The sequence below is a fragment of the Mycobacterium aquaticum genome (assembly GCF_002086485.1).
In the GTDB taxonomy this organism is placed as follows: domain Bacteria; phylum Actinomycetota; class Actinomycetes; order Mycobacteriales; family Mycobacteriaceae; genus Mycobacterium; species Mycobacterium aquaticum.
Map to the genome: position 1 here is coordinate 1 of NZ_MVHF01000014.1, position 56,505 is coordinate 56,505.

The following is a 56,505-nucleotide window of genomic DNA, read 5'->3' on the forward strand; positions in this document are numbered from 1 at the left end:
AACCGGCCGACCACCTCGATCCTGGCCACCAAACTCACCCCCTCGGTCATCGGCCAACTCATCGCCCTCTACGAACACCAAGTCTTCACCGAAGGCGCCATCTGGGGCATCGACTCCTTCGACCAATGGGGCGTCGAACTCGGCAAAACCCAGGCCAAGGCGCTGCTGCCGGTGATCACCTCCGACGAGTCGCCGGCCAAGCAGTCCGACTCGTCAACCGATGCGCTGGTGCGCCGTTACCGCGTCGAGCGGGGCCGCGCCGAGTAGACCTGGCCCCGGCTACGCGAAACGCTTGGTGTACTTGGGCGGTAACAGCCGCAGCAGCTGAGTCAACGGCGCCCACGGCCACCGCGGCACCACGGCGCGGCCCTTCTCTTTCTCGATGGCCTCGACCATCGCCCGCACCCCGGTCTCGTTGTCGACCATGAGCATGGTCGAGTTCGCCTGGGCCGTCATCTCCGACTCGATGTAGCCCGGCTCGATGACCGTCACGCGGATCGGGCCCTTGTCGTACTCGGCACGCAGCGACTCCCCGAGCGAGGACATGCCGGCCTTGCTGGCGCAGTAGGCGGCCTTGCCGCCCGGCACGCCGCTGTTGCCCAGCACCGACGAGATCAGCACGAGGTGCCCAGAGCCGGATTTCTTGAACATCTCCAACGCGGACTCGATCTGCACCAGTCCGGCAACGAGATTTGTTTCCAGCGTGGCCTTGTTGGCCCAGGGCTTGCCCTCGCCAAGCGGCCAGCCCTTTCCGATCCCGGCGTTGACGATCACGCGGTCGATCCCGCCGAGTTCCTCGGACAGCTCGCAGAACACCCGGGGCACCGCCTCGTGGTCGTTGACGTCGAGCGCCGCGACCGCCACCTTGATGTAGGGGTGGCGATCTGCCAGTTCGGCTTTGAGTTCGTCGAGCCGGTCGGTGCGGCGCGCGCACAACGCCAGGTCGCGGCCCTTGGCGGCGAACTGCCGGGCCATGCCGGCGCCCAGGCCCGAGCTGGCACCGGTGATGAGGATCTTCTGGCGGGTCATGGCAGCAGGATAACCGAGTTAGACAGCTGTCAAGAAATGCTTCCGGTGCGGGTGCCGTTCGGGCGTGGTCGCACCAGCACGAGCACGACGACGATCGCCACCAGCGGCACAGCGGTCAGTATCCAGCCCAGCGTGTGGATCGCCTCGACCATGCTCGCCTGGGCTCCCGCCACCACCTCTCGCGCCTGCTGCGGATCCAACACGTTGGCACCGCCGACCGCGCCGGGGGCACCGTGCGCCGCCCTGAGCGCCTCGCGCGCCTGATCGTCGGTGATCCCGGCCCCGGCAAGCTTGTCCCGGCCGGAGTGCAGGAACACCGTCGTGCCGATCAGCGCGAACACCGCAGGTCCGAGGGAGTAGGCAGCCTGGCCCACACCACTTTTAACCGCCGAGACGGCGCCGCTCAGCTCCACGGGCGCGGTTTCGAGCATGATGGTCGCTTCGATTGTCTCCGCGACGGCGGCTCCGACAGCGTTGAACGCGACGGCCGCGAACAGGACCCACAGCGGGCTGTGTTCCCCGAGCCGCGTCAGGACCAGCACCCCGGCCAGCAGCAGGAGCAATCCGACGACGAGCACTGCTCGCCCGCCCACTCGTGCGGCTGCCCGGCCCGCCGCTGCCGCGCCAAGTGCGGACAGCAGCGCCGCCGGTGCCATGAGAAGGCCGAGCAGCGTTGAGGATTCGTCCCGGACGGAGACGAGGTAGAAGGCGAGCAGGATGGTCATGCCGCCGCCCAGAAAATTGAAACTGGCACCGGCGAAGACCGCGGCGTCGAACGCCCCGGACCGGAAGATGCGCATGTCGAGAGCCGGGCTGGGCGTGCGCAGTTCGTAGGCGACGAATCCGGCGCCGGCGGCCAGACCGAGCGCTATGCAGACGATGGCCATGGTGTTCAGCCCGCCCTGCAGATGTGCCAGACCGTAGACCGTGGCCAGCAATGCCACCGCCACCAGCAGGAGGCCGGCCACGTCGAGTCGACGGGTACCGCGCGGTGTTTCGGGTACGTAGCGCAGGAGCAGGACCACGGCGATGAGCGCCACCACGGGTGCGACGAGAAAGCCGGTGCGCCAACCGATGTGCGCAACCAGCAGGCTGCCGACGGCCGGCATCGGAACCGCAACGGCGAAACTCGCGCCCAGGTGCAGCGAGATCGCGATCGCCCGGCGTGGTGGCGGGAAGACGACGTTGATGATGGCCAGCGACAGGCCCAGCTGCAGCGCGAACGCCACACCGATTGCGGCGCGGACGAATATCAGCATGGCGGCGTTGGGGGCCGCGGCGGCGAGGACACCGAACACCACGGTGCCCAGCAGACCGAGGGTGTACATCCGCTTCATGCCGTACTTGTCGCCGAGCGCTCCGGCTCCCAGGACGGTCGCGGCCAACGTGAGAGTGGCGACGCTCGCGACGAAGCTGGCGGTCCCGGCGGACAGCTGCAGGCCGGCCCGCACGGAGGAGATGTTGGCCGAGAGGATCACCGGATCGGCCGCGGTGATGCTGGAACCCAGCCCGGTCGCGAGGATGGTCATGGTCGCGGCGGCGCCCGACACCCAGGTGGGCTGGTCTGCGGTGACTGTCAATGCCCCTACTTCAGCAGCCGCGACATCCGACGGTCGGCGAGCACCTTGCCGCCCGTCTGACACGTCGGGCAGTACTGAAAAGACTTGTCCGCGAACGCCACTTCCCGCACGGTGTCCCCGCACACAGGGCAGGGCAGGCCGGTGCGGGCATGCACGCGTAGCCCGGATCGCTTCTCGCCCTTCAGCGTCGCCGCCTGCTGCCCGACCGAGCGGGTCACCGCATCGGTGAGCACCGAGATCATCGCATCGTGCAGATCGGCCAGCTGGGCCTCGGTGAGCTTGCCCGCGGTCGCGAAGGGCGACAGCTTGGCCACGTGCAGGATCTCGTCGCTGTAGGCGTTGCCGATCCCGGCGATCACCTTCTGGTCGGTGATCACGTTCTTGATGCGGCCGCTCTCGCCCGCCAGCGCGGCGGCCAGCGCGGTCTGATCCAGTGACAGCGCGTCAGGCCCGAGCGCCGCGATCTGGGGCACGTCGGCCGGGTCGCGTACCACCCACACCGCCAGCCGCTTCTGCGTGCCTGCCTCGGTGAGGTCGAAGCCCTCACCTTCGAGGTGCACGCGCAGCGCGATGGGCCCCTTGCCCGACGGTTTGAGCGGGGTCGGCGCGAGCTTGTCCGACCAGCGCAGCCAGCCGGCGCGGGACAGGTGGGTGATCAGGTAGAGGTCACCGGCCTGCAGCCCCAGGTACTTGCCCCACCGGTCCGCCCCGGTGACGGTCTGCCCGTGCAGCGCCGACACCGGCGGGTCGAAGGTCTTGAGCACTGACAACGCGGCCACGTCGACGCGCGTCACCGTCCGTCCGGTGGCATGTCGACGCAGGTGGTCGGCGAGGGCCTCTACCTCAGGCAACTCGGGCACGCCTACCAGTGTGTCAGGCCGGCACCGAGCATGCTGGTATCCATGCCAGACCGGCCCGCGCCAAAACCGGCGTCCCACCCGCTGCGCAACGTCTTCGTGCTCAATCCGGGGCCGCAACGTCTGCTGTTCGCGCTGCGTGCCGGGCTGTGCATGGCGGTCCCGGTGTTGGTCGGCTGGGCGGTAGGACACACCGCTGCCGGGTTGATCGCCACCATCGGCGGGTTCACGTCGGTGTACGGCAGCGGCAGGCCCTATCTCAACCGGGGCATGTATCTGGGCGCGGTGGTGCTGAGCTTTGCGGCCGCGGTGGCACTCGGGGATTGGGCAGCCGCGACGCCGTGGCTTGCGGTCGGAACGGTGACGGTGATCGCGATGGTCGCAGCACTGGTGTGCAATGCGCTGGCCATCGGACCGCCCGGCGCCTACCTCTTCGTGCTGGCGTGCGCCGCGGGCACCGGCGTGGCCACCACGCACCTGTCGCCGCTGCACCTGGCGGCGCTGGTGCTCGCCGGCGGTGCCTTCGCGTGGGTGGTTCACATGGCGGGAGCGCTCGTACGTCCGCGCGGCCCGGAGCGCGCCGCGGTAGCGGCCGCCGCGAATGCGATCGCCGGGTACATCGACACGATTGGTGACCCGGCCGCCGAGGCATCTGCGCGGCACCGGGCTGCCACGCTCCTGCACACCGCATGGATCACGCTCGTCACCTACCAGCCCGTGCAGCCCAAACCTGACGACACGCTCTACCGCCTGCGGGTGATCAACCGTCGTCTGCACGCGTTGTTCGCGGAGGCCATGCGGTGCGCCGACACCGGCCGGCCGTTGCCGTTCGACGGGGCCGAGCTGGCCAGGCATCTGGCCACCGTGCCGGCCGACGCCTTCGTCGACGACCATGGCGCCGAAGGGGTTCCGCTCGGCAGGCCGAGCGCGGCGACACTGTTGCGTCGTGCGGTGACCCCTGGTTCGAACTCGCTGCGGCTGACCGCGCGCGTCGGAATCGCGGTAGTGATCGCCGGCGCCGTCGCCGGTGCTCTGGGTATCAGCCACGCGTATTGGGCGATGGCGACCGCGGTGCTGATGCTGCATCAGGGATTTGACTGGCTGCGCACCGTACAGCGCGGCATCGAACGCACGCTGGGCACCTGGGTCGGGCTCGGCGTTGCCGGGGCGATCCTGGCCCTGCACCCGCACGGAGCGTGGTTGGCCTTGGTGCTGGGCGCGTTGCAGTTCGCCATCGAGATGTTCGTGGTGCGCAACTACACGCTTGCCGTCATCTTCATCACGCCCGCAGCGCTGACCATCGCGTCGGGCGGTGCCGCGGTCGCCGACGTCGGGGACCTGCTGCTGGCCCGCGGCGGTGACACGCTGATCGGTTGTGCGGTAGCCCTTTTGGTGTATTGGGTGACCGAACGCGGCCGTCCGCCGGCCGGGCTCAGCGCTGCCATCTCGGCCACCCTGGCCGCGGTCGAGACGGCAATCGCGCACCTTGCGGCCGGTGACGTCACCTCACCGGCGGCCCGCACCGATCGTCGGGATCTGCAGCTGCAGGCAATGGCGATGCTGCCCGCGTACGACATCGGCGTCGGCGGATCGGCTGCGCAACGCGCTGCCGCGGAACGCATGTGGCCCACGGTGGTGGTCGCCGAGCAGCTCGCCTACCGCACGCTGGCGGCGTGCTGGGCGCTGGAACACGATGGGAACGCCGAGGCGGCCGCCGATACCGCGGCCGATCTGGCCGAGCAGCTCTCAGCGCTCGGGCTGCCAGACCAGTGAGAGCAGCCAGCTGACGATCGACAGTACGATCGCCGCCCAGATCGCGGTCCACCAGAACTCGTTGATCTGCAGGCCCCAGTGGGTGGTGCTCTCGGTGATCCGCGACGTGATCCAGAGCATGAGGGCGTTGATCACGATGTGGATGAGCCCGAGGGTCAGGATGTAGAGCGGTATCGACAGGATCTGCACGATCGGTTTGATGATGGCGTTGACGACGCCGAAGATGACTGCGACGACGAAGATGATGCCGACGCGCTGCAGCGTGGTGTCGCCGCCGACGAAACTCATTCCCGGCACGATCAGCGTCACGATCCACAGTGCGAGCCCGGTCAGCCCGGCGCGCAACAGAAATGAGGTCATGGGTGTCAGTCTGCCGATCGCAGTAGGTAGGTGTCCATGATCCAGCCGTGGCGTTCGCGCGCCTCGGCCCGCGCCGCGACGATCTGCTCGCCCACTTCCCCGACGCGGCCGGCGAACAGGATCTCGTCGGGTGTGCCGAGGTAGGCGCCCCACCAGATGTGGGTCTGCTGCGGGCAATCCTGGAACGAGCATTCGGCGTCGAGCATCACCACCGCGGTGCCCGAGATGCCCTCGTCGCGCAACCGGCGGCCCGTGGTGATCAGCACCGGCTCGCCGATGTCGTTGAGCGGTATGCGATGCCGCGCGGTCAGTGCCTGGACGGCGGTGATGCCCGGAATGACGTCGTAGTCGAATTCCACGTGCTCGGCGACCCGGTCGAGGATGCGCAGCGTGCTGTCGTACAGCGACGGGTCCCCCCACGCCAGGAACGCACCGACACCGTCCGGGCCGAGTTCGGTCTCGATGGCCTGCGCCCAGATCCTGGCCCGCTCGGCGTGCCAGTCGGCGACAGCGCTGGTGTAGTCGCCGGTCGTCGCGCGCGGCGGGTCGACCAGTTCGACGAACCGGTAGCCGGGCTCCTCGATGAACCGTTCGCAGATGGCTCGTCGCAGCCCCACCAGCTCGTCGGTAGCGGTGCCGCGGCGCGCGGCCTTGTCCATCGCGAAGAACACCTGGGTGGCGTTGAGCGCGGAAACCGCTTGTGCCGTGACGTAGTCAGGGTCGCCCGCGCCGATACCGATGACATGGATGTGGCGCACACCCGAAGGGTAACGATCCGGCCGCCCGCCAAAGTATGCGGTACCGTAGGTATTGACTAAATGTTGCGGAGGGCCCTAATTTCGATGAGCAGCTTCGCTCCGGTCAGTCGAAGGGACGTCAACGGTGACATCTTCGGTCAGGGCGGCCAACGCCGCCACACGTGACGAGTTCTCCGAGCGCCTGCTCAAGGGTTCGGTGCGCAAATCCTATGCGCCGGTCGTGGACATCGACTGGGACGCACCGCTGGACCCCGACAAGTTCTATCTGCCGCCGAAGACGGTGTCGCTGTATGGAACGCCATTGTGGGACAGCATGACCCGCGTCCAGCAGATCGAGCTGTCGCGCCAGGAGCTGGTCAACACCCTCTCGGCCGGCATCTGGTTCGAGAACATCCTCAACCAGGCGCTGCTGCGCAAGATGATGCATCAGGATCCCACCGCCCGCGCCACCCACTACGAGCTCACCGAACTCGGCGACGAAACCCGGCACATGGTGATGTTCGGCAGAGCGATCGAGAAGGTCGACGCCAAACCGGTGCGCCCGCGGCTCTACCAGCGCATCATCATCAACGCCCTGCCGTTCGCATTCCGCGGCTCGTTGCTGTGGGTGGCGGCCCTGATCGGCGAGGAGATCTTCGACTCGCTGCAGCGGCAGATGATGGATGATCCGGAACTGCAGCCAATGATCCAGCGCCTCATGCGGATTCATGTCACCGAGGAGGCCAGGCACATCCAGTTCGCCCGCGACGGGCTGCGCAAGCGCACGCCGACGATGCCGTGGATCACCCGCGCCTGGGTCGGCAATCTCAACGGGGTCGGCGGTCTGTTCTTCCGCTTCTTGTTCACCAACAAGGTGCAGTACCACCGCGTCGGTCTCGACGCCCGCGCCGCCCGCACGATGGCCCGCGCCAGCACCCACCGGCACGAGACCCAGATCGCCGGATTCGCCCCACTGGGTGCGTTCCTGGAAGAGGTCGGGCTGATGGGCCCCATCGCGCGTCGGTTGTGGCGCCGCACCGGGTTCCTGCCCGCCGACGCACCACGTGGCGGCGCGGTGCCGACGAGCGCCGGCGCGGAGGCCGACGACGACGTGTACGACGGCGCTGCGACACTGCAGATCGCCGACCAGGAACACCCCGTGCGGGTGCGCCTGACCGGACACGTGGATCCCATCGATGGCCGATACCACTGGCGCGGAACGATTCTCGACGCACCGGACTCCGTCAGCGTCGGCCCGGTGCGGCTTACCATCGAATCCCGTTGCGTGGACGCGCGAATCACCGAACGCACCGCACAGGGCAGCTATTCGATCGCCGGCATCGGCGCGCCGCCGTTCGCCCTGCCGAACGTCGAGGTCACCGTCGTCGAGTGACGGCGCTGGTGGCGAGCAGGGCCACCGCGAACACACCACCGGCGATACCTGACACCAGTAGCGGCAGCTGCCCGGCCTGCCCCGGGATGCCGTTCCACAGCAGCCCGGCCCACAGTCCGGCGCCGAGCACAGCAAAACCGCTGAGGCCCTGGAAAACACCCTGGGCACTGCCCTGCAGATCCGCGCCGACCAACGACGACACCCAGGCCTTGCCGACCCCGTCGGTGCACCCGGTGAACAGGCCGTACGCGCCGATCAGCAGCCAGGCCACCACGGGATCGGTGGTCAGCCCGAGCCCGGCGTAGCCGACCGCGAAGAACACCAACCCGACGCCGAACACCGGTAACCGCCCGATCCGGTCGGCCAGCAGTCCCACCGGATAACTGGAGATCGCGTATACCACGTTGTAGGTCACGTAGGCCAGGATCACCTCGACGACGGAGAAGCCGATCTCGTTGAGCCGCAACAACAGTAGGGCGTCGGGAAAGTTCACCAGCCCGAACAGCACCAGCACGGCCGTCACCCGCCAGTAGCGGCCGGGCAGATCGCGCACCCGCGCGAACGTCGGCGTGCGCGGCTTTCCCGGCGACCGTCCTTTCTCGGTGACCAGGAACACGAGCGCCACACTGAGCACAGCGGGTATCACCGCGATCCACAGCAGCGGCGGGATCTGGTGGTCGAGCAGTTCATAACCCGCGAGGCCGAGCAACGGCCCGACCACTGCGCCCAAAGTGTCCATGGCCCGGTGGAATCCGAATACCCGACCGCGGAAGGACTCGTCGACGCCGGCCACCAGCAGGGCATCCCGCGGGGCGCCCCGCACACCTTTGCCGAGACGGTCCACGACACGCCCCGCGAGCACGCCAGGCCAGGCTCCGGCGGCCGCGACAATCACCTTGCCCAGTGCGGCCATGCCGTAACCGGTGGCGATCAACGGACGCTTTGCGAACCGGTCCCCGAGCGGACCCGCCGCCAGCTTGGTCATCGCTGCGGCACCTTCCGCCACGCCCTCGACCGCGCCCACCACCGCAGGTGGAGCACCTAGGACGGCGGTCAAGTAGATGGGCAGCAGTGGATAGAGAAGTTCGCTCGCGGCGTCCTGCAGAAACGACACCGCGGAGAGCACCCGGACATTGCGGGTAAGCCAGGGCCGCACATGGAAATCATGCCGTGTCGCGATGCATTGCCGAGGCGTAGGTTGGGTAACCAGGCCACATAAAGGTGCGCGATGACAGAGTTTGACGGGGCAACAGGTGTGGTCGCGGTCGGCGCTTCCGCCGGTGGCGTGGAGGCGTTGACCCGTTTGGCGGCTGGGCTGCCACCGGATCTGCCCTATGCGGTACTTGTGGTGCTGCACATGCCTGCCGACGCACCATCAAGCCGACGCTTCGGAGATGGGCGGTCTCATCGAACAGCTCAGCGGGCGGGTGATCGAGGAGCGTGACATGGAACCCGACGACTCGATGGAGCTCGAGAGCAGAATTGCGATGACAGAACCATTTTCGACCGATTCCGACAGCGAGGCGCTTGGTCCCCCGTCGGGCTATGTCTGCCCGGACTGTAGTGATTCGCTCGCAGAGATATTCGTGGGGAGTTATCGCTGGCTGCTGCGGCGCGGTCAGGAAATGGAGAGCGCGCTGTGGTTCGCGGTGCGCAGCCTCCAAGAAAAAGCCAAGCTGTCGCGGTACCTCGCAAAACAGACCGGCCCCGGACTGATCGCCGACCGCTACTCCACGATCGCCGACGAAGCCGAGCACGCGCTATCGGTCCTCGACGAACGACTGTCCGCCGCGACCCGTCAGTCGGAGGACCGCGGTGGCTAGCGCGCAAAGCCCTCTCGCCGTCTCGACCCGCGCGTGGGGTGACAACCAGGTTCTCAGCGTGGACGGTGTCCTCGACGGCAGCACATACCGCGACCTGCGCGACGCGGTCATCAAGGCAGCGCTGGATGAGCCGCGGGCAGTTATTGTCGACGTCACCGATCTGCAAGTTTCGGCCGAGTCGGCTTGGTGTGTCTTCACCAGCGCACGCTGGCACATCAGCGTCTGGCCGGACGTACCCCTGCTCCTGGTCTGCCGCAATGCCGCTGGTCGCGATGCGATCAGGCGAAATGGCATCGGTCGATATGTCCCGCTGTACGCGACGTTGGATTCGGCGCACGTCGCCGCCCGCAGCGGCGATCTGAAGCCACAGCGTCGGCGCGCACGCGCTCAATTGCCTGCAGTGCATTCCAGTGTGCGCCGCGCGCGGCAACTGGTCGCCGAGTGGTTGACGACCTGGTCGCAAACAGACGTCCTTCCCGTTGCCGCCATCGTGGTCGATGTCCTGGTCGAAAACGTCCTGGAACACACCCTCAGTGCGCCGCGACTGATCGTGGAGAGCCGCGGCGACGCCGTCACCATCGCGGTTGCCGACGACAACCGCACGCCCGCGGTTCGGCATGAGGATCCGCATCGGGGCGGCGACACAGTGTCTGGGCTCGCCGTGGTCGCTGCGCTGGCCCGCGCGTGGGGCAGCACACCGACATCGACGGGCAAGACCGTGTGGGCAGTCGTCGGTCCGGAGAATTCGCTGTAGTGCCGAGTAGTGTCGGTTTCACCTGCAGACGGGTGACCGGGGCAACATGGAACCGACCGACGAATCCTTCGAGGCGTTGTTGCGCTACATGCGTGACTCACGCGGATTCGACTTCACCGGTTACAAGCGCACGTCACTGGTCCGGCGGGTCCGCCATCGCATGGACCACGCCGGCTATGACACCTTCGACCAATACCTCGACGTACTGCAGGCCAGCTCCGAGGAATTCTCGGCACTGTTCAACACCATCCTGATCAACGTCTCGTCGTTTTTCCGAGACCCCGACGCGTGGGACTTCGTGCGCACCGATGTCATCCCCCGGCTGCTCGCCGAGCGAGGGCCCGACGATCCCGTCCGGGTATGGAGCGCTGGGTGTGCCTCCGGGCAGGAGGCCTACACGCTGGCCATCCTGCTGGCTGAGGCTCTCGGGCCCGAGGCATTCCGCCAGCGGGTCAAGATCTACGCCACCGACATCGATGAGGGAGCCCTCACCCAAGCCCGCGCCGCCTCCTACGACCAGAAGTCGGTCGAGTCAGTGCCGCCCGATCTGTTGTCGCGCTATTTCGAACAGCTCAACGGCCGCTACATCTTTCATAAAGACCTGCACCGCGCGGTCATCTTCGGGCGCAACGACTTGGTCAAGGACGTCCCGATCTCGCGCGTCGACCTGCTGGTCTGCCGCAACACCCTGATGTACCTCAATGCAGAGGCCCAGCGAAACGTGTTGGGCCGCTTACATTTCGCGCTCACGGCACAGGGCGCGCTGTTTCTCGGCCACGCCGAGATGCTGCTCAGCCACGCCGACGGCTTCACGCCGCTGAACCTCAAACACCGGGTGTTCCGCAAAGCCGCGGGTTCGCACACCGGGCTGGAACGCTACGACCTGGCGGCGTCGATGTATGACCGGCACGGTGACCCGCCGGGCCTGACCACGGTGCGCGAGCTTGCTTTCCGGGCCAGCCCGGTCGCCCAATTGGCCGTCACCGGCGAAGACACCGTCGCGATGATCAATCAGCAGGCCGAGTCGATCTTCGGCCTGTCCGAGGACGACATCGGCCGGCTGCTGCGGGATCTGGAGGTCTCCTACCGCCCGGTCGAGCTCCACGCATACATCGAGCAGGCCAAGGTCGAACTCCGCTCGGCCCGGATCCCGGACGTGAAGTGGCAACGTCCCGGTGCGGAGACCGTGTGGTTCGAGATCCACGTCAACCCGCTGGTGGACGCCGAGAACGGCCTGCTGGGTGTGTCGATCGTGTTCTTCGACGTCACCGCGACCCGAGCCCTCGTCGACAAAGTGGTGCAGACCAACCGCCAGTTGGAGGCGGCGTACGAGGAATTGCAGTCCACCAACGAAGAACTGCAGTCGACGGTGGAAGCATTGCAGTCCACCAACGAAGAACTGCAGTCGACGGTGGAAGCGTTGCAGTCCACCAACGACGAGCTGGACACCATCAACGACACGTTGCGCGAACGCAGCAGCGAGCTCGACCATGCCCGCACATTCCTGGATTCCCTGGTCAACTCAGTGCATCTCGGCATGGTGGTCGTCGACCGCGAGATGCGCGTGGTTGTGTGGAACCGGCATTGCGAGGATCTGTGGGGGCTGCGTTCCGATGAGACGACCGACACGGTGTTCACGTCGCTCGACATGGGACTGCCCCTCGAAAGGATCAGACCCCTCATCGCCAATGCGTTCGTCGATTCCGGCCAGGCCGGAGAGGTGACTGTCGACGCCGTCAACCGGCGCGGCCGTCATACCCGAATCAGGGTGAGCTGCACGGCATTCCGCTTCGCCGAGGGCGGCGTCAAGGGTGCGCTGCTGCTCATGGAGGAGCTGGCCTAAGCCGCTGCCGCATCGACCGCAGCGGCTACGCGCCGGTGAGCTTCACCGGCCTCGGCGTGCCGTTGGGCAGCAGCCAGATGGGCGGCGTACGCATGCCGCCGAGACTCCTTCGCACGCAGTTTGGCGTACGCAACGTCCTGCGCCGTCGGCGCGATGCCACGAGCCAGTTCGGAGCGGCGTTGCTGAAGTTCGTTGACCCGTAACCTGGCAGCGTCGGCGCGGGCGCGGGGGCTGACCCCCTCAGTTGTCGACGACATCGGAGGCCCGATCAGCAGTCACGATGTCGTGCGCAACGTCGACAAGAGGCGTGTTGGAGTTCTGTGACAACCGCTTGAGCACCTCGAAGGCTTGGACAGCATCGATTTTGAAGCGTTCCATCAGCATGCCTTTCGCCTGGCCGATGATGTCGCGGGAGGCCAGCGCGCTGCGGAACTGTTGGTCACGACGCAGCAGGTTCCACGCCAGCGCGGCGTGGGTGGCGACGATCAGACCGGCCTCCACCGCGTCGGCGTCAAACGCGTACGGACGCTCGGCGTAGAAGTTCAAGGCGCCCATCGTCTGGTGGTCGGCATAGAGCTGAAACGCCATGATCGAGCGGATCGGGGTTTCTTCGCGGGTGTCTCGACAGTAGGCGGGCCAGCGCTGTTCGGCCTCGATATCGTCGATTTTGGTGATGTGCTGTTCCCATGCCGCCGTCAGACAAGGGCCCTCGCCGCACCGCTGCTGGAACTTGTCGAGGAGTACGGGGTATTCGCTGGTGGCGGCTGCCGTGTGGAGCTTCCCGTCACGAGACGCGATGGTGATGCCGGCGTGCTGGGCAGTGTCGATGTAGTTGACGCCACTCTCGGCGAGTTCACTCAGAACCGCGTCGACGTCGGTGTGCGGTGACTCTTGGATATCGCGGATCAGGTCGCTGATTTGCAGAGCAATGACCGCGTGCGAGGATTCTGCCATCAAACTCACTCCCATCCCCTCGGGCGACGGGCACGTCGCGAGAGGCAGTTGAGCCAATCGTAGCCCTGAACATTCACCGATCGACCGGCTCAACTTCTAGAACACGTTCTAGTGTGTAGGCCATGCGGTTCACCTACGCCGAAGCCATGACCGATCCCACCTACTACATCCCGTTGGCCAAGGCAGCCGAGGCAGCCGGCTACCACGCCATGACGATTCCCGACAGCGTCGCCTACCCGTTCGAGTCGGATTCGAAATATCCCTACACGCCCGACGGCAACCGCGAGTTTCTCGACGGCAAGTCCTTCATCGAGGCGTTCGTACTGGCCTCGGCACTGTGCGCGGTGACCACCACACTGAAGTTCAACTTTTTCGTGCTCAAGCTGCCGATCCGGCCACCCGCCCTGGTGGCCAAGCAGGTCGGGTCGCTCAATGCGATGTTCGACAACCGACTCGGACTCGGTGTGGGCACCAGCCCGTGGCCCGAGGACTACGAGTTGATGGGCGTGCCGTTCGCCAAGCGGGGCAAGCGCATGGACGAGTGCATCGACATCATCCGCGGGCTCACCACCGGTGAGTACTTCGAGTACCACGGCGAGTTCTACGACATCCCCAAGACCAAGATGACTCCGGCGCCGTCGAAGCCGGTGCAGATCCTGGTCGGCGGGCATGCCGACGCCGCGCTGCGCCGGGCGGCCCGGTGCGACGGCTGGATGCACGGCGGCGGCACCGACGACCTCGACGTACTGATCAAGCGGCTCAACAGGATTCGCGAGGAAGAAGGTCACACGGGTCCGTTCGAGATCCATGTCATCTCGGCCGACGCGTTCACCCTCGACGGCGTCAAACGCCTCGAAGACAAGGGCGTGACCGACGTGATCGTCGGATTCCGGCTGCCCTACATCAAGGGTGAAGACACCGAACCGCTGGATCGCAAGATCCGGCACCTCGAGAAATTCGCCGAGCACGTCATCGCCAAGGCGTAACGGCGACTACAGCGCGTCGATGGCCTGCGGGCTGAGCACGTCGTCGAGGACCATCGCGGCGCATCCGATCACCCCGGAGCGATCCCCGTAGGTGGATGGTGCCACCTGCAATACCCGGGTGGCCAACGCAGTGGCGTTGCCGTACAGCGTTTCCCGCAGCCCGGCGACGAAGATCTCGTAGGCACCTGCCATGTCGCCCGCGACGACGAGCACCGCGGGGTTCAGCAGATTGACCGCTGCGGCGATCACTTCGCCGATCTGACGGCCGCTGTCCCGGATCATCCGGCGCGCGTCGGCGTCGCCCTCGTGCGCGATCCGCACCAGGTCTCGCACGTGGTTGACGCCGTCGCGCCCCAGCTCGGCCACCAGCGCCCAGCCACCGGCGATCGCCTCCAGACATCCGCTGTCGCCGCAGCGGCACGGCAATCCGGCTGCCGCGGGAGTCTTGTTGTGGCCCAACTCCCCTGCGGCCTGCACGGCGCCACGCTGCAGCACCCCGCCGGTGATGATGCCCGCCCCGATACCCGTCGACACCTTGAGCACCAGCATGTCGTCGACGGCCCGGCGTTCGCCGCTGCGTTCCGCCAGGGCGATGACATTGACATCGTTGTCGACGACGACGGGAGCATCGGTCAACTCCCGCAGGTAGGGTCGCAACTCGACTCCGTCCCAGCCGGGCAGGATGGGTGAGTCCAAGCTGGCGCCGCGCGCCCGATCGACGGTGCCGGGCAGGCTCACCCCGATGCCGTAGACCCGGGCTGCAGCTCGTGCGTCCAGCATCGCGTCGAGACGCTTGACGACGTCGGGCATCAGATCGCCGGGACCGAGGTCGGGCTGCTGATCGATATCGGCGAGGTCGAGGACGTCGCCGGCCAGATTGCACACGGCCAACCGGGTGCGGCTGCGGCCGATGGCCGCCGACAAGACCACGCCGGTGTCGGCATTGAAAGACAGCAATGCGGCGGGACGGCCGCCGGTGGACGGCGCCTGCTCGGTCTCGACCACCAGACCGCGCTCGGTGAGCGCAGCCACCCGGGCGGCCACCGCGGTGCGGGACAGGCCTGTCAACTGGCCGATCTCAGCGCGCGTGACGTCACGGCGGTCGCGGATGAGAGCGAGCACCTCACCGACGGTCGACATGTTTTGAGCGTAACTTCGCTCACTTTGGCATGCAAAAAGCAAAAGTAAGTTGATGGAACATCAGAAGTCCCGCTAGCGTTGCAGACGCCGTTCTCGCCAGTGCCGTCCGAGAGCTCCCAATTTTCCCGCCCTACCGGAGAGCCGTATACGCATGACGACGACTTCCCCCAACCGCCCGGCAGGCCCCGTCTCCGTGGTCGCGCCCGATCCCACCGTGCGCTGGCTCGCCGTGGTCGCGCTGGCGCTCGGCGGCTTCGGCATCGGCACCACCGAGTTCGTCGCCATGGGTCTGCTGCCCGACATCGCATCGAGCTTCGGCATCAGCGAACCCACCGCGGGCCACGTCATATCGGCCTATGCGCTGGGCGTCGTCGTCGGCGCACCGGTCATCGCGGCCGTCACCGCCCGGCTGCCGCGCAAGGCGCTGCTGCTGGGCCTGATCACCGTGTTCACCCTGGGCAACCTCGCCAGCATGGTGGCGCCCTCGTACCCGACCCTGGTCGCGGCGCGCTTCGTCGCAGGACTGCCGCACGGCGCGTTCTTCGGGATCGCCGCGCTGGCCGCCGCGCATCTGATGGGCCCACAGAACCGGGCCAAGGCCGTCGCGCACGTGCTCTCGGGTCTGACCATCGCGACGGTGCTCGGTGTGCCGATCGCCTCGTGGCTCGGTCAGGCGCTGGGCTGGCGCAGCGCGTTCGGCCTGGTGGTCGCCATCGGCGTGATCACGTGGGTCGCGCTGTGGTTCTGGCTGCCCGATCACCTGCGCAACATGCACGCCACCAGCCCGCTGACCGAGCTCGGTGCGTTGCGCCGCCCCCAGGTCTGGCTGGCCGTGCTGGTCGGCATGATCGGCTTCGGCGGCATGTTCGCCGTCTACACCTACATCAGCACCACGATGACCGACGTCGCCGGGCTGTCCCGCGCGCTGGTTCCGGTTGCGCTCATGGTGTTCGGCCTCGGCATGGTGGTCGGCAACCTGGTCGGCGGCAGGCTGGCCGACACGTCGGTGATCCGGGCGCTCTACCTGTCCCTCGGCACGCTGGGGATTCTGCTGGCGGTGTTCGTCGCGGCCGCCCACAATCCGTGGACCGCGCTGCTGGTGCTGTTCGGCGTGGGCGCCGCCGGATCGGCCGTGGGCCCGGCGTTGCAGACGCGGCTGATGGACGTGGCGCACGACGCGCAGACGCTGGCCGCCGCGCTCAATCACTCCGCGCTGAACATCGGCAACGCGACCGGCGCCTGGGTGGGCGGCCTCGTCATCGCGGCGGGCTACGGCTACACGGCCCCCGCTGCTGCGGGTGCGCTGCTCGCGGTCGGCGGCCTACTGGTGCTCACGGTGTCCGTGGCGTCAGAACGACAGACCGCCATCCGGCGATGATTCCGGGATGATGTGGACCGCGGCTTCCTCAGCGGAGGCCGCGCCCCCGTCGATGCCAACTTCATACCCGAGCAGTTCATCCTCGTCGTCTTCGCCGAATCCCGCGTTGGGAGCCACCAGGCGGCCTGAACGGCGGTCTCCGACCTCGTCCTCGCCGGCCTGTTCGTCGGGATAGTCCGGATCGTCGAGCTGCATCGCCGGGTCGGGCTCCTCCTCGGCAAGCAGCTCATCAAGGGTCTCGTGGTCGCGGGGTTCCCGCCAGCGATCCGGAGGCGTGTATCCCTCGTCGAGCAGATCGTCGACGCCTCGGTCGATGAGGGCGTCCTCCTGAGTCAACTGGTCGTCGTCATCGACGCTGTACTCGTCAGCGGCGTTGTCACGGTTGCTCATGTTCAAACGATGTCACAATTCACGCTCGCCCGTCGCGGTCGTTACAGCGCTCGGCTGATGATCTCCTTCATGATCTCGCTGGTGCCGCCGTAGATCTTGTTGACGCGCGCGGCCGCATAAGCGCGGGCGATGGGGTACTCCATCATGTAGCCGTACCCGCCGAAGAACTGCACACAGCGATCGACGACGGCGACCCCCTTGTCAGCGGCCACCAGCTTGGCCATGGAGGCCAGCGCGGGGTCGATGGTGCCGTCGATGAGCTGCTGTACGCAGTAGTCGACGGTGGTCTTGATGGACAGCACCTCGGCTTTCAGTTCGGCGAGCTCGAACCGGGTGTGCTGGAACTTGATCAGCTCACGGCCGAACGCTTCGCGTTGTTTGGTGTACTTGATCGCCTCCAGCACAGCGGCTTCGGCCATGCCCGCGCAGATCGATGCGATCACCAGCCGCTCGCGCGCCAGCTGCTCCATCAATTGATAGAACCCCAGCCCTTCCTGGGCGCCCAGCAGATTGGCCGCCGGCACGCGCATGTCGGTGAAGAACAACTCGCGGGTGTCCTGACCGTGCTGCCCGACCTTCTCCAACACCCGCCCGCGTTCGAAACCCTGTAGGGCATCGTCGGTTTCGGCGACGATCAACGACACCCCGGCGGCACCCGCGCTCGGGTCGGTCTTGGCGACGATCACCAGCAGATCGCAGTGAGAACCGTTGGAGATGAACGTCTTCGACCCGTTGATGACGTACTCGTCGCCGTCGCGAACCGCGGTCGTGCGCACCGCCTGCAGGTCGGACCCCGTGCCAGGCTCGGTCATGGCGATCGCGAGCACCAGCTCGCCACTGATGACCTTGGGCAACCAGCGCCGCTTCTGCTCGTCGTTGCCATAGGTGTTGAGATAGTGCGCGACGATCGGCGAGTGCACCGACCAACCCGAGGCCGAATCATGGGCCAGGGCAAGCTCTTCGGCCACGATCGCCGAGTATCCGAAGTCGCCGCCGGTGCCCCCGTATTCCTCGGGCAGGTCGAGGCCGAGGAGCCCGGCATCACCGAGCTTGGTCCAGAACTCCCTGTCCACCTGATGATTGCGGGCCCAGCGGTCCTGATTCGGTGTCGCTTCCTTGCGCAGAAACTCCGCGGCATGCCGACGGAGCTCACGGTGTTGATCGCTTTCCCAGGTGGCGCGGTAGACAGGAAACAGTTCCGACATGCCGCAGACGATACACTTGTATCGTTTACTGGTCGAATGTATCGGGATGGGCAGATGAACGACGAGGACCTGACCGCCAAGGCCCGAATTCGCAACACCGCGCTGGAACTCTTCGCACAGCACGGCGAGGACCGAATCGCTTTGCGCACCATTGCCGCCGAGGCCGGTGTCACCCTCGGCCTGGTGCAGCACCATTTCAAGACCAAGGCCGGCCTGCGCGATGCCGTCGACCAGCTGGTGGCCGACCACTTCGCGTCCACTCTGGCGCAGGTGCCGGCCAACGCCACCGTGGCGGTCCGCGACGAGGCTGTCCGCCAGATGCTGCGCGACAACCCTCCGGTTGTGAACTACGTGCGCCGAGCCCTCCTCGACCCGTCGGCCGAGCGGCTGCATCTGCTCGACGTACTCGTCGAACTCACCCAGCAGGAGGTCGGCAAGCTGCGCACCTCCGGGCGGGCATCGGTCAAGCGCCGCGAATCCGCCCAGGTGGTCACCGTGCTGGTGCGGCAGATGGGCGAGCTGCTGCTCCAGCCGATGGTCGACGCGATCTGGGAGCGCGTCGCCGCACCGGGCAGCGAGCCCAAACCGCGGCTGCGGGTGAGCGTCGACGACGCCTGAGCCGGGCATATAGTTCTGGCCGCCCCGCATTTTTTCCGCAACGACGGGGTACCCCCACGCCGTGGCATTCGACCTCACCCCGACCGCTGCCCAGCACGACCTGGCCCGCCGGACCCACGACTTCGCCGAACAGGTGGTGCGGCCAGTCGCCGCCGACTACGACCAACGGCAGGAGTTCCCGTGGCCGGTCCTTGAAGAAGCAGCAGCCCAAGGCTTCTACAGCCCGTTGTTCTACCGTGACCTGATCGGCGACCCGACCGGACTGTCCCTTCCGATGTTCATGGAGGAACTGTTCTGGGGCTGCGCGGGCATCGGCCTCGCGATCGTCATGCCGGCCCTGGCGCTGTCGGCGATCGGTCAGGCCGCCTCGCCCGAACAGATGCTGAAATGGGCTCCCGAATGTTTCGGCAGCCCGGGCGATCTGAAGCTCGCGGCGCTGGCCATCTCCGAGCCCGAAGGCGGCAGTGACGTCCGCAATCTCCGCACTCACGCCGTCCGCAGCGGCCCAGAGCCCGACGCCGACTGGATCATCAACGGTCACAAGATGTGGATCGGCAACGGTGGCATCGCCAACGTGCATGTGGTCAACGCCGTGGTCGACAAGGAACTCGGCCACAAGGGACAGGCGCTGTTCATCGTGGAGGGCGGCACGCCGGGGCTGGAAATGGTGCGGAAACTCGACAAGCTCGGCTGCCGTGCCTCCCACACCGCGGAGCTGAGATTCAACGACGTCCGGGTCCCCGCCGAGAATCTGCTCGGCGGCCAGGAGAAACTGGAGTACAAGCTGGCGCGGGCGCGGGAAGCCGTCGAGGGCGCGCGGCATTCCGGCTCGGCGACGCTGGGCACCTTCGAGCAGACGCGGCCAATGGTGGCCGCGCAGGCGCTCGGAATTGCCAGGGCCGCATTGGAATACGCCACCGAGTACGCGAACCGCCGGGAAGCGTTCGGCGCGCCCATCATTGACAACCAGGGCATCGCGTTCCCACTCGCCGACCTGGCCACCCAGATCGACGCCGCCCGACTGCTCACCTGGCGGGCATCCTGGATGGCGGCCACCGGAGTGCCGTTCGACCGCGGCGAGGGTTCGATGTCGAAGCTGGCGGCCAGCGAGGTGGCAGTGCGGACCACCGAACGGGCCATCCAGACCATGGGCGGCTGGGGCTACGTCACCGATCACCCGCTCGAGAAGTGGTACCGAGATGCCAAGCTCTACACCATCTTTGAGGGCACCAGCGAGATCCAGCGGGTCGTCATCTCCCATGCCCTCGGCGCAGCCGACGGTAAGCCGCCACTGCACGTCGATTTGGAACCCTCGGGCGGGCCGTTGAACCGGTGGTTCGGTCGCGGAACCCCGCTGCGGACCCGAGCAGCGAACGCCGCCCTAGAGTCCAAGGACCGCGTGCCCGAACCGATCATGCGCTTGGCGATGAAAGTCCTGCAGCCGCCGCGCAAGTGATCGGCGCCGGCGCGACGTAGGCTGGGCTCGGCCATGAGCATCACCGTCGACGAATTGCAGATTGCCGATCCCGCGGACGCATGGGTGCACGCCGGATTCAGTGTCGACGCAGATTCCATCTGTCGCGTCGGAGGTGTCCGTATCGCACTGGTGGGGCAAGACCGAGGCAGCGGCATCGTCGGATGGTCGTTGCGCGGCCTGCCTCCAGCATTTCCCGATCACCTCGACGGCATCTCGACACGGCCGTCGAACGCTGCCGCCGCCCGGCCTGCCACGCACCCGAATGGAGTGACCGGCATCGACCACGTCGTGCTGCTCTCCCCCGACCTGGGGCGCACCGCGGCAGCGCTGGCCGCCGTCGGCGTGGACCCGCGCCGGGAACGCGACGGCGAACTCGGCGGCCGACGGATCCGCCAGATCTTCTTCCGATTCGGCGAGGTGATCCTCGAGGTGGTCGGATCGCCCGAGACCGCGAGCGCGGGACCCTCGTCGCTGTGGGGCATCACCTACGTCGTCGCAGACATCGATGCGACGGCCACATTCTTCGGCGATCGCATAGGTCCGGTGAAAGATGCGGTCCAGCCCGGACGCCGCATCAGCACGCTGCGGCATCGCGACCTCGGGATGTCGGTCCGCACGGCGGTGATCTCGGCGCGCCCATGACACGGTCGGAGCCGGACTGCCTATCCTCAGGCCATGACCGCACCCGCCGACCGTGGCCCCGCCTTCGACGGCATCCGGATCGGCAGGCCTGCGACAGGCGCGCTCATCGATGCCGGGTACCGCGGACTTGCCGACCTTCCCGCAGATCTCGACGGGCTTCTCACCCTCCATGGTGTCGGCCCGAGAGCCGTGCGACTGCTGCGTGAAGCCCTCGAGAACCGATGAGCGACAACATCGTCGTCATCCACACCGACGGCGGGTGCCGACCGAATCCCGGCCCCGGCGGCTGGGGCGCGGTGCTGCGTCACCGGGAACACGTCCGCGAAATGTGCGGTGGCGACCCAGGAGTCACCAGCAACAACCGGATGGAACTGACAGCACCGATCATGGCGCTGGAGGCACTCACCAGACCCGTGGTCGTCCACCTCTTCACCGACAGCACCTATGTCCGCAACGGCATCACCAAGTGGGTGCTCGGCTGGGAACGCAACGGCTGGCTGACCGCGGCGAAGCTCCCGGTGAAGAACGTCGACCTATGGCAGCGGCTGCAGGCCGCCTGCGCGCGGCACCAGGTCGAGTGGTTCTGGGTGAAAGGCCACGCGGGTATCGCCGACAACGAATTGGCCGACGAGTTGGCAACTCGCGGACTACAGGAAGCCGTGGCCCTGGCCACCGTCCGCTGACGGTTCTGCGTTGGGCATCACGTGGCCGCGCCGAAACTCACCTCAGGGACAAAAGCATCGCGGAATTTGTCCCTCACGTCAGTCTCGGTGACTCGACACCGAGATCGTGTCGCGTGGCGATGATTTTCGCCTACCAGGGCAGTCTGAACTACGTGGGCAAACTCATCTATGGCTTCAACGTGTCGGTGGACGGGTACATCGCCGACGCACAAGGCAACATCGACTGGTCCGAACCGAGCGACGAACTGCACCAGTACTGGAACGACTTCGAGCGGCAGACCGCGTGCTCGTGCTACGGCCGGCGGCTCTACGAACTGATGTCCGCGTACTGGCCGACCGCCGACGAAGCCCCGGATGCCACCCCGCTGATCGTCGACTTCGCCCGCATCTGGCGCGCCATGCCCAAGGTCGTGTTCTCGCGCACCTTGGAGGCCGTCGACTGGAACTCCCGCCTGGAACGCGGCGACCCGGTCGAGGTGGTGCGGAAACTGAAAGCCGAAACCGACGGCAACCTGGAGGTCGCCGGTGCGACGCTGGCCGCGCCGATTGTGCAGGCCGGCCTGGTGGACGAATACCGGATCGTCATCGCGCCCATCGCCGTGGGCGGCGGCACGCCGTTCTTCCCGACGCTGCCGTCATGGATCTCGCTGCGGCTGTTGGAGAACCGTACCTTCCCCGGCGGCACGGTCCTGCTGCGCTACGCGGCGAAACACGACTGATCACCGCAGAGACGCGATCACTCCCACACCACCTCGTCGGGCGTCTTGTCCGGGCGCAGGCCCCGCCAGCTCGGCTGGCGCAGCCGGTTGTCGGACGTGCGCTCGCTGTAGCGCACCTCGGCGACCAACTCGGGCTTCACGAACGTCACCCCTCGCGCGTCGAGCGTGGGAAGCGGTGCGTTGAACGGTGATTCGTCGGTGTGCAGCGGAGCCAGCAGCTTCTTGAGCTTGCCCAGTTCCTTCTCGGTGAAGCCCGTACCGACACGGCCGGCGAAGTGCAGCCCGCCATCGGCCGGAATTCCCAGCATCAGTGCGCCGATACCGCTGCTGCGACCGCCCTCACCTTGACGCCAGCCACCGATCACCACCTCCTGGGTGTTCCAGAACTTGTCCTTGATCCACGACGCCGAGCGCCGACCGGGTTGATAAGTGGTATCGCGCTTCTTGGCGACGACGCCTTCGAATCGCTGTTCGCGGGCGTGGTTCATGGCCTCGGGCCCGTCACCGGGCAGCAGCGGCGGCACGATCAGCCCGCCACCGGCGGCCAGCGCCTCCAGCAGCCGACGGCGATCGGTGTACTTGGCCCGCAACAACGATCGCCCGTCGAGCAGCAGAATGTCGAACGCCCAGAACTCGACGCGGGCGGACCGGGCCCGGTTCTGCATCTCACCGAAACTCGGTACGCCGGCCTCGTCGAGCGCGACGACCTCGCCGTCGAGGATCACGTGATGGTCGGCGAGATCGGCGGCGAGCGCCTGCAGTTGCGGATACTCGCCGGTGACGTCGCGTCCGCTGCGTGAGCGCAGCTGCAGCCGCCCGTGGTCGGCATCGACCAGCAGCCGGTAGCCGTCCCACTTACCTTCGAAAGCCCATTGGGATTCCTTGAGTTTGGCGACGGACCCCTCGGTGGCCAGCATCGGCGCGAAGTCCTGCAACTGCACCCGGGGCTGATCCTTCATCCGGTGCGCGAGCCAGTTCTTGCCTTCGGTCTGGATGAGGGCGTAGCGGCCGTCGAGGCGGCTGCCGCGCAGCGTGAAGATGACCTCGCCGTTCTTGGCAGCGGGATCGTCGTTGACGCGGAACTTCTCGGCCTCATAGGTTCCGGTGTCCCAGATGATCATGTTGCCCGCGCCGTACTCCCCTTTCGGGATGGTGCCGTGGAAGTCCAGATACTCGATGGGATGGTCCTCGGTGTGCACCGCAAGATGATTGACGGACGTCGTCTCGGGCAGGTTCTTGGGGACGGCCCAGCTCACCAGCACGCCGTCGCGTTCCAGCCGCAGGTCGTAGTGCAGGCGGCGGGCGTGGTGCTCCTGGATCACGAATCGGTCGTTGTTGCCGGTCGGGACAACGCTTTTGGGCACCGGCTCCGGCGTCTTCGCCGCATCGCGCATGCTGCGGTAGGTGGTGAGTTTGTCGGCCACGGGGGCGTCGACGTCGAGCCCGGCGAGCAGGTCACCGTCGCGTGAAACCCGCTGCAGCACTTCGTCGAATCGCAGATGCCGTAAATCCGGGTCACCGACCTCGTCCCAGGTGCGGGGCGCGGCGACCGTCGGATACTCCCGGCCCCGCAGCGAATACGGGGCGATGGTGGTCTTGGCGGCGTTGTTCTGGCTCCAGTCCAGGAACACCTTGCCTGCTCGCAGGCTCTTGGTCATGGTGGCCGTCACCTGTTGCGGCATGGCGTGCTCCAGCTGCTGGGCCACCCGCCGCGCGAGCACCGACGCCCCCTGCGAGCTGACCGGATCGGCCAGCGGCACATACAGATGCAGGCCCTTGCTGCCGCTGGTCAGCGGGTACGTCGTCAAGCCGATGTCACTCATCAGCTCACGCACCGCCTGGGCCACCTCGCACAGCTGCGGCATGGTGACCCCTTCGCCGGGATCGAGGTCGAACACGATCCGCGTCGCGGGCCCCACCTCACCGTGGTCGAATCGCCATTGCGGGACATGCACTTCCAACGCGGCCTGCTGCGCGATCCAGGCCAGCCCCTCACGGGTGTCGATGACCGGGTAGGTCGTCGTTCCGGACTTGTGCACGATGGTGCCGCGCGCCAGCCAATCCGGCGCCGACGATGCGAGTTGCTTCTCGAAAAACGACGCCTCGTCGACCCCGTTGGGCCAGCGCTTGCGGGTCACCGGCCGGCCCGCCATGTGCGGCAGCATGACCTCGGCGATGCTGAGGTAGTAGTCGAACACCTCGGCTTTGGTGGTGCCGGTGGCGGGATAGAGCACCTTGTCGGGGTTCGTCAGCCGAACCCGTTCGTAGCGCTCCATCACCCCAGGCTAGATGCGAGCCCCCGTCTGCGGGTGGAACAGGTGCACGACGCCGTCGGGATGCTTGCGCAACCGTACGGTCTCGGCCAGCTTCGGCGCGGTGCGCGGGTTGCACCGGGCGACCAGCTCCACACCCGAGCCCGAACCCGCGTGCGTGTAGACGTAGGCCTCGCTGCCGAGATCCTCGACCAGGTCGACCACCACCTCGATGCCGCCGGAGTCGACGATCTCCAGTTGCTCGGGCCGGATGCCGATGGTGACCTCGGGCAGACCGTTCAACCGGGTGAGCTGTTCGCGCTCGAGCTCCAGCGTCGAACTCTCGCTCACCTGCACACCGTCGGCGACGACAGGCAGTTTGACCAGGTTCATCGCGGGCGATCCGATGAAGCCGGCGACGAATTCGTTGACCGGCTTGTCGTAGAGCTCCGACGGTGAAGCGAACTGCTGCAACTTCCCGTTGCGCAGCACCGCAACCCGGTCCCCCATCGTCATGGCCTCCACCTGGTCGTGGGTGACGTAGACGGTGGTGGTACCCAACCGGCGCTGCAGCGCGGCGATCTGGGTGCGGGTCTGCACCCGCAGCTTGGCGTCCAGGTTCGACAGCGGCTCGTCCATGCAGAACACCTGCGGCTCCCGCACGATGGCACGCCCCATGGCGACGCGCTGCCGTTGACCACCGGAGAGCTTAGCGGGCTTGCGGTCCAGGAACGGCTCCAGGTCAAGGAGTTTCGCGGCTTCCTCGACTTTGCGGCGCCGCTCGTCGGCGGGCACACCACGCAGCTTCAGGGCGAAGCCCATGTTCTCGGCGACGGTCTTGGTCGGGTACAGCGCGTAGTTCTGGAACACCATCGCGATGTCGCGGTCCTTGGACGGCACGCCCGTCATGTCCTTGCCGCCGATCTCGATGGCGCCCTCGTCGATGTCCTCCAGCCCGGCCAGCATCCGCAGCGCGGTGCTCTTCCCGGATCCGGACGGGCCGACGAGCACCACGAACTCGCCGTCGGCGATGTCGAGGTTCAGCGAGTCGACCGCGAGCTTGTCCGAGCCCTCGTAGATGCACGAGGCGTTGCGGTAAGTGATTGCAGCCATTTGTTTTAACTCCCTACTTGATGGCGCCGAAGGACAGACCACGAACCAGCTTGTTCTGCGCGATCCAGCCCGCGAGAACCACCGGAAGCGCGGCCATCGTCGCCGCCGCGCACAGCTTGGCCCAGTACAGGCCCTCACCCGCGATGAAGCCGACCAGGAACACCGGCATGGTCTGGGCTTGCACCGCAGTGAGATTCACCGCGAAGAAGAACTCGTTCCAGGCGAAGATCACGCAGATCAGTGCCGTGGCCGCGATTCCGGGTGAGACGAGCGGCAGGATCACCTCCCGCACCGAGCGCCAGGTGCTGGCGCCGTCGAGGCTCGCGGCCTCCAAGAGTTCACCGGGCACCTCCAGGAAGAAGGACCGCATCATCCATACCGCGATCGGCAGGTTCATCGAGGTGTACAGGATGATCAGTGCCCAGATGTTGTCCAGCAGACCGATGTTCGACACGATCACGTACAGCGGGATGATCGCCGCGACGATCGGCAGCATCTTGGTGCTCATGAAGAAGAACAGCGCGTCCTGGGTTTTGCGCACCGGTTTGAGGGACAGCGCGAAGGCGGCCGGGATACCCAGGGCCAGCACCAGGACCGTGGACACCGTGGTGGCGTAGAGGGAGTTCAGCAGGCTGGTCCCGACGCCGTTGGCGAACACCGCCTTGAACTCGTCGAGGGTCGGCACGAAGAAGATCTTCGGCGTTGTGGTGTAGGCGTCGACCTCCTGTTTGAAGGCGGTCAGCACCATCCAGAACACCGGGAAGAAGAATCCCAAGCCGACGATCCAGGCCACCACGCCCCACGGATCGAACTTGCGCCGCTTGACTTTTCCGTTGTTGGCCGCCGTTTCCGGCGTCGCGCTCGTCGTGACGGTACTCATCAGGCCGCCTCCTCCTTGCCCGTGAACGATTTGAAGATCAATCGCAGTGCGAAGCTCGCGATGATCATCGTGAAGATCACGACGATCACGCCCATCGCGGCGGCCTGGCCGATGTCGAAGCCCAGGAACGCGCGCTGGTAGATGTAGAACGGCAGGTTCGCACTCGCGGTACCCGGCCCGCCCTGGGTCATCATGTAGATGGCGTCGAAGGTGTTGACCAGGTAGATCGCCCCGAGCACGGTGCCCAGTTCGATGAACCGCCGCAGATGCGGCAACGTCAGTTCACGGAACAGTTGGAACGCACCGGCTCCGTCGACCCGGCCGGCTTCCAGGATGTCGCGCGGCATGGACTGCAGGCCCGCGAGGATCAGCAGCATCATGAACGGGGTCCACTGCCACACCAGGGCGATGATGATCGAGGTCAGCGGGAATTGGCTGACCCAGTCGACGTGTTTGAGCCCCAGCGGGGACAGCACCCAGTTGATGATGCCGAACACCGGGTCGAGCATCGCGGTCTTCCACATCAGTGCTCCCGCAACGGGTGTCACGAGGAACGGGGTGATGAGCAGCGTGCGCACGATGCCGCGGCCGAGGAACACCCGGTCCAGCAGCAGTGCCAGGGCCAGCCCGATGATCACCGAGAGCAGCACGGTCGCGACGATGATGACCACCGTGTTGATCGCCACCTGCCAGAAGGTGCCGTCCTTGATGACGTCGAGGTAGTTCTGCAGCCCGACGAAGTGCCGGGAGCCCGGCCGAACCAGGTTCCACGACAGGGTCGAGTAGTACAGCGTGAACAGGAATGGGATCTGGGTGACGATGATCATGAAGATCAGCGCAGGCAGCAGAGGCCCGCGGCGGCGCCAACCCTCGGCCCGCGACACTCCCGGATCCTGCTTCTCTTTGATCCGTGCGACGTGCTCGGCCTCGGTCAGCGAATCGGCTTCGGCCGGTAACTGACTGGTTGTCATGGCTTCTCCTGGTAGGTCTTGCCGACGACTTCTGCGTACTTCTGTGACTGTTCGAGCGCGTCGGCGACGGACTTCTGGCCGGCGATCGCCGCGCTGATCTGCTGGCTCACCCGGGTTCCCAGGTCCTGGAATTCCGGGATGGCCAGGAACTGCACCCCGGTGTAGGGCACCGGTTGCACGGTCGGCTTGGCGGGAGTGGCGCCCTCGATCGAGTCGAGTGTCACCTGGCCGAATGCCTTTGCCGCTTCCTTATATTGAGGAATCTGGTAGGTCGAGAGCCGGCTGCCCGGTGGTACCCGTGCCCAGCCCAACTGCTCGCCGACCAGCTTGATGTAGTTCTGGTCGGTCATCCAGGAGATGAATTTCCATGCGGCGTCGGGCTTGTCGCTGCTCTTGGGGATTCCCAGCGCCCAGGTGTAGAGCCATCCGGAGTTGGGCTTCTCGACCGTCGGCGCCATCGCGTAGCCGACCTTGCCGACCACCTTCGAGGACGCGGGGTCCTCCAGCACCGAAACCGCCGACGTCGCGTCGTACCACATCGCGGCCCGGCCTTGGGCGAACTGTGTGGCGCATTCGCCGAAACCGCTTGTCGCGGCGCCGGGTTCGCCGTGGTTGCGGACCAGGTCGACGTAGAAGTTGACGGCCTTCTCCACCTCGGGGCTGGTGAGCTGGGCGTTCCATTTCTCGTCGTACCAGCGGCCGCCGAAGGTGTTGATGACGGTGTCCAGCGGGGCCAGCACCTCACCCCAGCCGGGCTTGCCGCGCAGGCAGATGCCGACCATGTCCTGGCTGTCGAGTTTGGCCGCGGCGTCGGCGACCTGCTGCCAGGTCGGGTTGTGCGGCATCTCGATCCCGGCCTGCTCGAACAGGTCCTTGCGGTACATCAGGAACGAGGATTCGCCGTAGAACGGCACCGCATACATGTTGCCCTTGTACGACAGCGACTCGCGCAGCGACGGGATGAAGTCGTTCTCGTCATAGCCCGGAGTGTTGCGTGCGTAGTCGGAAAGGTTGACCAGCCAGCCGTTTTCGGCCCATTGCGGGGCTTCGTAGTTGCTGATCATCACGACGTCGAATTCGCCGCCACCCATCGCCGTCGACGCGGTGATCTTGGCCCGGGCCTGGTTCTCCGACAGCGTGACGAACCGCAGTTTGATGTCGGGGTTGGCGGCCTCGAACCGGTTGGCCAGCGAGCGGGCGTCGGTCATCTGGGAGTTCGACACCATCGCGATCGTCACGGTCTGATCGGTGGCGCCGAGCGACCCGGCCCCGGCACAACCTGCCGTCAGGGCCAGCCCGGCCGCCGCGACGACCGCGGCCAGCTTCCTTGCGAATCTCATGGCAACCTCATTTCTGCGCCAACAACCAACGGGCGCAATCGATATCGCATACCAACAGCCGGGCCAGCTTGCCGCGCAGGGCACCGAGGATGGCCTGGTACTTGCCGGCGCCGCCGGAGACCAGGATGGTTTTCTCGCACGTGCGGATGTCTTCCAGCGGCACCGACATCGCGCGCTGCTGCAGTTCGTGGTGAACGGGCTCACCATGGGCGTTGAAGAAGCGACCGCCGATCTCGCCGACGGCGCCCTGGGAGACGAGTTCGTCGAGCATCCGGATGTCCAGGAAGCTGCCCTCGAACAGCGTCGTGGAGGTCGATACCGCGCCAACCCCGAACAGCATGGTGTCGGCGCTCCGGCCGGCGTCGAGCGTGCGCGAGATGACCGAATCCCCGCGCATCGAGACCACGGTCGCCGGGTCGGCGTAGAGCGGGGCGGGCAGCCGGAAGGTCTCGGCGCGCAGAGTGTCCGCGCACCGCGTCAGGATCTGCTCGATGCCGGTCTGATACGCGGCGGTGGACATGGCGCCGTCGAGCTGAACCACCGCACGGCAACTCGCCACGCCCGGCACCAGCGCGCTCGCGACACTGACCTGCTCTGGGCCCCAGGTGAAACCGAGTACGTCGGCGGCGGCGATGCGCCGCATCAGCAGGGCGGCGCCGGCCCGTCCGGCGTTGGCCGCGACCACCGCCTCGGTGAGCCCGAAGCGCCGTTCGAGTTCGCGTTCCTCGTCGGCGTGCAGGTCTTCGCTCAGGCCGGGAGGAACCACGACCTCGACGCGCACCAGGCCGTTGGCCTTGGCCTTGGCGACCAGGCGCCCTGCGGTCGGGCGGGAGACCCCGAGCCGTGCTGCGATCTCGGCCTGGGTGAGGCCGTCGAGGTAATACAGCGAGGCCGCACGCAGAGCGAGTCGTAGATCCTCTGGTGTCGGTGCAGACACTGGACCTCACTTCCCGATAGTGTGAGCAGATGCTCATGGGTGCGAGTAGATGCTCATCACGCTAACATGACAGATGTGACGCACACAACATCCGCTACGCAAAAGCCCACCGCGGCGCGCCCCAACTACCACCGCGACCAGGTACAGGTCGGCATCGTGCACTTCGGCGTCGGCGGGTTCCATCGCGCACATCAGGCGATGTACATCGACCGGCTGCTGCAGAAGGGTTTGGCCACCGAATGGGGCATCTGCGGCGTCGGAGTGTTGCCGTCGGACCGCAAGATGGCCAACGTCATGGCCGCCCAGGACGGGCTCTACACCCTGATGCTGGTGCACCCCGACGGCACCCGCGAGGCCCGCGTGATCGGATCCATCGTCGACTACCGCTACGCCCCCGACGATCCCGAAGGTGTCGTCGAACTCCTGGCCGGCCCGTCCACCCGGATCATCTCGTTGACCATCACCGAGGGTGGCTACAATCTGGACTCCGTGTCGCCCGACGAGGTCAACGTATTCGGTCTGGTGACCGACGCGTTGGCGCTGCGGCGCGACCGTGGCATTCCCGCACCGACCATCGTGTCGTGCGACAACATCGAGGGCAACGGCGACATGGCGCGGCACACGTTCACCACCTACGCCGACCGGGTCCATCCGGGCCTCGGCGAATGGATCAGCACCCATACGCGCTTCCCCAACGCGATGGTGGACCGCATCACCCCGGTCACCACGCCCGAGGTCATCGAGACGGTGCACTCGGAGTTCGGCATCAACGATCAGTGGCCGGTGGTGGCCGAGCCGTTCACGTCCTGGGTGCTGGAGGATTCATTCTCCGACGGCCGTCCTCCGTTGGAGGAGGCCGGCGTGCTCATGGTCGACGATGTGACGCCCTACGAGCTGATGAAGCTGCGGCTGCTCAATGCCGGTCATCAGGCGCTCTGCTACTTCGGCTACCTCGCCGGGTACCGCCTGGTGCACGACGCGGCCGCCGACCCGCTGTTCGCCGAATTCCTGTTGGACTACATGGATTCCGAGGGCACACCGACACTCGAGCCCGTCCCGGGCATCGACCTCGACGACTACAAGCGCACGCTGATCGAGCGTTTCGCCAACCCCGGCGTGCGCGACACCATCGTGCGGTTGTGCTTCGGCTCGTCGGACCGGATCCCGAAGTGGCTGCTACCGGTCATCCGGGAGAACCTGAGGACCGGTGCGCCGATTCGCCTGTCGGCGGCCGTGGTGGCCAGCTGGGCGCGCTACGCCGAGGGCGTCGACGAACAAGGCGAACCGATCAACGTCGAGGACGCCCTGGCGGAGACGCTCGTACCGCTGGCCCGGTCGCAGCGCGAGAACCCGACCGCCTTCATCGAATACACCCCCTTGTTCGGCGACCTCGCGTCCGAGCCCCGGTTCGTCGAGGCCTATCTGTGGGCGCTGGATTCCCTGCATCGCGTCGGCGCCCGAGCCACTCTGGAGGCATTGCGATCATGAACCGAGCTCTCGTCATCGGCGAAGCACTGGTGGACATCGTCAAGCGAGGCGGCGCCATCACCAGCGAGCACGTCGGCGGCAGCCCACTCAACGTGGCACTCGGGCTGGCCCGGCTGGGCCGCGACGTCGACTTCCTCACCCACATCGCCGACGATCCCCACGGCCGACGCATCGCTGAGTACGCCAAAGCCGTTGGGGTCGACCTCGTTTCGGGCAGCATGACCGCGAAACGCACCCCCACGGCGCAGGTCACCCTCAAGAACGGCTCGCCGAGCTACACCTTCGACCTGGAGTGGCAACTCTCCGGCACAGCCGAGGTGGGTCCCCCGCTGGTCGCGCACACCGGTTCCATCGCCGCGGTGCTGGAGCCCGGGTGCCGGGCGGTGGCCGCGCTGCTCGACGCGTACCACCTGTCGGCCACCATCACATTCGATCCGAACGTGCGGCCGGTTTTGATCACCGATGAGGACGCGGCGCGGGGCCGTATCGAACGCCTCGTGGAACACTCCGACATCGTCAAGGTCAGCGATGAGGACCTGCGCTGGATCGACAAGCGGAGCTCCCCGGAGAAGATCGCGCGCGCCTGGCTGTCCATGGGTCCCTCGATCGTCGCGGTGACCGAGGGCCCCGAAGGTGCGTTCGCGTTGTGCGAGGCGGGAATGGTGCGGGTGCCCTCCCGGGCGGTCGAGGTGGTGGACACCGTGGGAGCCGGCGACGCGTTCATGGCCGGGCTCATCGACGCCCTTTGGGAACAGGGCCTGCTGGGCGCCGACAAGCGCCGCCACCTGCGCGCGATCAGCCCCGACGCACTGGAAGACGCCCTCATCCGGGCCTCGCGCGCATCGGCCTGGACGGTCGCTCGAGCAGGTGCCGACCTGCCCGATCGCGACGCGTTGAGCCATCCCGGGTAGCCCTGTGGGCCATACTGGGCAAATGCGATCCATCTGGAAGGGTTCGATCGCCTTCGGCCTGGTGAACGTACCGGTCAAGGTCTACAGCGCGACCGAGGACCACGACATCAAGTTCCATCAGGTGCACGCCAAGGACAACGGGCGCATCCGATACAAGCGGGTATGCGAGGTGTGCGGCGAGGTCGTCGAATTCCGGGACATCAACAAGGCCTATGAATCCGACGACGGGCAGATGGTGGTGATCACCGACGAGGACATCGCCACCCTGCCCGAGGAACGCAGCCGCGAGATCGAAGTGGTCGAGTTCATCCCGGCCGAACAGCTCGACCCACTGATGTACGACAAGAGCTACTTCCTCGAGCCCGATTCCAAGTCCTCCAAGTCCTATGTGCTGCTGGCCAAGACTCTCGCCGAGACCGAGCGCGTGGCCATCGTGCACTTCTCGCTGCGCAACAAGACCCGGCTCGCGGCGTTGCGGGTCAAGGATTTCTCCAAGCGCAACGTGATGGTGATCCATACCCTGCTGTGGCCAGACGAGATCCGCGACCCCGATTTCCCGGTGCTGGACAAGGACGTCGAGATCAAGCCCGCCGAACTGAAGATGGCAGGCCAGGTGGTCGAGTCGATGACCGACGACTTCCACCCCGATCAGTTCCGCGACGACTACCAGGCTCAGCTCTACGAGCTGGTACAGGCGAAACTCGAAGGCGGCGAGGCATTCTCGGTCGAGGAGCAGCCGGCAGATCTCGATGAGACCGAGGATGTCTCCGACCTGCTCGCCAAGCTCGAGGCCTCGGTGAAGGCCCGCAAGGGCGGCGGTTCGGCCAAGTCGGACAAGGACTCCGACGAAGACTCCGATGACGCAGAGGCCAAGCCCGCCAGGAAGGCACCGGCGAAAAAGGCTGCCGCCAAAAAGGCTCCAGCGAAGAAGGCCGCCGCGAAGAAGTAAGTAGGGTAGTCGCCTACCCTAGGCCCGCCCTTCCGTACGACCCGACAATGCCAGCCATGGCAAAGCTGGGCGAGCACGCACTGGTCCTGGGTGGAAGCATCAGCGGTCTGCTGGCCGCCCGGGTGCTCTCGGACTTCTACGACACGGTCACCGTCGTCGAACGCGACGAGCTGTCGGCGACACCGAGCAACCGTCGAGGCGTTCCGCAGGGCCGGCATGTCCACGCCCTGCTGGCCCGCGGCGCCCAGACGGTCGGCGAGTTCTTTCCCGGCATCCTCGACGAACTCGCGGCCGCGGGCGCGCCGGTATGGGACGACGGCGATCTGTCGCGCTTCTACATTTCCTACGGCGGGCACCTCATGCGGCGCATCGGCCAGGCCCCGGGCACGCCGGCCGACTACAAAGAACTGGCGCTGTACCAGCCGAGCAGGCCGCTACTGGAATGCCATGTGCGTCGTCGACTGCAGGCCATGGGCAACGTGACGATCCGCGACGGCCACGACGTCTCCGAGCTGACCGCGACCGCGGATGGTTCTCGCGTCACCGGCGCGCGCATCGCCGACCACAACGGCGGAGACGAAGAGCAGATCACCGCCGATTTCGTCATGGACGCGCGAGGCCGCGGCGCACACACCCCGGCCTGCCTGGAACGGCTCGGCTACGGACGTCCTCCCGAGGACCGCATCGTCATGCACACCACCTACGTCAGCCAGACACTGAAGATCCCGCCGGGCACCCTCGAGGAGATGCTGATCATCATCGGTCCCGTACCGGGCCGGCCCGCCGGCATGTTCCTGTTCCGCTATGAGGAAGACGTGTGGATCTTCACGGTGTTCGGGATGGTCGGCCGCGAGCCACCCCGCGACCTGCCCGGCATGCTGGCCTACGCCGACGAGTTCGCTCCCCCGCGACTCGTGGCTGCCGCGCGGGCCGGTGAGCCGATCAGCCCGGTGGTGCAGCATCGGCTCCCGTCCAGCCAGTGGCGGCGCTACGACCGCATGCAGCGATTCCCCGCGGGCCTGCTCGTGTGCGGCGACGCGATGTGTAGCTTCAACCCGATCTACGGGCAGGGCATGTCGGTGGCAGCCATGGACGCGGTGGCACTGCGGGAAGCGTTGCGTGGCGGCACCACGGACCTGTCGCGCCGCTATTTCAGAGCCGCCGCGAAATCGATCGGCGTGGCGTGGAACCTGGCGGCGGGGTCAGATCTGGCATTCCCCGAGGTCGAAGGACACCGCACGCCGTCGATGCGGGTGGCCAACCGATTCGTGCAGCGGGTACTGACGGCCTGCGAGACCGACGCCGACGTGCATGCGCAATTCTTCAAGGTCACCGGTTTGGTAGATGCGCCCACCCGCTTGTTCCACCCGGCCTTCCTCTACCGGGTCGCCAGAGCCAACGTGCGCGGCCAGCAACACAATTCGCGGTCGAAGCAGGCCGACCTGGCGCGGGTGGGCGATTGATCCCGCGTCAGGCGACGCGCACGTCCACCCGCAGGGTCTCGAACTCGTCGAGGATCCGGCGCAACGCGGCATCCATCGGATGCGCGGCTTCGAGATCGTGGCTGCACCTCCGATCGACGGCAACGACTTCACCGGATTGCAGTGGGGTGTCTTCGACCCGATCGATGAACGCGTCGAACAACCCGGACGGCGTGGCGAGGTAGTGCAATCGATGACCCGCATCGTCGAAATTCGCGGCGTACATCAGGCCGCACTGGGTGATCACGAAGCACTCCGAGGTCATGCCGGTGCCGGCGGACTCAGCCCTGCTCCACACCAATGCGGCGTGGCGCGCCTCGGCAACCCGGTCCTGGACGTCGTCACTCGAGGCCAGTAACTGGTGCACGAGCCGTCTACCCACGTGCGGATACACGTCGACCGCGCGGGTGAAGTACCGCCGGAAGACATCGCCGAAAAGGTCATAGGGCTGATCGTTCATAGCGCCTCCCGTATCGGACGGATGCCTCAATTGTGCGCCCGAATCGTCAGCCGGGCGGCGGTTTGGCCCGCTCGGCGAGATGGGCTTCATTGCGCGCGCGTTCGGCCCGGATCTGGCGGGCCCACTGGGCGGCTCGCGTGCGTTTTCGGCGGGGCATCATGACCCCGCGATCGGTGGTTGCCGATGCGGCGGCGGCCGGCGCCAACTCCGCAGTCGTGGTATTCCAGTGCGGGAAGAACAATTGACTGCCCGGTCGGCTGGTATAGCTCAGACCGCTCGGCGTGGTCCACACGACGCTGCCGTCGGGCAGTTGACGGTCGGACCAGCCCGCCCAGAAAGTTTTCAAAAGATGATGAATCCTGCACAAACACTTGGTGTTTGACGCATGGGTGCATCCGTCGGGGTACGGCGTGGTGTGGTCGATGTCGCAGAACTCGGCGGGCCGCTCACACCCCGGGAACATGCATGTCATATCCCTCATGCGGACGAACGCGGCCAGTTTCGCCGACGGTCGATACCGTGGTTCGGGCTCATCACACGGCATTGTGAGTTCGCGGACTTTCGCCCCGTTGGCGATCAGTTCTGCCAGCAATGGCGTGGGTACCACGCCACCGTCGAGTAGGACCGCTGTCGGTTTCTTCTTGGGCTTCCGTTCATCCATCTGCTCTAGCGGGACAGGCGCACCGCCATGGTCGCCGGACGCATCAGGTTCGTCATCCGAGGTCACCTGCTCGCGTGGGATCGGAATAGTGTCGTGATCCCCGGACAGGTAGGGATCAGGCTCAGCCTCTAACGCTGCCTTGTCGGCCAACACATAGACGACAGTGTTGGCGCCACGGGCGTCAGGCGCACTGGCCGGGCAGTCGGTATTGCCGCACTGACAGCGCAGCCTGTCCCCGAGGACAGCGATCACGCCCATCGCGTCGGACCGGAGTTGGCCGGCGGTACGGGGATCGTCCGCGCACACGCCACTGAGCACATACTTCATGCGCTTTTTCAATGCCGCGCCGTCGGCGACGAGCAGCCGACCCCACAGTGACACGGTCCCGCTCTCGTCATCGGGCTTACCCAGGCCCACATCGCGGGCGCGGACGGCTTCGCGTAGCCGACGGAGCGCGCCCGGGTCGTACCGTTCGATCAGGGTGTCGATGGCTTGTTCGAGTTTGTCCGCCGACATCGGACCCCACTCGGTGACGCGCTGGACCAACTCCTCGTCGATCAGCCGCAGGGCCTCGTCGTCCAGTACCAGCAGCGCGCGCCAGGTGATCGTCGCGATCAGCCGGGAGCTGACCCGCCCTTCGTCGAACAAGGCGGCCATCCGGGGAAACCGGTCGCCGAGCGCGACCGCGATGCGCATCTCCTACGATGCGGCGCGGTGTGCGATGCCCATCGCGGCCGCGATCTCGGCGGCCGCGGCGTCCCAGTAGTCGCACGCCCAATGCAAAAGCTCGTCGTCCTGCTCGGCAACCCGGCGATTGACCATCTCGGCAATCAGCCGTAATCGGCGGGAATCAGCGGCTGCCGCCGCTCGCGTTTCCCGCTCGATCTCCGCGACAAGTCCCGCGTCGCCGAGTTCCTCGAACATACATTCGATTGTACACCCTTCCACTGACTCGAGCTCTCGGCAGATCGACGCTACCCGTCTGCCCGAATGCCGCTTCCCACAATCGATTCGGTGCCCTCGTCCCAACGCCAAGCCACGTTGTGTCCGGACAGGTGCACGCCGCCGATCCATCGGTCGACGCCGTTGAGCGTGACGTGGTCGTCCTCGCCGGCCAGCACACGCCGCCCGGCATCGGTGATGCGTACTGCCGTATCACTATTGACGCGAACGGAATCCACGTCCAGCAGCGGCACGGGAGCAGTCGCCAGCCGCTGGATCGCCGCGTAGCCCCAGCCATCACCTAGGAACCTGCGCGCCTCCCGGGCATTCGCCCGCACAAACGCGGTTGCCGCATCGGATGCACCTTCGGCGGTCGCGGCCAGCAGGCGACGTTCGGTGAGCGACAGCCCGTCGCGTGTCGACGGGTACTCGCGGCTCAGCCTTTCGAACGCCTCGCCGAGGAAACGCAGTTCCCCCGAACGGGTTTCAGCGATGTTACCCAGTGCGGTCGGCGTGGGCGCCCGAAATGCCGCCCATGCCCGAGTGGCAAGCTGCAGAGCCGACGTGGTCAACCGTGCACACGCATTGGTGCCGGGCAGCGCGCGCAACTGCTCGGCACCCAACTCCCCGAGCCCACCGAAGCGGGCGATTCCGGCGTGTTCACCGATGCAGATCAGGGTGATCCGCTCGGCATCCACGTCCAGCTCGGCCAACCGGTCCAAGATCTGGATGATCTGCAGCTGATCGACAAGATCAGCCTCGAACCACAACACGTACTGTCCCTCGCGGTTGGCCGCCAGCACGTTGTCGCGCTCGACGAATGTCGAACCGATGGCAGCGAAGTCTTCGTCGAGGGCATCTGCCAGGAACGCGGCTCGAATCCGGCTCAGTTCTTCGGCGGCGACGGCCGGGACGGGGCCCTCGTGCAGGACATCGCGCCAGTAGAGGATGTGGCGCGCAAGCCCGGTACCCGCCAGGTCGGTGGCGTCCCCGTTGCTCACATGCAGCGCGTCGGCCATCCCGGCAGCGTTCAGCAGTGGAGCGATTTCATCGGATACCTTGGCGAGCAACGCATTACGTGCGCTCACATACGATTCGCCGGTCTTGCTCATCCGCGCGCGGACACGGCGTTTGAAGTCAGCTTGCTTGGTCATGGCATCTCCCGCAGCCGCCGGTCGGGCCCCCAGCGACCGGTACGACGGCCGAACGGTAGATGTCGGTTGTCCCAGCCGAGAGGTGGACCTCCCTTTGCCTCCTGAGGGAACCCTGCTGGGGCGGGTTGCCGGAGGTTGGGCGCGACCGGGCGCCGGCGCCAGCGTACAACACCCCGCCCGGTGCGGTCAGCCGTTGCAGTCGCGCAGCTCGATCGTCGAGCCCGGCCCGGCCCCGTCCAGCGCTGCCGCGTCGGCGCCGTCCTGGAAAAGCGCGACGCCGCCAGCGAACCGTTCGCCGTCGCCGCTCGCCGCGATCGCGAGACAGCCCAGTCCCGATGTCAGCACCTGGCAGTCGTTCGTCTTGCCCAACACGTCGCACCACAAGACGGCCGCGTCCTCCGCCTCCTGACGGGTCTTGTAGTTGAGTCGCAGCACTTCCTGCCCGGTCGACGAGGACGCCGCAGCCGCGCCCCAACACCCGGGCTCGCATTCGAAGTCGACGTCGGCCCGCGCCACCGGGGATCCGACGGCGACGACACCGACCGACAACCCCGCGGCGACGAGTGCCCACACAGTCGGTGTGACACTGTGAATGGTCTTCATGTCGCAATCCCTGGTTCGCTGCATCTATTGCGCCACGGCGGCGCGCCTGCGGGTAGTAGACCGTGCCCGGATTGCTACCGATCCCAACAAACGTCGGCTCACCGCCCGCGTCCGCGCGGGACACCGCACGCCGCATCGAGAGCCAATTAGAACGTGTTACAGAAAGCCGCCCTGCGGGTCATTCGACACTGCTACGGTGACGCCGGTAGACGAACAGGAGCGCAGCGTGATTCTGGACAGATTCCGACTCGACGACAAAGTTGCGATCGTCACCGGAGCAGGCCGCGGCCTGGGTGCGGCCATCGCCGTCGCCTTCGCCGAAGCAGGCGCCGACGTGGTCATCGCGTCCCGCACGCAATCTCAACTCGACGAGGTGGCCGAGCAGATTCGAAGCATCGGGCGCAAGGCGCATGTGGTGGCCGCCGACCTGGCCCACCCCGAGTCCACCGCCGAACTCGCGGCCGCCGCAACGAGTGCATTCGGAAAACTAGACATCGTCGTCAACAACGTCGGCGGCACCATGCCCGCGCCGCTGATCAACACCTCCACCCAAGCCCTGCGCGACGCGTTCACGTTCAACGTTTCGACCGCGCATGCACTCACCGCGGCCGCGGTGCCGCTGATGCTCGAACACTCCGGCGGCGGCAGCATCATCAACATCACCTCGACCATGGGGCGGCTGGCCGGGCGTGGGTTCGTCGCGTACGGCACCGCCAAGGCTGCCCTGGCGCACTACACCCGGCTGGCGGCGCTCGACCTGTGCCCACGCATCCGGGTCAACGCCATCGCGCCCGGCTCGATCCTCACCTCGGCGCTGGACATCGTCGCGAGCAACGACGCCCTGCGCGAGCCGATGGAGAAGGTGACGCCGATGCGCCGGCTCGGCGATCCGGAGGACATCGCCGCCGCCGCAGTGTATTTGGCCTCGCCCGCGGGCAGCTACCTGACCGGCAAGATCCTTGAGGTCGACGGCGGCATCACCTACCCGAACCTCGACCTGCCCATCCCCGACCTGTAAGGAGCACCGTGAGCATTCGCGTCGCAGCGATCGGCACCGGCAACGTCGGCCGCCACGCGCTGACCCAGTTGATCACCAATCCGGCCTACGAGCTTACCGCGGTCTGGGTGTCCTCGCCGAGCAAGGCCGGCAAGGACGCCGGAGAGCTTGCGGGGCTTGATGTTTCGACGGGCGTCGTGGCGACCACCGATCTCGACGAGGTGCTGGCCGCCAAGCCGGAGTGTGCCGTGTACACCGCGATGGCCGACAACCGCCTGCCCGAAGCGCTGGAGGATTACCGACGCATCCTGGCCGCCGGAGTCAATATCGTCGGCAGCTCGGCGGTGTTCCTGCAATATCCATGGCAGGTGCTGCCCGCCGAGCTCGTCGAGCCCATCGAGCGGGCCGCGCAGGAGGGTGGTTCATCCCTCTTCATCAACGGCATCGACCCGGGGTTCGCCAACGACCTTCTGCCCCTTGCCCTTGCCGGGACCTGCCAGAGTATCGAGCAGATCCGTTGCATGGAGATCGTCGACTACGCCACATACGACAGCGCGACCGTGATGTTCGACGTGATGGGCTTCGGCAAGCCGCTGGACGAGACGCCGATGCTGCTGCAGCCGGGCGTGCTCAGCCTGGCCTGGGGCTCGGTGGTGCGCCAGCTGGCCGCTGGGTTGGGAATCGAGCTCGACGAAGTCACCGAGACCCACGTACGGGAGCCGGCGCCCGAGGATTTCGACATCGCGTCGGGTCACATCCCGAAAGGTACGACCGCCGCGATGCGGTTCGAGGTGCGCGGCATGGTCGACGGCCGCGCCGCCGTGGTGCTCGAGCACGTCACGCGGCTACGCGACGATCTGTGCCCGAGCTGGCCTCAACCCGCCCAGGAGGGCGGCTCGTACCGCATCGAGCTGACCGGTGAACCGTCGTACGCGCTGGATCTATGCCTGAGCAGCCCGAACGGCGACCACAACCACGCGGGCCTGGTGGCCACGGCCGCCCGCGTCGTGAACGCGATCCCGGCGGTCGTCGCGGCGGCGCCCGGGATCCGCACGACGCTCGATTTGCCATTGGTGACGGGCAAGGGCCTGTACGCCGCCGGGTGAACCGCTGCCGGGCATGTTTCCGTGGCGCGACGTGTTTGACTTTCTGTGAGTCTCCCGAGGGGTCCCTCGGCGTACGCTTGACTCACCGATCGGAGCAGGTCATGAGTGGGTGTGCGCGGCATCTCGGATCACTTCTCGCAGCCGCAGGCGTGGGCGTGGCGATGCTGACCGCAGCGCCGGCCGGAGCCGTTCCCAAGTGCATCAACACCACTCCGACCACCACGCAGTGCCAGACCAACGGAAGCACCCAGATCGTCACGACGCCGCCGGCAACCAACTTCTCGCCGGGCTGGGGCTGGGGCATTGGCCTGGGCGGCTTCTCGATCGTCTGGTGACGTGACCACAACCACAGCGATCCACTGGTTTAAATGCGAAAGTTTCGGTTAACCTAACTTTCCTATTCGAGAAACCGGATTGGAAGCTGGGGTCAGTTGCTGCAGGACGTCACGGCACGCAAGCGGTCGAGTTGGTTGCTGCTCGGCCCGGCGTTCGTCGCCGCGATCGCCTACGTCGACCCGGGCAATGTCGCCGCCAACATCAGCGCCGGCTCGCAGTTCGGCTACCTGCTGGTGTGGGTGATCGTCCTGGCCAACGCCATGGCGGGCCTGGTGCAGTACCTGTCGGCCAAACTCGGGCTGGTCACGGGCCGCTCGCTGCCCGAGACCGTCGCCGACCACACCCACAACCGCGGACGCATCGCGTACTGGCTGCAGGCCGAACTGGTCGCCGTGGCAACCGATATCGCCGAGGTCGTGGGTGGCGCGATCGCCCTGCAACTGCTGTTCAAGCTGCCGCTTCTGATGGGCGGGGTGATCACCGGCGGCGTCTCGCTACTGCTGCTGGCGGTACAGGACCGGCGCGGGCAGGGAATGTTCGAGCGGGTCATCACCGGCATGCTGCTGGTCATCGCGATCGGATTCTTGACCAGCCTGTTCGTCGAGACACCGCCGCCAGGGGCGGTCGCCGAGGGCCTGATCCCCCGTTTTCACGGCGTGGAGAGCCTGCTGCTCGCCACCGCCATGCTGGGCGCAACGGTCATGCCGCACGCCGTCTATCTGCACTCCGGGTTGGCCCGTGACCGCCACGGCCATCCCGAGATCGGTGAGCGCCGACGCCTGCTGCTGCGCATGACCCGGTACGACGTCGGGCTGGCCATGGTGGTGGCCGGCGCGGTGAATCTCGCCATGCTGCTGGTCGCCGCGACCAACCTGCAGGGCCGCAACGACACCGATTCGATCGAGGGCGCCCACGCCGCGGTGCAGGACGCGCTGGGCCCGACGGTCGCGCTGCTGTTCGCGATCGGGCTGCTCGCCTCGGGGCTCGCCTCCACCTCGGTCGGCGCGTACGCGGGCGCGATGATCATGCAGGGCCTCCTGCGACGTCACTATCCGTTGCTGCTGCGACGGTTGATCACTCTCGTTCCCGCACTTGCCGTGCTGGCCATCGGCGTCGACCCCAGCCGCGCGCTGGTGCTCTCGCAGGTGGTCCTATCGTTCGGGATACCGTTCGCGCTGATCCCGCTGGTCCGCTTCACCAGCGACAAAGCGCTGATGGGCGACGACACCAACCACCGAGTGACCACCATCCTGGGCTGGACGGTCGCGGCAACCATTACCGTGCTGAACGTGGTTCTGATTTATCTCACCGTCACCGGCTGAATGCGGCACCCGTACTTCGCCTACGGCTCCAATCTGTGCGTGTCACAGATGGCCGCCCGCTGCCCGGGCGCGCTCGACCCCCGGCCGGCTCGCCTCGACGGCCATGACTGGCTGATCAACGAACGCGGCGTCGCCACGGTGGAACCGTTCGACGGATCCGCGGTGCACGGCGTGCTGTGGCACGTGACAGACCATGATCTGGCCGTGCTGGACAGCGCCGAGGGCGTGCCCGTGCGCTACCGCCGGGACCGGCTGACGGTGCACACCATCGACGGCCCCACGTCGGCGTGGGTCTACATCGACCACCGCGTCAAACCCGGCCCACCCCGGCCCGGATACCTCGAGCGCATCATCGCCGGCGCCATCCATCACGAACTCCCGGCGCACTGGATCAAGTTCCTGCGGCGCTGGGACCCGGCAGGGTGGACGCAGCCCACATCATTGACGAACATCACTGAGCCACAGTCACTCTCGGAACTCCTCGAGGTTCCCGGCATCGATGAGCGCAGTGAGCTGCGGTCCCGCTTCGGTTTTCTGGCCATCCACGGCGGCGGGCTGGAGCAGATGACCGATGTGATCGCCGAGCGCGCCGCAGCCGCAGCCGCAGCGTCGGTGTATGTGGTGCGCCACCCTGACGGCTATCCGCACCACCTGCCCTCCGCGCACTATCTGGCGAACGAATCCGCCTGCCTCACAGCGTTTCTCGAACATGTCGATGCGGTGATCTCATTACACGGCTACGGCCGGATCGGGCGAAGCACCCAGTTGCTCGCCGGCGGCTCGGACCGCGTACTCGCCCGGCATGTGGCAAGCCACATCGCAATCCCGGGCTACCAGGTGATCACCGACTTGGCGTCCATCCCCCGCGAACTGCGTGGCCTGCATCCGGACAATCCGGTGAACCGGGTGCGGGGCGTGCAGCTGGAACTGCCGCCGCGGGTGCGTGGCCTGAGCCCGCGCAGTCCACTGCCCGCCGACGACGGGATCTCGCCGGTGACGGCCGCACTCATCGACGGCCTGTCCGCCGCCGCGCGGAATTGGCGGTTACCCTCGGGCAAGTGACCCGCAACTTCCGCTTCGGCGTCAGCCTGCGCGCCGCCAAGACGCACAGCCAGGTCGCCGATTCCGCCCGCCGCGCCGAGGATCAGGGCTTCGACATCCTTCACGTGCCCGACCACCTCGGCGCACCAGCCCCGTTCCCGACGTTGATGACCGCTGCCAACGCGACCAGCACGCTGCGGGTGGGAACTTTCGTGTTCAACGTGTGCTTCTACAAGCCGGCGCTGCTTGCCCGTGACATCGAGGCGCTGCGCGACCTGTCCGGAGGACGGTTCGACGCCGGACTCGGCGCCGGTTATGTGCGAGAGGAGTTCGAGGCCGCCGAGTTGCCGTTCCCCAGTGCGCGAGAACGGATCGACTACCTGCGGCACATGACGACGTACGTCACCGAGCATGTGCCCGACGTGCCGATCCTGATCGCCGGCAACGGTGACCGGCTGCTGACGGTGGCCGCCGAGACCGCCGACATCATCGGTCTCACGGGCGGCTCGCACGTCGACGGCGATCCGCTCAAGGAACGAATCGACTTTGTACGCAACGCAGCTGGGCCCCGCTTCGACGACCTCGAACTCAACATCGCCATCACTGCGATGCCCACAGCCGGATCCGAACTGCCCGATCTGAGCATCCCCCGCCGCTTCCTGCCCGACCTCACCGACGAGCAGTTGCTGCGCCATCCCGGTGTGCTGTCGGGGTCGGTCACCGCGATCGCCGACCGGCTGCGGGAGCTCCGCGAAACCTACGGCATCAGCTACTTCATCGTGCAGGCCGCTCACGCCGAACAGTTCACGAAGGTCATCGCCGAGCTGAGGTGATTCGCCCGCGGATGCCGTAGGCCAGTGCGCCGACGGCCAGCACCGCGAGCCCGGCCAGCACCGACACCAGCGGCAGGGCGAACGCGATGACGACACAGCCGAGCAGGCCGACGACCGGAATGAGCCGCAGCGGCCGTCCCTCGGCCCGCGTCAGCGTCCACGCGGAAGCGTTGGCCACGGCGTAGTAGACCAGCACCGCGAACGACGAAAATCCGATCGCACCGCGGATGTCGACCGTGGCGGCCACGACGGCAACCACCAGACCGACCGCCAGCTCGGCCCGGTGCGGCACCCCGAACCTTGGATGCACGGCCGCGAGTGCGCCGGGCAGATGACGGTCACGGGCCATGGCAAGCGTCGTGCGCGACACACCCAAGATCAGTGCGAGCAGCGAACCCACCGCCGCCACCACCGCCCCGGCCCGCACCACCGGCGTCAGCCAGCCGGCACCGGCAGCCTGCACGATCTCTGCCAGCGGCGCGGCGGACTGGGCCAGCCGGTCCGGCCCCAGCACTCCCAGCGCGGCGACCGCGACGAGCGCGTAGACCACCAGCGTGATCGCCAACGCGGTCGGGATGGCCCGCGGGATGGTGCGGGCCGGGTCTCGCACCTCCTCCCCCAGCGTTGCGATGCGGGCATACCCGGCGAACGCAAAGAACAGCAACCCCGCTGCCTGCAGGATGCCGGCCACCGAGCCGCTCGACGGCGCCCACCCTGACACCTCGAAGTCCTTGCTGCTGAACGCGGTTAGCACCACCGCGGCCAGTACCGCCAAGACCACGGCCACGATCAGCCGGGTCAGCCACGCCGACTTCTGCACACCCAGGTAGTTCACCGCGGTCAACGCCACCACGGCGGCGACCGCCACGGCGTGCGCGTGAGCGGGCCAGGCATAGAACCCCACCGTCAACGCCATCGCAGCGCACGATGCGGTCTTGCCGACGACAAACCCCCAGCCGGCCAGGTAACCCCAGAACGGGCCCAGCCGCTGCCGCCCATAGACGTACGTGCCTCCGGAGGCCGGATACCGCGCGGCCAGACGTGCCGACGATGTGGCATTGCAGTACGCGACGACCGCGGCCAGCGCGAGCCCGACCAACAATGCCGCCCCGGCGGCCCGGGCGGCTGGAGCCAAGGCGACGAAGATCCCCGCGCCGATCATCGAGCCCAACCCGATGATCACCGCATCGAACACGCCCAGCTGCCGGCGCAGCCCCTCGGTCGCGGGCTTGGACCTATCGGACATTGACGGTCCGGACGCCTACGTTGCCAGTCACGGACACGTCTATACACGCCTCAGGAGAACAGCGGGAGCCGCCAGAGAGGCTGTCCGTGGTCGAGCATCCACAGCCGCCGGGCATTCACCCGCACCAAGCTCACGGATCCGGCGATGAGGACGATAGCCAGGGCACCGCCCAGCACCGCGGTCAACACCGACGCGAACATATCGCCGGGACCCGCCGTCGTGACGTCGAACCAGGCGTCGCACAGCAGCAGGATGCCCGTGGTGAAGGCCGGAAACACCAGCACTTGACGATGCATCCACGTCAGGATCGCGGTCGCCGCCATGAAGAAGACGAGCACGCTGTCGAATCCAACCCACGTCAACGGCCAATCCCGCACGGTGTAGTTCTGTGGCAACGTCACAGACAGGTAGATGATCCAAGGAATCATGAAGATCGCTCCGCCGGTCATCAGGCCCAGATGCGCTTGCTTGAGCCGTGCCGGCAGGCTGCGGGGTTGGAGTTCCTCGAGAGGACGCTCCAGGCGTTGAATCAGCTCACGCCGCTGCGACGCAGTCATCTCGGCGATCTGCGTATCGGTCAGGATGTCATCTGTCATCGCCGTTGCCCGTTTGCCACTCAACCCATCCGGCTGGGCATCCGAACCGACGCCCAGTGTCCCCCCACACTAACCACCGGCGTCGGACTTCAGGCCGAATTGCGGGCAACCAGGACTGTCACAGGCAACGAGATCGCCTGCCGCAGAATCTGTCTGGCACAGTGGGAATAAGCGTCGCGATGGCCGCTGTCCCGGAAGATGGGACTTTCGACCCTGTGGTCGCGGCCGCGATCGGCGGAGTGTGGACTGTGTCGGGTGGCTGCCGACTGGGTATACGAGGAGGGATCATGGAGACCTTCACGCTCAACGCCGGAACCTGGATCCGCCGGCTCGCGACCCACGGCCCGCTGGTCCGCACGAGCGATCGAGTGGAGGCCGCCGTCGCCTTCCTTGTCCTGATCTTGGTCCTCCTCGCCGTGCCCGTCGCCGGGGCACTCGGAACGACGGCCTACGACACTCGCGTACACGAGTACGCCGCGCAACGGCTCACCAGCCACCGCATCGACGCGATCACCACGGACGACAGCTCACCGAGCAAGATGCGCTACCAAGACGCGTACGTGACCCAGGTCCAGTGGCAGTTCGCAGGCAAGCAGTACATCGACACCATCCGGACACCGGTGAGGTTGAAACCGGGCGACCACAAGTCCATTTGGGTCGACGCGGCAGGGAATCGGACCGTCGCACCCCTCACCGACCATGACGCGGCGATCGACGCGGTCGGCATCGCGATCGCCTCATGGCTGGCCGTCGCCGGAGCGGGTGCGGCAATGCTCGTCGTGGTGCGCAGCCAGGCCAACCGGCACCGCTACGCCGGTTGGGACCGTGAGCTCGAGGATCTGGCCGACAACGGGCGAACCAACCGTAGCTGAGCGGACCTGGCCGCGTTCGGCGACGCGCTCCTCTCACCTCGAACAGCAAGTGGCACCGGCGCTTCCGGCTATCCGCGGCGTCATCGAGAGACTTGCTGTGCGTACCTATGTGCGGGCTGTGGATTGATGAGAATTTCTCTTCGGAACTGGCGCAGGGAGCCACTCGTCGTAGAATTTTAGTTGCGCTTAGTACTTGCGGCGGCCCCCATGTCCCCGCCGCAGATCAACAGCCATTTCAACACTGGAAATCGCGCGGTCGGGAGCGACGCGATGCGGCCGGTTGGCCGTAGTTGAGGAGGTCGACATGTCGACTCTCAGTCCCCTGCCCCTGCGGGAGAATGTCATGCCACCCGTCGAGCCGACGTCGCGGTGGCGCAGGCTGGTCCCCCGCTCACGCCGGGGCAAAACCGCCGTCGCCGGCGGAATGTCCGTGCTGCTCGTCGCAGGCCTACTGGGCGCGACCTACGAGACTTCACCCGGCGGCACCCTGTGGGGTGTCGAGAAGACCATTTTCCCCGCGCACGCCCAAGACGTTGCCCTCACCGCCGTCGTGAACGATCTGAAGAACGCCCAGGACATTCTCGGCAGCGGACAGCAGCCCACCGCCGAACAGCTGACCGAGGCCCGCAACTATCTCAATCAGGCCAAGCAGGACCTGGACTACCTGTCTCCGTCGCCCCAGCGGACCAACCTGCAGAACCTCTATTTGCAACTGACGCAACAACTTCTGCAGTACACGCCCGACTCGGCGCAGCAACTGCCCGCGCTGCCTGCGCCCCCTGCGCCGGCACCCCAGGCTGCCGCCGACCCGGGCAGCGCGCCGCAGTCGGCCGACGTGGCATTGACCGGCGCGACCGCACCGACGTGGGGCTACCCGATCACGGATCAGTCCGGCACCGCGGCACCCTACGACTACGGCCCACCGCCGCCCGACGTCCCGGACGCTCCCGCGGCCGACTGGCCGCAGCCTTACGCGCCTCCGCTGACACCGAATCTGCAAGACCTCGGTTACTACGACCCGTCGTGGGGACCGCTCTACGGCTACGACCCCACCAATTGGTACAACTACGACCTCGGCGGCTACAACCAGTACGGCTACGACTTCCTCGGCTTCGACCGGTGGGGTTACGACCGCTGGGGCTATGACCGGTGGGGCTACGACCGCTGGGGATACAACTGGGCCGGCTACAACTGGTCCGGCTACGACCGCGACGGCTGGGACCGCGACGGCTGCAACGAGTGGGGCCAACATCGCGGTCATCCCGGTGACCCACGGGATGTGGACTGGTACAACCGCCACCACCCGTACGCGCAGTACTACCAGTGGCGGTTCCGCCATGACGACCCCGTGTATCACCGCACCCAGTGGGACCAGGAACACGGATTCAACCCATACCTGTACCAGAACTGGAACATGAACCGGGACTGGCACAATCCGCGCAACCGCGACTGGGCGCCGACCACCTCTGTGGTGAGTGCGGTCAACTCGGTCACCAACGTCAACATCCATGCGTCGGCTCCCGTGGTCAACCTGAATGCCTCACTCACCCAGTTCATCTCCAATGACAAGGTGACGACCACGTCCGGGACGCTGATGAAAGACCTGGCGAACAAGTCGACCCGCGACTTCACCAGAGAGCTCGCTCCGCGCATCGTCACCCCGGTCACGTCGCTGCCCCCGGCGGCTGCGGAGAAACTGCTTGCCACGCCCGTGGCTGATCACCAATCATTCTTCGCACCACCGGCATTGACGGCCCCGGCGCCCACAGCGCCGCCGTCGAAGGTGGCACCCGGGTTCACCGCACCCAAGGTCGCGCCGGTGCCTGACTTCACGCCGCCGACGGTCAAACCGCAAGGCAAGCCTGGGCCAGCGGTGATCCCGCCGAAGGCCGGCTCGCCGAACCCTGACGCGCAGATCCCTACTGTCATACCGCCGGCCGAGCCGAAACCTGCGAGCCCGCCCGCAGTTCCGGCGCCGGACAACCAGGCGATTCCCGTGCCGAAGGCCCCGCCGTCAGAGGCGCCTGTACCGGACGCCCCGGCTCACCCGGTAGCACCCGTCCCCCAGGAGCCACAACAACAGCGGGCCACACCGGAACCACCGGTGCAGCATGAGGCTCCGGCTCCCGAATGGCAGGCGCCGGCTCCAGCTCCCGAGGCTCCGGCTCCGGAGGCTCCGGTCCGGCAGAAGCCCGTTCGCCAGGCGCCTGTTCCCGAGGCCCCGGCCGAGCAGAAGCCGGTTCAGCAGGCGCCGGTGGAGGAAGCCCCCGCTCCACAGCGGCCTGTCTGGCAGGCGCCACCGGTACACGAGGCCTCGCCCGTCCAACAGGCACCGCCGGTGCATGAAGCGCCGGTCCAGCAGGCACCGCCGGTGCATGAAGCGCCGCCGGTGCATGAAGCGCCACCACCGCCGCCTCAGCGCTCTGCTCCGGAGCCCCGTCAGGCCCCCGCCCCACGGGCACCTGCGTGCACACCCCCGTTCTGCACGAGGTAACGAGCGCTTGTCGTCCGCCGGCCCAGGTCAGTGTCCCCCGATTCCACTGATCCAGGGCCGGCCGACTAGCATGAGGCGTTCCTCTGGTTGGCGCCTACCCCGGTAGGCCCCGGCCCCCGTAGCTCAGGGGATAGAGCACGGCTCTCCTAAAGCCGGTGTCGCAGGTTCGAATCCTGCCGGGGGCACTCTGTGTAGAACGTGAGCAGCTTGAGCCACATCCGTCACACCAGCACCTCAGAACTTTTGGGTATTAGCCGTAGAAACCCGCTACCACCCGCGGTATCAGACTTTTTGATACCACCGGCGGTGGCGCATTTTCGGGTCGGTGTGTGCTTCGAGATTCGCGAGGCGCCGAGGGCGGAGAGCGGCAGCATTCGACGACCTTCCCGCATTGATCGGGCGCGGGCTACATTCGGCAACTCGGGTGGTCCCGGAACTGACTGGTGCCCCGACTTCGCTCAGAGCGTTTCGTCGTCAAACCGAGCTTTCACCCGGCTTCGCATAACGCAATTCGCCGGGCAGTTGCTCGAAGTACTGGCGGGTGTACTCGTCATGGGATAGCACCAGGGTTTCAGTCGGGCTGTGGATGTCGACATACTGGTGACCCGGTCGGTCAGATTCCCGGAAGCTGGCGAGGTATTCCTCGACCTCGACAGCCCTGGCACAGTCAAGCTGCCACACGACGAGGTCATCACTCAACTCGATGTCGGCCGCACCAGCTTGTATGCGGAATTCCTGGACGACTCCGTCGCATTCGAACCGCGCTTGGCCACCCTGCAGCGCGTCTTTGAGCGCCTTAAGGACCACCTTCACTCCCGGGGTGTCCATCGCCAGCAACACGACATCCTCGTACCCGAATCCGGGCGCGAACTGCACATGGATGAAGCTCATGGTTCCCCTCTGGGAATGGACTTTTCATCAGAGTGCGGCCGGGTTGATCCTTGCCCAGCACCTGTCAGATGTTGATACCACGCTGGCGCGTTTCCGGAACGGTGCGTGCCTCCAGTGCGGCGAGCCGGAGGTCGAGCCGGGCGTGACGGCCCGCGGTGCCGCGGACTGGTTGATCACGCGCAATGATATTGCCTTGCAGCTGTTCGCCGTTCAGCGTGACCGCTCCCAGTCCACAGGCATGGGTCAAATATTGGCGCGAATTTCGGTCGACAGGTACGGGACAATCGATGCCATGCATCAGATCGACGGCCTCAAGCTGCTCAACTTCGCCTCGCACATCGATGACAACACCATCGAGCAGGCGAAAGAGACTGCGGCGATGCCGTTTGTGCATCCACACGTCGCGCTGATGCCCGACGCACACAGCGGCAAGGGTTCGGCCGTGGGCACCGTCATCCCGACCATCGACGCCGTCATCCCGGCCGCGGTCGGCGTCGACATCGGATGCGGCATGATCGCCGCCCGCACGGTCTACACCGAATCCGATTTGGAGGGACGCGACCTCGCGGATCTGCGTGAGGCGATCGAGCGCGCCATCCCGTTGTCCCCGGGCAACTACAACGCCGACATCGACCGCTTCAGGTTCACTCGCGATCGGCTTGCCGACCTCGAAGAGCGGGCACGTACCGAGAACATCGACCTGTCGCACTCACCGAAGTGGCGCGAGCAGCTCGGATCACTCGGTGGCGGTAACCATTTCATCGAACTGTGCCTCGACGAGCAGCAGCGCGTGTGGATGTTCCTGCATTCCGGGTCGCGGGGTGTCGGCAACAAGATCGCGCAGAAGCACATCAAGATTGCGCAGCGGCTGTGCAAGAGCTGGTGGATCGAGCTGCCGAACCCGGACCTGGCGTACCTGCCGCAGTCGACGCCCGAATTTTCCTGCTACATCAGGGAATTGCATTGGGCGCAGCGCTTCGCGCTGGAGAATCGTGCCGAGATGATGGACCGGTTCCGCACGGTGCTGGCTGCGTGGATGGGCATCGACGCGAACGGCGCTGCGGACATCGAGGTCGATCGAGTGAATTGCCACCATAACTACACCCAGAAGGAGCAGCATGGCGGCCGGGATGTGTGGTTGACCCGCAAGGGCGCCGTCGATGCCCACGAAGGGGTCCGGGCGGTCATTCCGGGCTCGATGGGCACCCGCTCATACATCGTGCGCGGCAAGGGAAATGCCGCTGGACTGTGCTCGGCTCCGCATGGCGCCGGCCGCAGGTTCTCCCGTACCGAGGCGCGCCGCCGCTTCACCGCCGAGGATCTTGCCGCGCGGATGCAGGGCATCGAATACCGCCACGGCGCCGAATGGGTCGACGAGATCCCCGATGCGTACAAGGACATCGATCAGGTGATGGCCGACGCCGCCGACCTCGTGGAGGTGGAACACCAACTGCGCCAAGTGCTCAACGTGAAGGGCACTTGAGACGGTGCGGGATCGCCACGATCGCTGGAATCACAACACGCACTACTACGGCATGGTGCTGTCAGCAGCCCCACCCGGAGCCAGAACCGCGCTCGACGTGGGCACCGGGGACGGGCTGCTGGCCGCGCGCCTGCGCGCCACGATTCCCGATGTCACCGGGATCGATTCCGATGCCGAGGTCATCGGTCGCGCGCGGGACAACGATGCCGGGGTCAATTGGGTCGTCGGCGACGTCATGACGTTCCCGCTACCCGAGGACCACTACGACCTCGTCGCAGCGGTTGCGACGCTGCACCATCTCCCCGACCTCGCGGGCGGTCTGGCACGGCTGGCCGACCTGACCGCCCCGGGTGGAACACTGGTCGTGATCGGTTGCGCCCGCAGCTCGACCGTGACCGACTACGCCATGGAAGCCGTCGGCGCCGTCCAACACCGGTTTTATTCGCGCACTCGGGGGTATTGGCAGCACAGCGCGCCGGTGGTGATGGAGTTCCCCCACACCTACGGCCAGGTGAGGAAGATCGCTGCGGCAGCGCTGCCCGGCATGCAGTGGCGGCGACTTCCGCTCTGGCGCTATGCGATCACGTGGCGTAAGCCCCGGTGATCCGCTGGCCGATGCCCGGCGAATCACATATGTGTAATTCATCCCCAGTGTGGATAGAGCCTGTGGATGGCTTCATCGTGCCCGCAGGTACCGACACGCGGGCAGGCCCGAGACTCCTTCCCAATGCAGGGACACACGCTTCACATACGGGCTACCAGGCGTAACGCCGATTGGAGGCGACCACATCACGGCCCGAACCACCCCGCCCCACCGATCAGCCATTTTGGGCAGTGGTAGCGTCCGCCTATCTGTTGTGTGTGGCGAGGGGCACTAAATGGCAGGTCTTATAGTCGACGGCGCGGGTTTGAGCGCGGGCGCAGCAAGCAGTGCAGACATCGCGGACAGACTTGCCGCAAGTGCGGAAGGCAACTCACGTCCGGGTGGCCAGCCCAGCCATGCAGGGGTCTCCGCGTTCGGCGCGGCCGTCGCATCGGTCCGGATTCGTCAATCGGCCCGCATGAGCACCCACCACGCAGCAATGCGCACAGCAGTGATCCGCTATGCCGACACCGACGATGAAGGTGCCGGTGCGATTGCCAGGACGGTATGAGCCCGGCCGCTTCTCCGGAACCGGTTCTCCCCTCCCGTTCGCAGATCGAGAACTGGGACACGTCGCATCTACAGGCGGCAGCAAACCGGTGGCGCACCTCTGCCAGCGAGTCGGACACGCTGTTCGCCCAGCACCGGCTGAACGTCGCGACGCCGGCAGGTAGCGAGTGGGAAGGCGCAGCCAAGGACGCCGCGCTGGACCGGGTCACCGCTGACGCAGCGGTGGTGCGCAATCACGCCGACGTCATCGTGGAGGCCGCCGATATCGCCGAGAACGGCATGGTCGACATCCACGCGGCCCAACAAAAGGTCCTCGAAGCAATCGCCGAGGCCGAAGCCGACGGCTTCAAGGTCAACGATGACCTCTCGGTGCGCGACACCCGGCGGGCCGACCTCTCCAACATGGCTGCCCGCCATACAGCGGCGCGCGTCTACGCCGAAGACATCCGCTGGAACGCCGAACGGCTGGTTGCCGCCGACACCTTCGTCAGTGAGCGCCTCCAGGCCAAAGCCGGCGAACTCGACGACATCAAGTTCGATGACGAGCACCACCATTGACCACCGCTGTCTCGCCACGCGCAACGGCAATTTCCACCCTGCAAACGTTGACAGGGCAATAACTAGTGAAGTTCCTGTGAGAGCAAAGCCATTGCCAGACTTCATCAAACCCGCTGGTGAGGAATTTCTTGAGGTGTACTAAGGTTATTCACAGACGGGGGTCTTGAGCTCGTACAGGCAATACAAACCCGGAGGTGGGGAATGATCTCGAAACTGACGCGGGCCGCTGTGATCGGGCTGGGCGCGCTGGCGGTGCCGGTCGGCATTGCAGTCGCAGGTGCGGCACCGGCATCCGCCGGCCCTGATGTGTGCGTGAGTGGGCCGTTCGGCTACGCCTACGCATGCGTCGACACCCCGGGCTGGGGTGGTTGGTACGGCGACGGGCCACGTTGGCGCGGCCACGGCCACGGCCACGGCGGCTGGGACGACTGAGTCGGCTTAACCGGAGGTTGCACAAACAACCTCCGGTTAAATCGGCCCAGTCACTCTCTTAGTTGTAGTAACCTCCGCCCATGGAGAACGTCTGGATTGTGGGCGGATACCAGAGTGACTTTGCTCGTAATTTCTCGCGCGAGGAGCTCGACTTCGCGGACCTGACTTGCGAAGTCGTCGACAACACCCTGGCTGCGGGGAAGATCAAGGCTGCCGACATCGGCGTCGTCCATGTCGCGAACGCGTTCGGCGAGCTCTTTGCTCAGCAAGCCCATCTGGGAGCGATGCCCGCCACCGTGCACGAGGAATTGTGGGCAACCCCGGCATCACGCCATGAAGCGGCGTGCGCATCGGGCAGCGTCGCCACGCTCGCCGCCATCGCCGATCTGCGCTCAGGGGCCTATCAGAGCGCGCTGGTGATCGGGGTGGAACTCGAGAAGACCGTGCCCGGCGACTTGGCCGCACGGCACCTCGGCACAGCGGCCTGGACCGACCATGAAGGCGCCGAGGCGAAGTTCCTGTGGCCGTCGATGTTCTCGGCGGTAGCCGATGAGTACGACCGCCGCTACGGCCTGCTCACCGCCCATCTGGATGCCATCGCCACCCTGAATTACCGCAATGCCCGGGCCAATCCGAATGCCCAGACCCGCGATTGGACGGTGCCTGATCTGACCGCCGACGACGAAGTCGCCAATCCCCTTGTGGAGGGCAGGATTCGACGCTTCGACTGCAGCCAGATGACCGACGGTGGAGCCGGTGTGGTGCTCGTCACCGACAGTTTCCTGCGCGAGCATCCACGCGCCCGGCCCCTTGGGCACATCTCAGGCTGGGGCCACCGCACCGTGGGGCTCGGTCTGCAGCAGAAGTTCGACCGCGCCGACGAATCCACCGACGTTAATCCCTACCTGCTGCCCCACGTGCGCAGCGCAGTGCAGGACGCATTCAATCGGGCGCACGTCACGCTCGACGACGTCGACGGATTCGAAGTGCACGACTGCTTCACCCCCAGCGAGTACCTGGCCATCGACCACATCGGGCTCACCGGCCCGGGCGAGTCGTGGAAGGCCATCGAGAACGGGGAGATCGAAATCGGCGGGCGGTTGCCGATCAACCCGAGCGGAGGCTTGATCGGAGGCGGGCACCCGGTCGGGGCATCAGGGGTCCGCATGTTGCTCGATGCAGCCAAGCAGGTCAGCGGAAAGGCGGGCGGTTATCAGGTGGACGGCGCAAAAACCTTCGGTACGTTGAACTTCGGCGGCAGCACCGCCACCACGGTCAGCTTCGTCGTCGCGGGGAGTTCGGCCGCGTGACCGTGCATCCGGAAGTCGTCGCCAAGTACCTGTCCACGCTGCCCGACGACGATGACCACCCGTATCGCACCGGGCCGTGGCGGCCACAGACCACCGAGTGGAACGCCGACGATCTCCCGGTGGTCGACGGTGAGATCCCCGCCGACCTCGACGGCGTCTACCTGCGCAACACCGAGAACCCACTGCACCCCGCATTCAAGGTGTATCACCCGTTCGACGGTGACGGCATGCTGCACATCGTCGGATTCCGCGACGGAAAGGCCTTCTACCGCAACAGGTTCATCCGCACCGACGGCTTCCTGGCCGAGAACGATGCGGGCGGTCCGCTGTGGCCGGGCATCGCCGAACCCGTCAATCTCGCGCAACGCGACTACGGCTGGGGTGCACGCACATTGATGAAGGACGCGTCGAGCACCGATGTCACCGTGCACCGCGGTGTCGCCCTGAGCAGCTTCTACCAATGCGGGGACCTCTACCGCGTCGACCCGTGCACGGGCGACATGCTCGGAAAAGAAGACTGGGCCGGTGCGTTCCCGAAAGATCTGGGCGTGTCGGCGCATCCGAAGGCCGACGACCGCACCGGCGAGCTGCTGTTCTTCAACTACGGCAAGCAGGCGCCGTACATGCACTACGGCGTGGTCGACGACACCAACCGGCTGGTGCACTACGTAGACGTCGAGCTGCCCGGCCCGCGCCTGCCGCACGACATGGCATTCACCGAGAACTACGTGATTCTCAACGACTTTCCGTTGTTCTGGGATGCCGGTCTGCTCAAGCTCAACGCTCACGTCCCGCGTCTGCACCGGGACCTGCCGTCGCGGTTCGCCATCCTGCCGCGCCGAGGTCGCCCGGGCCAGATCAGGTGGTTCGAGGCCGACCCCACCTACGTGCTGCACTTCACTAACGCCTTCGAGGACGGCGACGAGATCGTGCTCGACGGGTTCTTCCAGGGCTCGCCGGAGCCCGCCGACGATGGGATCGATCACGGGATGAGCCCACGCTGGCAGCGGTTCTTCCGGTACCTGTCCCTCGACGGGATGCAGACCCGCCTGCACCGGTGGCGGTTCAACCTGGTCACCGGCGCCACCCGCGAAGAGCAATTGTCCGAAAGCCTCACCGAATTCGGCATGATCAACCCCGATTACGCCGGGCGCGACTACCGCTATACCTATGCAGCCACGGGCAAGCCGGGCTGGTTCCTGTTCGACGGGCTCGTCCGCCACGACCTGCACACCGGATCGGAGGAACGGTTCGCGTTCGAGGACGGCGTGTACGGCAGCGAGACGGCGATGGCCCCGCGAGCCGGCGGGGCCGGTGAAGACGACGGCTATCTGGTGACCATCACCACCGAC

General features: G+C 66.5%; 56 protein-coding genes, 1 tRNA gene and 3 pseudogenes (1 of these 60 only partly in view). 33 read left to right on the forward strand and 27 right to left on the reverse strand.

The features are described from left to right. Positions 1-267 (forward strand): annotated as a pseudogene (locus tag BST13_RS15445) (glucose-6-phosphate isomerase); the annotation flags it as partial. A gap of 12 nt (positions 268-279) precedes the next feature. Here the strand turns inward: BST13_RS15445 and BST13_RS15450 are convergent. The 4 genes and pseudogenes from BST13_RS15450 to BST13_RS39755 all read right to left on the reverse strand — a co-directional run. Next, positions 280-1,029 carry an SDR family oxidoreductase gene (locus tag BST13_RS15450; RefSeq protein WP_083164912.1) on the reverse strand — a complete coding sequence of 250 codons (750 nt, stop codon included), beginning with the start codon at positions 1,027-1,029 and terminating at the stop codon, positions 280-282. Positions 1,030-1,058: 29 nt separating this feature from the next. Beyond that, the gene (locus BST13_RS15455; RefSeq protein WP_245839643.1) at positions 1,059-2,609 is read right to left on the reverse strand and encodes an MFS transporter; all 1,551 of its coding nucleotides are present in this window, start codon (positions 2,607-2,609) and stop codon (positions 1,059-1,061) included. Positions 2,610-2,614: 5 nt separating this feature from the next. Continuing rightward, positions 2,615-3,103, reverse strand: coding sequence for a zinc finger domain-containing protein (locus tag BST13_RS39750; protein WP_425437023.1), 489 nt, complete (start codon positions 3,101-3,103; stop codon positions 2,615-2,617). Between the two features lie 120 nt (positions 3,104-3,223). Next, positions 3,224-3,547, reverse strand: a pseudogene (locus tag BST13_RS39755) (DNA-formamidopyrimidine glycosylase family protein); the annotation flags it as partial. Between BST13_RS39755 and BST13_RS15465 the strand changes: the two are divergent. Then, entirely contained in the window at positions 3,512-5,239 is a 1,728-nt protein-coding gene (locus BST13_RS15465; protein ID WP_211296099.1) for an FUSC family protein, read from the forward strand. The pseudogene BST13_RS39755 and the gene BST13_RS15465 overlap by 36 nt on opposite strands. Here the strand turns inward: BST13_RS15465 and BST13_RS15470 are convergent. Continuing rightward, positions 5,213-5,599 (reverse strand): phage holin family protein, encoded by a 387-nt coding sequence (locus BST13_RS15470; protein WP_029372550.1) that lies wholly within the window; start codon positions 5,597-5,599, stop codon positions 5,213-5,215. The genes BST13_RS15465 and BST13_RS15470 overlap by 27 nt on opposite strands. Before the next feature lie 5 nt (positions 5,600-5,604). Next, complete coding sequence (gene cobF / locus BST13_RS15475; RefSeq protein WP_083164914.1) at positions 5,605-6,357, reverse strand: precorrin-6A synthase (deacetylating); 753 nt, start codon at positions 6,355-6,357, stop codon at positions 5,605-5,607. A gap of 124 nt (positions 6,358-6,481) precedes the next feature. Between cobF and BST13_RS15480 the strand changes: the two genes are divergently transcribed. Beyond that, positions 6,482-7,729: a diiron oxygenase gene (locus BST13_RS15480; protein ID WP_083164915.1), complete on the forward strand. Its 1,248-nt coding sequence runs from the start codon at positions 6,482-6,484 to the stop codon at positions 7,727-7,729. Here BST13_RS15480 and BST13_RS15485 read toward each other — a convergent pair. Next, positions 7,713-8,885 carry an MFS transporter gene (locus BST13_RS15485; protein WP_083164916.1) on the reverse strand — a complete coding sequence of 391 codons (1,173 nt, stop codon included), beginning with the start codon at positions 8,883-8,885 and terminating at the stop codon, positions 7,713-7,715. The genes BST13_RS15480 and BST13_RS15485 overlap by 17 nt on opposite strands. A gap of 72 nt (positions 8,886-8,957) precedes the next feature. Here BST13_RS15485 and BST13_RS15490 point away from each other — a divergent pair. The 3 genes and pseudogenes from BST13_RS15490 (at position 8,958) to BST13_RS15500 (ending at position 12,149) form a co-directional block, all read left to right on the forward strand. Continuing rightward, positions 8,958-9,552 (forward strand): annotated as a pseudogene (locus BST13_RS15490) (chemotaxis protein CheB). Then, positions 9,545-10,306 (forward strand): STAS domain-containing protein, encoded by a 762-nt coding sequence (locus BST13_RS15495; protein ID WP_083164917.1) that lies wholly within the window; start codon positions 9,545-9,547, stop codon positions 10,304-10,306. The pseudogene BST13_RS15490 and the gene BST13_RS15495 overlap by 8 nt, the downstream one beginning before the upstream one ends. A 46-nt stretch (positions 10,307-10,352) precedes the next feature. Beyond that, a complete protein-coding gene (locus tag BST13_RS15500) occupies positions 10,353-12,149 on the forward strand; it encodes a CheR family methyltransferase (protein WP_083164918.1) in 1,797 nt (598 codons plus the stop codon). Here the strand turns inward: BST13_RS15500 and BST13_RS38700 are convergent. Continuing rightward, on the reverse strand, positions 12,146-12,406 hold the full coding sequence (locus BST13_RS38700) for a hypothetical protein (RefSeq protein ID WP_142282793.1): 261 nt from the start codon (positions 12,404-12,406) through the stop codon (positions 12,146-12,148). The genes BST13_RS15500 and BST13_RS38700 overlap by 4 nt on opposite strands. Then, positions 12,390-13,103, reverse strand: a complete 714-nt coding sequence (locus BST13_RS15505) for a GAF and ANTAR domain-containing protein (RefSeq protein WP_083164919.1) — start codon at positions 13,101-13,103, stop codon at positions 12,390-12,392. Before BST13_RS15505 ends, BST13_RS38700 begins: the two co-directional genes overlap by 17 nt. 122 nt (positions 13,104-13,225) lie before the next feature. Between BST13_RS15505 and BST13_RS15510 the strand changes: the two genes are divergently transcribed. Then, on the forward strand, positions 13,226-14,089 hold the full coding sequence (locus BST13_RS15510) for an LLM class flavin-dependent oxidoreductase (protein WP_083164920.1): 864 nt from the start codon (positions 13,226-13,228) through the stop codon (positions 14,087-14,089). Positions 14,090-14,095: 6 nt separating this feature from the next. Here the strand turns inward: BST13_RS15510 and BST13_RS15515 are convergent, their stop codons facing one another. Continuing rightward, on the reverse strand, positions 14,096-15,229 hold the full coding sequence (locus BST13_RS15515) for an ROK family protein (RefSeq protein WP_083164921.1): 1,134 nt from the start codon (positions 15,227-15,229) through the stop codon (positions 14,096-14,098). A 151-nt stretch (positions 15,230-15,380) separates the two neighbouring features. On the opposite strand from BST13_RS15515, the gene BST13_RS15520 reads away from it, so the two are divergent. After that, positions 15,381-16,607: an MFS transporter gene (locus BST13_RS15520; RefSeq protein WP_083164922.1), complete on the forward strand. Its 1,227-nt coding sequence runs from the start codon at positions 15,381-15,383 to the stop codon at positions 16,605-16,607. Here BST13_RS15520 and BST13_RS15525 read toward each other — a convergent pair. After that, complete coding sequence (locus tag BST13_RS15525; RefSeq protein ID WP_083164923.1) at positions 16,578-16,997, reverse strand: DUF5709 domain-containing protein; 420 nt, start codon at positions 16,995-16,997, stop codon at positions 16,578-16,580. The two genes, BST13_RS15520 and BST13_RS15525, sit on opposite strands and share 30 nt — an antisense overlap. Before the next feature lie 41 nt (positions 16,998-17,038). Beyond that, the gene (locus BST13_RS15530) at positions 17,039-18,202 is read right to left on the reverse strand and encodes an acyl-CoA dehydrogenase family protein (protein WP_083164924.1); all 1,164 of its coding nucleotides are present in this window, start codon (positions 18,200-18,202) and stop codon (positions 17,039-17,041) included. A gap of 54 nt (positions 18,203-18,256) precedes the next feature. On the opposite strand from BST13_RS15530, the gene BST13_RS15535 reads away from it, so the two are divergent. The 6 genes from BST13_RS15535 to BST13_RS15560 all read left to right on the forward strand — a co-directional run bounded on the left by BST13_RS15535 (position 18,257) and on the right by BST13_RS15560 (position 22,341). Further along, positions 18,257-18,820 carry a TetR/AcrR family transcriptional regulator gene (locus BST13_RS15535; protein WP_245839645.1) on the forward strand — a complete coding sequence of 188 codons (564 nt, stop codon included), beginning with the start codon at positions 18,257-18,259 and terminating at the stop codon, positions 18,818-18,820. Positions 18,821-18,881: 61 nt separating this feature from the next. Further along, positions 18,882-20,276: an acyl-CoA dehydrogenase family protein gene (locus BST13_RS15540; RefSeq protein WP_083164926.1), complete on the forward strand. Its 1,395-nt coding sequence runs from the start codon at positions 18,882-18,884 to the stop codon at positions 20,274-20,276. 33 nt (positions 20,277-20,309) lie between these two features. After that, positions 20,310-20,939, forward strand: a complete 630-nt coding sequence (locus BST13_RS15545; RefSeq protein ID WP_083164927.1) for a VOC family protein — start codon at positions 20,310-20,312, stop codon at positions 20,937-20,939. Positions 20,940-20,972: 33 nt separating this feature from the next. Then, entirely contained in the window at positions 20,973-21,164 is a 192-nt protein-coding gene (locus BST13_RS15550) for a hypothetical protein (protein WP_083164928.1), read from the forward strand. Next, the gene (rnhA, locus tag BST13_RS15555; protein WP_083164929.1) at positions 21,161-21,622 is read left to right on the forward strand and encodes a ribonuclease HI; all 462 of its coding nucleotides are present in this window, start codon (positions 21,161-21,163) and stop codon (positions 21,620-21,622) included. Before BST13_RS15550 ends, rnhA begins: the two co-directional genes overlap by 4 nt. A 152-nt stretch (positions 21,623-21,774) precedes the next feature. Then, positions 21,775-22,341 carry a dihydrofolate reductase family protein gene (locus tag BST13_RS15560; protein WP_083165029.1) on the forward strand — a complete coding sequence of 189 codons (567 nt, stop codon included), beginning with the start codon at positions 21,775-21,777 and terminating at the stop codon, positions 22,339-22,341. Between the two features lie 17 nt (positions 22,342-22,358). Here BST13_RS15560 and BST13_RS15565 read toward each other — a convergent pair whose 3' ends face one another. The 6 genes from BST13_RS15565 to BST13_RS15590 are packed head-to-tail and all read right to left on the reverse strand — an operon-like array spanning position 22,359 to position 29,834. Beyond that, positions 22,359-24,617 carry an ATP-dependent DNA ligase gene (locus BST13_RS15565; RefSeq protein ID WP_095533565.1) on the reverse strand — a complete coding sequence of 753 codons (2,259 nt, stop codon included), beginning with the start codon at positions 24,615-24,617 and terminating at the stop codon, positions 22,359-22,361. A gap of 9 nt (positions 24,618-24,626) precedes the next feature. Beyond that, positions 24,627-25,706: an ABC transporter ATP-binding protein gene (locus BST13_RS15570; RefSeq protein ID WP_083164931.1), complete on the reverse strand. Its 1,080-nt coding sequence runs from the start codon at positions 25,704-25,706 to the stop codon at positions 24,627-24,629. A gap of 13 nt (positions 25,707-25,719) precedes the next feature. After that, entirely contained in the window at positions 25,720-26,586 is an 867-nt protein-coding gene (locus BST13_RS15575; protein ID WP_083164932.1) for a carbohydrate ABC transporter permease, read from the reverse strand. After that, entirely contained in the window at positions 26,586-27,557 is a 972-nt protein-coding gene (locus BST13_RS15580) for a carbohydrate ABC transporter permease (RefSeq protein WP_083164933.1), read from the reverse strand. Before BST13_RS15580 ends, BST13_RS15575 begins: the two co-directional genes overlap by 1 nt. Next, a complete protein-coding gene (locus tag BST13_RS15585) occupies positions 27,554-28,897 on the reverse strand; it encodes an ABC transporter substrate-binding protein (RefSeq protein WP_083164934.1) in 1,344 nt (447 codons plus the stop codon). The genes BST13_RS15580 and BST13_RS15585 overlap by 4 nt, the downstream gene beginning before the upstream one ends. 7 nt (positions 28,898-28,904) lie before the next feature. After that, positions 28,905-29,834, reverse strand: coding sequence for a sugar-binding transcriptional regulator (locus BST13_RS15590; RefSeq protein ID WP_083164935.1), 930 nt, complete (start codon positions 29,832-29,834; stop codon positions 28,905-28,907). Between the two features lie 66 nt (positions 29,835-29,900). On the opposite strand from BST13_RS15590, the gene BST13_RS15595 reads away from it, so the two are divergent. The 4 genes from BST13_RS15595 to BST13_RS15610 are packed head-to-tail and all read left to right on the forward strand — an operon-like array spanning position 29,901 to position 34,645. After that, positions 29,901-31,322 carry a mannitol dehydrogenase family protein gene (locus BST13_RS15595; protein WP_083164936.1) on the forward strand — a complete coding sequence of 474 codons (1,422 nt, stop codon included), beginning with the start codon at positions 29,901-29,903 and terminating at the stop codon, positions 31,320-31,322. After that, entirely contained in the window at positions 31,319-32,233 is a 915-nt protein-coding gene (locus tag BST13_RS15600; protein WP_083164937.1) for a carbohydrate kinase family protein, read from the forward strand. Before BST13_RS15595 ends, BST13_RS15600 begins: the two co-directional genes overlap by 4 nt. A gap of 22 nt (positions 32,234-32,255) precedes the next feature. Beyond that, positions 32,256-33,182 (forward strand): non-homologous end joining protein Ku, encoded by a 927-nt coding sequence (gene ku, locus BST13_RS15605; RefSeq protein ID WP_083164938.1) that lies wholly within the window; start codon positions 32,256-32,258, stop codon positions 33,180-33,182. A gap of 56 nt (positions 33,183-33,238) precedes the next feature. After that, entirely contained in the window at positions 33,239-34,645 is a 1,407-nt protein-coding gene (locus BST13_RS15610; protein WP_083164939.1) for an FAD-dependent oxidoreductase, read from the forward strand. Between the two features lie 7 nt (positions 34,646-34,652). Here BST13_RS15610 and BST13_RS15615 read toward each other — a convergent pair whose 3' ends face one another. The 5 genes from BST13_RS15615 to BST13_RS15630 all read right to left on the reverse strand — a co-directional run bounded on the left by BST13_RS15615 (position 34,653) and on the right by BST13_RS15630 (position 38,483). Then, positions 34,653-35,123: a glucose-6-phosphate dehydrogenase gene (locus BST13_RS15615; RefSeq protein WP_083164940.1), complete on the reverse strand. Its 471-nt coding sequence runs from the start codon at positions 35,121-35,123 to the stop codon at positions 34,653-34,655. 46 nt (positions 35,124-35,169) lie between these two features. Next, a complete protein-coding gene (locus BST13_RS15620) occupies positions 35,170-36,480 on the reverse strand; it encodes an HNH endonuclease signature motif containing protein (RefSeq protein WP_342744297.1) in 1,311 nt (436 codons plus the stop codon). Between the two features lie 3 nt (positions 36,481-36,483). Next, a complete protein-coding gene (locus BST13_RS40320; RefSeq protein WP_342744298.1) occupies positions 36,484-36,708 on the reverse strand; it encodes a hypothetical protein in 225 nt (74 codons plus the stop codon). Positions 36,709-36,758: 50 nt separating this feature from the next. Then, positions 36,759-37,880 (reverse strand): hypothetical protein, encoded by a 1,122-nt coding sequence (locus BST13_RS15625; RefSeq protein WP_211296100.1) that lies wholly within the window; start codon positions 37,878-37,880, stop codon positions 36,759-36,761. Positions 37,881-38,066: 186 nt separating this feature from the next. Then, positions 38,067-38,483, reverse strand: a complete 417-nt coding sequence (locus tag BST13_RS15630) for a DUF4189 domain-containing protein (protein WP_158087155.1) — start codon at positions 38,481-38,483, stop codon at positions 38,067-38,069. Positions 38,484-38,709: 226 nt separating this feature from the next. Here BST13_RS15630 and BST13_RS15635 point away from each other — a divergent pair, with 226 nt between their 5' ends. The 6 genes from BST13_RS15635 to BST13_RS15660 all read left to right on the forward strand — a co-directional run bounded on the left by BST13_RS15635 (position 38,710) and on the right by BST13_RS15660 (position 44,118). Continuing rightward, positions 38,710-39,501, forward strand: a complete 792-nt coding sequence (locus tag BST13_RS15635; protein WP_083165031.1) for an SDR family oxidoreductase — start codon at positions 38,710-38,712, stop codon at positions 39,499-39,501. Positions 39,502-39,509: 8 nt separating this feature from the next. Then, positions 39,510-40,586, forward strand: coding sequence for an NAD(P)H-dependent amine dehydrogenase family protein (locus BST13_RS15640; RefSeq protein ID WP_083164942.1), 1,077 nt, complete (start codon positions 39,510-39,512; stop codon positions 40,584-40,586). A 101-nt stretch (positions 40,587-40,687) separates the two neighbouring features. Continuing rightward, positions 40,688-40,921: a hypothetical protein gene (locus BST13_RS15645; protein WP_083164943.1), complete on the forward strand. Its 234-nt coding sequence runs from the start codon at positions 40,688-40,690 to the stop codon at positions 40,919-40,921. 96 nt (positions 40,922-41,017) lie between these two features. After that, positions 41,018-42,244, forward strand: a complete 1,227-nt coding sequence (locus BST13_RS15650; RefSeq protein ID WP_083164944.1) for an Nramp family divalent metal transporter — start codon at positions 41,018-41,020, stop codon at positions 42,242-42,244. Beyond that, entirely contained in the window at positions 42,245-43,306 is a 1,062-nt protein-coding gene (locus tag BST13_RS15655) for a poly-gamma-glutamate hydrolase family protein (protein WP_083164945.1), read from the forward strand. Beyond that, entirely contained in the window at positions 43,303-44,118 is an 816-nt protein-coding gene (locus BST13_RS15660) for an LLM class F420-dependent oxidoreductase (RefSeq protein WP_083164946.1), read from the forward strand. Before BST13_RS15655 ends, BST13_RS15660 begins: the two co-directional genes overlap by 4 nt. On the opposite strand, the gene BST13_RS15665 is transcribed toward BST13_RS15660, so the two are convergent. After that, positions 44,099-45,364, reverse strand: coding sequence for an APC family permease (locus BST13_RS15665; protein ID WP_083164947.1), 1,266 nt, complete (start codon positions 45,362-45,364; stop codon positions 44,099-44,101). The genes BST13_RS15660 and BST13_RS15665 overlap by 20 nt on opposite strands. A gap of 50 nt (positions 45,365-45,414) precedes the next feature. Further along, positions 45,415-45,960 carry a hypothetical protein gene (locus tag BST13_RS15670; RefSeq protein WP_083164948.1) on the reverse strand — a complete coding sequence of 182 codons (546 nt, stop codon included), beginning with the start codon at positions 45,958-45,960 and terminating at the stop codon, positions 45,415-45,417. A gap of 287 nt (positions 45,961-46,247) precedes the next feature. On the opposite strand from BST13_RS15670, the gene BST13_RS15675 reads away from it, so the two are divergent. The 3 genes from BST13_RS15675 (at position 46,248) to BST13_RS15685 (ending at position 49,511) form a co-directional block, all read left to right on the forward strand. Continuing rightward, on the forward strand, positions 46,248-46,832 hold the full coding sequence (locus BST13_RS15675; protein WP_083164949.1) for an Rv1733c family protein: 585 nt from the start codon (positions 46,248-46,250) through the stop codon (positions 46,830-46,832). Positions 46,833-47,136: 304 nt separating this feature from the next. Continuing rightward, entirely contained in the window at positions 47,137-49,326 is a 2,190-nt protein-coding gene (locus tag BST13_RS38705; protein WP_142282794.1) for a hypothetical protein, read from the forward strand. A gap of 112 nt (positions 49,327-49,438) precedes the next feature. Then, positions 49,439-49,511, forward strand: a tRNA-Arg gene (locus BST13_RS15685). A 289-nt stretch (positions 49,512-49,800) separates the two neighbouring features. Here BST13_RS15685 and BST13_RS15690 read toward each other — a convergent pair. Together BST13_RS15690 and BST13_RS15695 are read right to left on the reverse strand one after the other, a co-directional pair. Further along, positions 49,801-50,217 (reverse strand): hypothetical protein, encoded by a 417-nt coding sequence (locus BST13_RS15690; protein WP_083164951.1) that lies wholly within the window; start codon positions 50,215-50,217, stop codon positions 49,801-49,803. A gap of 64 nt (positions 50,218-50,281) precedes the next feature. Continuing rightward, positions 50,282-50,515, reverse strand: coding sequence for a hypothetical protein (locus BST13_RS15695; RefSeq protein WP_083164952.1), 234 nt, complete (start codon positions 50,513-50,515; stop codon positions 50,282-50,284). Here BST13_RS15695 and BST13_RS15700 point away from each other — a divergent pair. The 6 genes from BST13_RS15700 to BST13_RS15725 all read left to right on the forward strand — a co-directional run. Further along, complete coding sequence (locus BST13_RS15700; protein WP_083164953.1) at positions 50,510-51,700, forward strand: RtcB family protein; 1,191 nt, start codon at positions 50,510-50,512, stop codon at positions 51,698-51,700. The genes BST13_RS15695 and BST13_RS15700 overlap by 6 nt on opposite strands. 4 nt (positions 51,701-51,704) lie before the next feature. Continuing rightward, entirely contained in the window at positions 51,705-52,304 is a 600-nt protein-coding gene (locus BST13_RS15705) for a class I SAM-dependent methyltransferase (RefSeq protein WP_245839646.1), read from the forward strand. 546 nt (positions 52,305-52,850) lie between these two features. Continuing rightward, positions 52,851-53,411 (forward strand): hypothetical protein, encoded by a 561-nt coding sequence (locus BST13_RS15710; RefSeq protein WP_083164954.1) that lies wholly within the window; start codon positions 52,851-52,853, stop codon positions 53,409-53,411. 201 nt (positions 53,412-53,612) lie between these two features. Further along, the gene (locus BST13_RS15715; RefSeq protein WP_083164955.1) at positions 53,613-53,843 is read left to right on the forward strand and encodes a hypothetical protein; all 231 of its coding nucleotides are present in this window, start codon (positions 53,613-53,615) and stop codon (positions 53,841-53,843) included. 80 nt (positions 53,844-53,923) lie between these two features. Next, positions 53,924-55,153 carry an acetyl-CoA acetyltransferase gene (locus BST13_RS15720; RefSeq protein WP_083164956.1) on the forward strand — a complete coding sequence of 410 codons (1,230 nt, stop codon included), beginning with the start codon at positions 53,924-53,926 and terminating at the stop codon, positions 55,151-55,153. Positions 55,154-55,155: 2 nt separating this feature from the next. Beyond that, positions 55,156-56,505, forward strand: partial view of a carotenoid oxygenase family protein gene (locus tag BST13_RS15725; protein ID WP_083165033.1) — the 5' portion only. Its footprint extends 150 nt past the window's final position; only the first 1,350 of its 1,500 coding nucleotides appear in the window; its start codon is at positions 55,156-55,158; the stop codon falls past the right edge of the window.

Bases quoted from the DNA above. Each gene is read 5' to 3' on its own strand.
- BST13_RS15450 (WP_083164912.1), bottom strand. From the start codon at position 1,029: ATGACCCGCCAGAAGATCCTCATCACCGGTGCCAGCTCGGGCCTGGGC.
- BST13_RS15465 (WP_211296099.1), top strand. From the start codon at position 3,512: ATGCCAGACCGGCCCGCGCCAAAACCGGCGTCCCACCCGCTGCGCAAC.
- BST13_RS15470 (WP_029372550.1), bottom strand. From the start codon at position 5,599: ATGACCTCATTTCTGTTGCGCGCCGGGCTGACCGGGCTCGCACTGTGG.
- BST13_RS15500 (WP_083164918.1), top strand. From the start codon at position 10,353: ATGGAACCGACCGACGAATCCTTCGAGGCGTTGTTGCGCTACATGCGT.
- BST13_RS38700 (WP_142282793.1), bottom strand. From the start codon at position 12,406: ATGTCGTCGACAACTGAGGGGGTCAGCCCCCGCGCCCGCGCCGACGCT.
- BST13_RS15505 (WP_083164919.1), bottom strand. From the start codon at position 13,103: ATGGCAGAATCCTCGCACGCGGTCATTGCTCTGCAAATCAGCGACCTG.
- BST13_RS15510 (WP_083164920.1), top strand. From the start codon at position 13,226: ATGCGGTTCACCTACGCCGAAGCCATGACCGATCCCACCTACTACATC.
- BST13_RS15515 (WP_083164921.1), bottom strand. From the start codon at position 15,229: ATGTCGACCGTCGGTGAGGTGCTCGCTCTCATCCGCGACCGCCGTGAC.
- BST13_RS15520 (WP_083164922.1), top strand. From the start codon at position 15,381: ATGACGACGACTTCCCCCAACCGCCCGGCAGGCCCCGTCTCCGTGGTC.
- BST13_RS15525 (WP_083164923.1), bottom strand. From the start codon at position 16,997: ATGAGCAACCGTGACAACGCCGCTGACGAGTACAGCGTCGATGACGAC.
- BST13_RS15530 (WP_083164924.1), bottom strand. From the start codon at position 18,202: ATGTCGGAACTGTTTCCTGTCTACCGCGCCACCTGGGAAAGCGATCAA.
- BST13_RS15535 (WP_245839645.1), top strand. From the start codon at position 18,257: ATGAACGACGAGGACCTGACCGCCAAGGCCCGAATTCGCAACACCGCG.
- BST13_RS15545 (WP_083164927.1), top strand. From the start codon at position 20,310: ATGAGCATCACCGTCGACGAATTGCAGATTGCCGATCCCGCGGACGCA.
- BST13_RS15550 (WP_083164928.1), top strand. From the start codon at position 20,973: ATGACCGCACCCGCCGACCGTGGCCCCGCCTTCGACGGCATCCGGATC.
- rnhA (WP_083164929.1), top strand. From the start codon at position 21,161: ATGAGCGACAACATCGTCGTCATCCACACCGACGGCGGGTGCCGACCG.
- BST13_RS15565 (WP_095533565.1), bottom strand. From the start codon at position 24,617: ATGGAGCGCTACGAACGGGTTCGGCTGACGAACCCCGACAAGGTGCTC.
- BST13_RS15570 (WP_083164931.1), bottom strand. From the start codon at position 25,706: ATGGCTGCAATCACTTACCGCAACGCCTCGTGCATCTACGAGGGCTCG.
- BST13_RS15575 (WP_083164932.1), bottom strand. From the start codon at position 26,586: ATGAGTACCGTCACGACGAGCGCGACGCCGGAAACGGCGGCCAACAAC.
- BST13_RS15580 (WP_083164933.1), bottom strand. From the start codon at position 27,557: ATGACAACCAGTCAGTTACCGGCCGAAGCCGATTCGCTGACCGAGGCC.
- BST13_RS15585 (WP_083164934.1), bottom strand. From the start codon at position 28,897: ATGAGATTCGCAAGGAAGCTGGCCGCGGTCGTCGCGGCGGCCGGGCTG.
- BST13_RS15595 (WP_083164936.1), top strand. From the start codon at position 29,901: ATGACAGATGTGACGCACACAACATCCGCTACGCAAAAGCCCACCGCG.
- BST13_RS15600 (WP_083164937.1), top strand. From the start codon at position 31,319: ATGAACCGAGCTCTCGTCATCGGCGAAGCACTGGTGGACATCGTCAAG.
- ku (WP_083164938.1), top strand. From the start codon at position 32,256: ATGCGATCCATCTGGAAGGGTTCGATCGCCTTCGGCCTGGTGAACGTA.
- BST13_RS15610 (WP_083164939.1), top strand. From the start codon at position 33,239: ATGGCAAAGCTGGGCGAGCACGCACTGGTCCTGGGTGGAAGCATCAGC.
- BST13_RS15615 (WP_083164940.1), bottom strand. From the start codon at position 35,123: ATGAACGATCAGCCCTATGACCTTTTCGGCGATGTCTTCCGGCGGTAC.
- BST13_RS15620 (WP_342744297.1), bottom strand. From the start codon at position 36,480: ATGCGCATCGCGGTCGCGCTCGGCGACCGGTTTCCCCGGATGGCCGCC.
- BST13_RS40320 (WP_342744298.1), bottom strand. From the start codon at position 36,708: ATGTTCGAGGAACTCGGCGACGCGGGACTTGTCGCGGAGATCGAGCGG.
- BST13_RS15625 (WP_211296100.1), bottom strand. From the start codon at position 37,880: ATGACCAAGCAAGCTGACTTCAAACGCCGTGTCCGCGCGCGGATGAGC.
- BST13_RS15630 (WP_158087155.1), bottom strand. From the start codon at position 38,483: ATGAAGACCATTCACAGTGTCACACCGACTGTGTGGGCACTCGTCGCC.
- BST13_RS15645 (WP_083164943.1), top strand. From the start codon at position 40,688: ATGAGTGGGTGTGCGCGGCATCTCGGATCACTTCTCGCAGCCGCAGGC.
- BST13_RS15655 (WP_083164945.1), top strand. From the start codon at position 42,245: ATGCGGCACCCGTACTTCGCCTACGGCTCCAATCTGTGCGTGTCACAG.
- BST13_RS15665 (WP_083164947.1), bottom strand. From the start codon at position 45,364: ATGTCCGATAGGTCCAAGCCCGCGACCGAGGGGCTGCGCCGGCAGCTG.
- BST13_RS15670 (WP_083164948.1), bottom strand. From the start codon at position 45,960: ATGACAGATGACATCCTGACCGATACGCAGATCGCCGAGATGACTGCG.
- BST13_RS15675 (WP_083164949.1), top strand. From the start codon at position 46,248: ATGGAGACCTTCACGCTCAACGCCGGAACCTGGATCCGCCGGCTCGCG.
- BST13_RS38705 (WP_142282794.1), top strand. From the start codon at position 47,137: ATGTCGACTCTCAGTCCCCTGCCCCTGCGGGAGAATGTCATGCCACCC.
- BST13_RS15690 (WP_083164951.1), bottom strand. From the start codon at position 50,217: ATGAGCTTCATCCATGTGCAGTTCGCGCCCGGATTCGGGTACGAGGAT.
- BST13_RS15700 (WP_083164953.1), top strand. From the start codon at position 50,510: ATGCATCAGATCGACGGCCTCAAGCTGCTCAACTTCGCCTCGCACATC.
- BST13_RS15695 (WP_083164952.1), bottom strand. From the start codon at position 50,515: ATGCATGGCATCGATTGTCCCGTACCTGTCGACCGAAATTCGCGCCAA.
- BST13_RS15710 (WP_083164954.1), top strand. From the start codon at position 52,851: ATGAGCCCGGCCGCTTCTCCGGAACCGGTTCTCCCCTCCCGTTCGCAG.
- BST13_RS15715 (WP_083164955.1), top strand. From the start codon at position 53,613: ATGATCTCGAAACTGACGCGGGCCGCTGTGATCGGGCTGGGCGCGCTG.
- BST13_RS15720 (WP_083164956.1), top strand. From the start codon at position 53,924: ATGGAGAACGTCTGGATTGTGGGCGGATACCAGAGTGACTTTGCTCGT.